The sequence below is a fragment of the Paenibacillus sp. FSL W7-1088 genome, assembly GCF_037969855.1.
In the GTDB taxonomy this organism is placed as follows: Bacteria; Bacillota; Bacilli; order Paenibacillales; family Paenibacillaceae; genus Paenibacillus.
Map to the genome: position 1 here is coordinate 230,686 of NZ_CP150216.1, position 57,671 is coordinate 288,356.

Below are 57,671 nucleotides of genomic sequence, written 5' to 3' on the forward strand. Positions count from 1 at the left end.
AGACGGTGAATGAATATATGCGGAGCTTGAGCAGTGATCTGGGTCAGGTGAAGGCCGAGACGGCTGCGGTTCTCTCGGATGAGAGCCGGGCGAAGAGGGCTTTGGACGAATGCAATGCAGAGATTAAGAAATTACAGCGGTATGCAGAGAAATCTGCGGAGTCTGGTGATGAAGACAAGGCACGTGGTTTTCTGGAAAAGAAGGCAGCGCAGACTGTGAAACGGAATGAATTACAAGCTGCCTATGATCGGGCTTCGGCCAAAGCCAAAATGATGAAGCATATGCACGAGAAGCTGGTTGCGGATATGGGGCAATTGGAAGCTCGGCATGCGGATCTGAAGGGCAGGATGGCGGCTGCAAATAGGCAGCAACAGGCCAATGAACGGAACGCTTCGGCTGCCAATGCGAATGCTGCTTTGAAGGCGATGGAAGACAAGGCAAATCAGGCACTTAACGAAGCTGAAGCTTTGGCTGAACTTCGTGCTGGGGCGCAGGAAGATGATCTGGATGTGCTCATTGCGCAGTTGGAGCAGCAAATGAATGCCGAAGCGGGTAATAATGCACAGGTGACGCCAAGTCCAGAGGAAGAGCTTGCAGCAATTCAGAAGAAATTGGAAGATAAATAACGATTATATAAGGTAAAACATTTCGTTAAACATTGAGGTGAGCAAATGCCGGTAATCGAGTACAAGTGTCCTAACTGCGGCAGTGGAATGCTTTTTGACAGTGCAACTGGAGCGTTATCCTGCCCCAGCTGCGGACGACAGGATAATATCGAACAGATCCCCGATCCGCTGAAGAAACAGGTATTCACGGAGAATGAGGTCAAGGAGTATCACTGTAACAGCTGCGGCGCGGATATTGTGACTGAGCCGGAGACAAGTGCAACGACATGCAGCTTCTGTGGAGCGGCCGTTGTTCTGAGTGATCGACTGACGGGAGATCTGGCACCGGCCATGGTCTTACCCTTTTCGATCAGTAAGGATGAGGCCCAGCAGGCGTTCAAAAAGTGGTGCAGAAACGGCTTGCTGACTCCTAGCGGCTTCATGACAGCTGACCGGGTCAAGAGCATTACCGGGATTTACGTGCCCTTCTGGTTATATGAGTTACATAACAAAATCGAAGTTCATGGCCGTGGCACAAAAATCAGAACCTACACGCAGGGTGATTATCATTATACGGAAACACAGCATTTTGATATTTACCGGAGAATCCGGCTGAATTATGTGAATCTGCCCATCGATGCTTCGGAGAAAATGAAAGATGAACTGATGGATAAGCTGGAGCCATTTCCGTATAACCAGTTAAAGCTTTTCAAAACCCCGTATCTCGCCGGGTACATTGCGGAAAAATATAGTTATACCGATGAGGAACTGTACCCGCGCGCCAAGGAAAAAACGAGCTCTTATATCGATTCTTATATTGCATCAACCGTTTCAGGCTATAACAGTGTTAGTTACACGGACAAACAGATTGATACTACGTTAAAAAATGCAGACTATGTGCTGCTCCCGGTATGGATGGTTTACTATGACTACAATCGTTCGCAGTATACCTTTGCCATGAATGGTCAGACAGGTAAAGTGGTGGGTAAACCGCCTATTAGCAAAGCTAAAGTTGCCGGATGGTTCGCAGGAATTTCAGCCGTTTCCTTGTTGTCATTGAAACTGGTCTCCTGGATGATGGGAGGTGGATTCCTGTGAGAAAAAGAAAACATCTGGCATGGATGGCAACACTCATTTTATTGGTGATTACTCTCGTTTCTCCATTGATTCCAATGTCAGTGGTATCGGCGGCAGACAGCAAAAACCTGATTTACGATGAAGCTAATCTGCTGAACGAGCAGGAGAAAAGTGAACTGAACGCATTGGCGAATGAATATGGGGCAGAGAGGCAGACGGATTTTGTTATTCTGACAACGAATAATACGGAGAATCAGGATGTACAGCTGCTGACCGAGGATTTCTATGATGAGCACGCTCTTGGGTATGATAAAGCGCATGGAAATGCGGTCATTCTGACGATGGACATGAATAATCGGGAAGTGTATTTGGCTGGATTCTATAAAGCCGAAGATTATCTGGACAGTGGAAGGCTGGATAAAATCAGAAACAAAATTACTCCCGATCTGACAGAGGGGAATTACAAGCTTGCTTTTGAAAAATATATTAATCTCTCCTACAAATATATGGGATATAAGCCGGGCGTGAATCCTGATAATATTCTCTTCAATATCTGGTTCCAACTTATTGCGTCAGTAGCGATTGGAGGTATTGCTGTTGGGGTAATGGCCTATCGTTCCGGTGGGCGAGTTACAGTCAACCGGGCGACTTATGAGGATTCAAGTACTTCCAGTGTAATCGATCGTCAGGATCGGTATATCCGTACAACGGTAACCAAACGCAAAATTGAGAAGAACAACAACAATGGTGGCGGAGGCGGCGGTGGCGGTGGTACCAGCCGAGGCGGTCATTCGCACAGTGGTAGTAGAGGATCTTTTTAGCAGGAAAAAGCAACAACATAGCTTATGTCATGATGATGCAAAATGTTTACTATAGAAGGGATGGGAACGTGTATGGGATTTTTCAAAAATCAATTTTCGAATGTGGTGGAATGGGAAGAGTTCAGAGATGATATGATTTTCTGGAAGTGGAGTAACCGTGAGATCAAGAAGGGAAGTAAACTGATTATCCGTTCGGGACAGGATGCGATCTTCCTGAATAACGGCAAGGTGGAAGGGATTTTTGAGGACGAAGGATCGTTTAATATCGATTCCGAGATCATTCCGTTTCTGTCTACCTTAAAAGGCTTCAAATTCGGATTCAACAGCGGCATGCGGGTCGAAGTGCTGTTTGTGAATACGAAGGAGTTTACGGTTCGGTGGGGTACGCAAAGCCCGGTATTGATTCCGACTCCTCAACTTCCAGGCGGGATGCCGATTCGTGCGAATGGTACGTTTAATTTTAAAGTGAGTGACTATGTGACATTGATCGATAAAATCGCGGGTATCAAGCAGAGTTATCTGGTCGAAGATGTCAAAATCCGGATTACGTCTGTGCTGGATCAGTTGCTAATGAAATGGATCAGCCGTGAGGGTAAGGACATGTTCAACCTGCAGGCGAATGCCTCGGATATTGCCAAAGGTATTCAGGAAGATCTGGATATGCAAATGATGGACATCGGGATCGGGATCACAGGCTTCCAGGTGATGAGCTTCAACTATCCGCAGGAGATCCAGGATATGATTACGAAGACGGCTTCACATGAAATGATCGGCAATTTGCAAAAATATCAGCAGGTCAGCATGACGGATGGCATCTCATCCGGTAAAGTTAAGGGTGGCGGCGCTGCTTCGGATATGGCGGGCATGATGATGGGCATGAACATGGCGAATGAAATGATGAAGAACATGAATCAGAACCAGAATAACCAGAACCAGAATTCGGATCAAAAGCCTGCGGGTAATCCAAACAGCGATGCAGGTGCATCTTCTTCGTCTGGAGACCATAAAAAGCCGAACTTCTGTCCGAACTGTGGCGCCAAGAATGAAGGGGCAAATTTCTGTCCAAACTGTGGTCAGAAGTTGGGTTAACCTATATCTAAATATTAGAAAGGCTTACTCTAAGGTCAAACGTTGGAGTAGGCCCTTTTTCTCATACAAAATTTTAAATGGGAGAAAACGGTTGACAACGGATCATAAATCATTTATCTTTAAATTAAGATATTTAATTTGAATATAAATTACACCAAGAAAAGCAAATATCTTAATTTCGATTTACGAGGAGAGATCCAAGATGATGATTCCAACATTGACCAGAATAAATGAACTTTCAAGAAAAGCCAAAGCCGCAGGGTTGACGGAGATGGAGAAAGCGGAACAAATTCGTCTGCGCCAGGAATACCTGCAAACCTTTCGCGGTTCGATCAACGATATTCTGCTGAATGTAACCATCTATGATCCGAACGGCGATGACGTCACTCCGGATAAACTGAAACAGGAACAGGCCCAACAAAATAATAACTGAATCAGTTCGGTATATTATCTTAATATTAAGATAATATACGACTATAAATATAAATAAAGCACCTATAAGACGATCTACAAATAACCCTTCCCATACAAAAATGATCTATAAACCTAGGAGGAAATGATGATGACAATTCAAACTGCAGGTATTCACCATATTACAGCTTTTGCGGGAGATCCGCAGGCTAATGTCGACTTTTATGCTGGTGTCTTGGGACTTCGGCTTGTGAAAAAAACAATCAACTTCGATGCACCAGACGTTTACCATCTGTACTTTGGGGATGAGAACGGAAGTCCAGGTACCATTATCACATTCTTCCCATCAGCCGGATCACCGCGAGGCAAAATTGGTGGCGGTCAGGTCGGCATCACCTCGTATGTGATTCCGCCTGGGACTATTGGCTTCTGGCAGGATCGGCTGGAACAGTATAACATTGAGGTAACAAAAACCAATCGTTTTAACGAAGAGCTGCTGCAGTTCGAAGACAGCGAGGGCTTGCGTCTTGAACTGGTTGAACGTGAAGAGGGCGCAGCCAGCACCTGGGTGCATGAAGGAATTCCCGCAGACAAAGCCATCAAAGGATTTGGAGGTGCCGTGCTGTTCAGCGTCAATCCGCAGAGAACGATGGATGCGCTGGACAAAATACTCGGATTCACCAAAGTAGATGAAAATGAGGAGTATGTACGATTCCGGTCCATCGGAGATATCGGTAATGTCGTGGATGTTCCTGTCACCCGGATGGCTTTGGGGGCAGGTGGAGCAGGGACGGTCCACCATATTGCGTGGCGTGCCAAAGATTTTGCAGAGCACGAGCAGTGGAGAGAAGCTGTACAACAGTACGGCTATCAGCCAACACCTGTTCGGGACCGTCAATATTTTAACGCAATCTATTTCAGAGAAGCGGGCGGAATCCTGTTCGAAATTGCTACCGATCCTCCTGGATTCGCGAAAGATGAGCCGGCGGAGTCGCTCGGACAGAAACTCATGTTGCCAGAGTGGTTTGAGCCATATCGCGCCCAAATTGAAGGCAATTTGCAGCCGATCCAAGTCAGAACGTTAGAGCCTTCGCATTCTATGATGGCACGTTAAACAAGAGGTAAGAACAAGTAATCTTTTTGAGATGAGTTCAACTAAAGGAGCATTGAAGGATGATGGAAAAAAAGGTTACCTGGCTGGAGCTGTTCTGTGATTTGCTCTTTGTAGCGGCAGTCTCCAAAGCGGGTCATGTCCTGCTGCATGCGGAGCACGGCGTGATTTCGTTTGAATATCTGATGAAATTTGTTTTGATTTTCATTCCTGTCTGGTGGGCATGGGTCGGTCAGACCCTATTCATTAATCGTTATGGTCAGGATATCTTCATCCATCGAGTCTTTCTTATCCTTCAACTCCTGTCCGTTCTGGTGATGACGGCGAGCCTCTCGGTTGATTTTGATCAATACTATCTCCCCTTCTTTGCGGGTTATATCGGTTCGAGAGCTTTGACAGCCATTCAATATTTTATGATTCATTATTCCAAAAGCGAACATCAACAGAAGGCCGCCCGTTATCTGGGCGTATGCTTCATCATCGGTATATTGATCTCAACAGGTTCCCTGTTCTTTGATTCGTGGCTGCGATATGCGGTTTTGTACGTGGGAATTGCCGTGGATATCATTCTTCCGCTCATCGGACGCAAAAATCTGGTGAAGGTGCCGATACACACGCATCATTTATTGGAACGTTTTGCTCTGTTTACGCTTATCCTGCTCGGTGAGTCGGTTGTCAGTATCATTGCCGTGCTGCAAATGGATCACTGGGATGTACGATCTGTTCTATTCTCGGCGTTTACATCCATATTTGTGATTGCGATATGGTGGCAGTATTTTGATAATGTTGAGAAAAAGGTTAGCAAAGAGATCCAGACCGCCGGGCAAGCGATCATCTACGGCCATCTGTTCATCTATATATCCATGAGCATGATTGCCGCTTCTATTCAACTTTTATACCTGAATGAACTCAATTATGGTTTCATGTTGGCCTTTGTATTTGGCTCGGTTCTGCTGTATTTTCTGTCCACCTCGCTGGTGTTCCACCGATACAGACATGCTCATCTGCGGCTACGTCCGCGTCACTTGGTGTTTATGCTGGGGATAATGGCCGCGTTTATCGTTGTGGATCTGATCTATCGGGTGCCTAATTATGCAATCGTGGGAGAGAACATGGTGTTCTTTCTTGTCTATGCCAAATTGACGACCTGATGCGTTGGTCGCACAAGCATAAAAGTCACGGACGAATGACGTTCGTGGCTTTTTTAGTTGGATAACTGTAAATATCATGTCTACTGTGAGAAAAAACGTTTAACCTGATTTATTTTCTACTATAGAATCTGTTAATATGAGACTAGATACAAGTGAATCTACCAGATTAACGAATAACTTTCTTTATAAAATGAACCAAGAAGAGTTACACGATAACGGAGAGGACAGAAAAAACCTGAAGAAGCGAAGCCAAAAGCTTTCTGAAAGAAAGCTACATCGGAAGCATACGCTTCACCTTTTAGCACCGGATTTCAACCTTTTAAAAAGGTATTAAGGAAATCTGGGGATAACAGTGATCGGAAGGTTGTTCTGTCATTGGAGTGACCCAAGTGTGAGATTCATAAATTCATTTTATACATAGTGATTCGTGGAGATGGAGATGACAATCAGGAGGGAAATCATTGAGCACACATCAAATCGGAGTTCCATTGGAAGGGTTTGCAGAGTTTAGCCGTACGGTTGCCGCTGAAGGCGCAGTGCTTTTGAAGAACGAAGGACGAGCTCTTCCGATTCAGAAAGACGAAAACGTTTCAGTATTTGGACGGATTCAAGTCAACTATTATCGCAGTGGTACAGGCTCAGGCGGCAGCGTTCATGTGGCGTATACAACCAATCTGCTAGATGGTCTGCGCAGCAAAAAAGGACTTACGGTCAATGAAGAATTGGCAGCTGTCTATGAAAAATGGATTGAGGAAAACCCGTTTGATGACGGTGGAAAAGTATGGGCGGCAGAGCCTTGGAACCAGAAAGAAATGCCTTTAACGGATGAAGTGGTATCTCAAGCCAGAAGTAAATCCAGCAAAGCAATCGTGGTGATTGGACGTACAGCAGGCGAAGATCAGGATAACGTCGATGCACCAGGCAGCTACCGGTTGACGGAAGATGAGAAAGCGATGCTGAAGCAGGTCACGAATCATTTTGAACAAACGATCGTTGTGTTGAATGTTTCGAATATCATGGACATGAGCTGGTTGAATGATGAAAGTTATGTTCATCCAATCCAAAGTGTCATTTACTCGTGGCATGGTGGTATGGAGGGTGGTAATGCGATCGCCGATGTACTGGCCGGAGACGTTACACCAAGTGGTAAATTGACCGATACGATTGCATATTCCATTGAAGATTATCCTTCCACAAGCAATTACGGGAATGAGTTTAAGAACCTTTATCAAGAAGATATCTACGTAGGCTATCGTTATTTCGAAACGTTTCGACCTGAAAAAGTACAATTTGAATTTGGATACGGCTTGTCCTATACCACGTTCACAACCAAGGCTGAAGACGCAAAATGGATCTCCCAAGACGGAGAAAACAGCATTAAGGTGAATGTAACCGTCACCAATACGGGCACAACCTATGCCGGTAAAGAAGTAGTACAGATCTATTATGAAGCTCCACAAGGTCAATTAGGGAAACCTGCGAAAGCTCTGGTGGCATTCGGCAAAACGAATCTGCTTCAGCCGGGTGAGTCTCAGCGCCTGACTGTGAGCTTCCCTGTAGATTCCATGGCTTCCTATGATGATGCTGGCGTAACAGGACATGCATCGGCGTATGTACTTGAGCCAGGAACATATCGTTTGTACGTGGGAACCAGTGTCAAAAATGTGGAGCATGTCAGCATTGATGGCCAAGATGGGTACGTCGTAGAAACGATTCAACTCGTGGAACAGCTCCAGGAGGCAATGGCACCGACTGAAGGCTTTACGAGAATGAAGCCGGGAGCGCGCAAAGATGATGGATCTTACGAGCTGATCTTTGCAGATGTACCGACGCGCCAAGTATCCATGGCTGAGCGAATTGAACAAAACTTGCCGCAAACGCTGGAGCAAACCGGCAATCAGGGTTACAAGCTGAGAGATGTGAAGGATGGCAAAGTCAGCCTGGAAGCATTTATCGCCCAATTGAGTGATCAGGACCTGGCAGCCATCGTGAGAGGTGAAGGCATGAGCAGCCCACTCGTTACATCGGGTACAGCTTCCGCATTTGGCGGTGTTAGTGACAGTCTGTTTAATTACGGAATCCCTGTTGCATGTACTGCAGATGGCCCATCCGGTATTCGTATGGATAGCGGGGAGAAGGCTACACAAGTTTCCATTGGAACTTTGCTTGCCGCAACATGGAATGCAGAACTCGTCGAAGAGCTGTATGTGATGGAAGGCGAGGAATTGCTGAGAAATCAGGTGGATGCACTGCTCGGGCCTGGATTGAATATTCGCCGGAGTCCGATGAACGGACGTAACTTTGAGTATTTCTCGGAAGATCCGCTGATTTCCGGTGTATTTGCTGCTGCATGTACAAAAGGAATCATGAAGGGTGGCTCTAATGCTACGCTGAAACATTTCGCCTGCAACAATCAGGAGAAACATCGCAGTAAAGTGGATGCTGTTGTATCTGAACGTGCCTTGCGTGAGATCTATCTGAAAGGGTTCGAAATTGCCGTAAAAGAAGGCGGTGCGAACTCGATCATGACCTCCTACAATCCGATTAATGGACATTGGGCAGCTTCGAACTATGATCTGAACACAACCATTCTTCGTGGAGAGTGGGGCTTCCAAGGTATCGTAATGACCGACTGGTGGGCTATTATGAATGATGGCGTTGAAGGTGGACCAGCAGATCGGAAAAACACCAACTGGATGGTTCGCGCTCAAAACGACCTGTACATGGTTGTACCTAACTATGGTGCAGAAATCAACGGCTGGGATGACAACACGATTGAATCTCTGGAAAATGGGACGTTGACACGTGGCGAGCTTCAGCGTTCAGCCATGAATATTTGTGAGTTCATCATGAATGCACCTGTCTTCTCCAGAAAACATGAGATTGTAGAGAATGTCGCTTCATTCCAAGCGAATGCTTCACTTTCCTCAGAGCAGGCACAAGTGCTGGCTGAGAATGCACAGGTCAAACCCGTTGTGGGCGAACCTGTCTACATGAAAGTAGACGAAGCAGGTCAATACCGGATTATTGTACAGATCATGTCTCCTGAGCCGGAACTGGCTCAAAGTGCATGTAATGTGATTCTCAATGATCAATTGATGACGACCATTCAAACCAATGGTACTGAAGGTAAATGGATCAGACAGAAACTTGTCAAAGTGGAGTTGGAAGCAGGCTTGTACGAATTGAAGCTGGACTTCACCAAACCAGGTCTGCAGATCGACTGGATCGAATTCAAACAAGTGTAACGCAAGATCGTCTGATCTGTTGTAACTGAACATGACGACTGTTATGATTGTGTTATGAGATCCGGAATTTCTGAACAATCTGGTCAGGAGTGTTGCGAAGGATGAGAAGGTATAATTTTTGGAGCCCCATTCTGTTGATTGCGGTTGCGCTGATTGTCAGAGGCCTGGTTACCAATCTGGGCGTTCTGTTCGGCATGTCGCATGATGCAGCAAGTAATATCGCAATTGTTGCCATGTTGATTGCTGCACTGATCATGTTTAATCGAATGACAAAAGCAAAGCGAAAATGAACTTATAATATTCGATATCGATCAAGAGAGAGGCACCCTTAGGGGTGTCTTTTTTGTGTATTGACGTTTCATTCATAACGTCTTAGACTGTTTATGAATAAAACAATAACATTTTTATGATAACAAAAATAACGAATGTGATTACTCCAATGGCTAACCCATCATTTTCCGAAAGGAGACCCATTCATGAAGGTTATGGCGGCATGGTTTGCAGGCAAGCATGAAAAGGCAATGGATGTGGTGAGCAGGGTGTGGGGACGGCAGAAGGGTTCGTGGATCGTTCCGCTGAGATTGATAGAGTCTTCGTGGAACAGGGACCGAATTGCAATCAGGAAGCTGACTTTCAACGACAGATGAACATAATTAAGGACCGCTGGAGATGCTGTGCTCTGTCGGTCCTTTATGGCATTTGACGGAAAGCGGACAGAGAACCGGCATGAGAGGAGAGGAATCCAGTAAATACAACCGATTGGGTGAAGGCAGCAGCACAGGTCGTGCCATCAGAACGTCAGCTGGAATGGCAGAAGATGGGGTTCTATGCATTTATTCATTTTACCATGAATACGTTCACAGATCAGGAGTGGGGAACGGGAGATGAAGATCCCGATATCTTTAGCCCTTCTCATCTGAGTGCCCGGCAATGGGTTCAGGTGTGCAAGTCTGCTGGTATGACCGGATTAATTCTCACATGCAAGCATCACGATGGGTTTTGTTTATGGCCAAGCCAGTACACGAATCATACGGTAGCCGCCAGCCCTTGGCGAAATGGTGCGGGTGATCTGGTAAAAGAGGTTGCTGATGCCTGCCTTGAAGGCGGGTTGAAGTTCGGTATCTATCTGTCTCCATGGGACCGTCATGAAGCATCCTACGGAGATTCGGAGCGATACAACGCATTTTTCAAAAATCAGCTGCGTGAACTGTTAACCCAATATGGTCCAATTTTCTGCGTGTGGTTCGATGGGGCTTGCGGAGAGGGGCCAAATGGGAAAAGGCAGGTCTACGATTGGGATTCCTATTATGCACTGATTCGGGAGTTGCAGCCAGAGGCTGTAATTTCGGTATGTGGGCCGGATGTTCGCTGGTGCGGCAATGAGGCAGGTCATACAAGGACTTCGGAATGGAGCGTCGTTCCTGCCTACTTGCAAGATAATGAGAAGATCCAGGAGCAATCCCAGCAGGTGGATGATGGTGAGTTTGCCAGCAGAATTAATACACAGGATGCCGATTTGGGGAGTCGGGAGGTGATCCGGCAGCATGAGGGCAAGCTCATCTGGTATCCCGCAGAAGTGAACACGTCCATCCGTCCGGGGTGGTTCTATCATGCAAGCGAGGACGATCACATCAAATCGCTGGAGGAACTGCTTGCCATCTATGATGGAGCGGTTGGGGGCAACGCCAATTTTCTACTGAACCTTCCACCAGATCGACGCGGCCTTATTCACGAACAGGATGTTGAGCGGCTGCAGCAGGTCGGGGACTTTTTACGCAGTACATATCGGCAAAGTCTGGCTGTTGGAGCGAGGATTCAGGCCTCGGACACCATGGATGAAGAACATGCGGCTACCCAGGTCTTGCTTGAGGAATCGGATACGTTCTGGTGCCCATCTGAAGGAACTGAACTGGCTTGGCTGGAGGTGGAGCTGTCGGAGGAAAAGCGGTTCGACCGAGTCGTTCTTATGGAACATATTCGTTCAGGTCAACGAATTGAGCAGTTTACGCTGGAGGCAAAAGGAGAGAGTGGTGATTGGCAGGAGCTGTATTCCGGCACGATTGTTGGTCATAAACGAATCTGTAGTTTCGAACCTTTTACCGCCAAAACCATTCGTCTGACCATTCATGAGTCCAGATGGTACCCAACGTTGTCCTGGCTGGGTATATATCTGAGCAAACAAGAGATGCATGAAGCGGCCGATCAAGCCGTAACATTTGTAGATAAGCCGATTTTGGATTCATCCCATGGAAAATAGAGTAGCAAACGATTATTGGCAATTGTATGATCTTATGGAAAAAGGTATACGTAAGGTAGAGCCACACACCAGCAGGAGAGGATGAGAGGATATGAAAGTAGGACTCAGCACATACAGTCTGCAACAGGCACTGGATGCCAAAGAATTGACTGTACCCGACGCCATCCGTTACATCGCCGAGCAGGGCGGAGAACATGTGGAGATTGTTCCGATCGGGTACAGCCTGATCGACCAGCCAGAATTAATTGACCAGATTCGAGAGACTGCACAAGACGTGGGAATTGATATTTCGAATTACGCAATAGGTGCCAACTTCGTTACAGGAGAAGGCCCGGATGCATTTGAAAATGAGATTGCTGCTGTCATGAAGCATGTGGATGTCGCTGCCGCACTTGGCGTTACGAGAATGCGCCATGATGTTGCGTTTCGTCCTGCACAGGAGGGCACTGTTGCCCAGTTTGAAGCGGACCTGCCTGTTCTGGTGAAGGCCTGTCAGCGAATTGCCGATTACGCAGCGAGTCACGGCATTACCACAAGTGTGGAGAATCATGGTTACTATGTGCAGTCCAGTGAGCGTGTCCGGCGGCTGGTGCATGAGACGGCACGTGAAAACTTCAGGACAACGCTGGATATCGGCAATTTCCTGTGTGTGGATGAAGACCCGGTTAGCGCTGTGAAAAACAACATTCCTTATGCATCCATGGTGCACGCCAAAGATTTCTATTGGAGACCATCCTACCGTAATCCTGGAGAGGGCTGGTTCCAGACCGCACATGGCAATTACCTGCGCGGAGCGATTGTGGGTCACGGGGATATCGACATGCCGGAAGTATTCCGTGTGCTGAAGCAGTCCGGTTATGACGGATATATCTCTGTCGAATTCGAAGGTATGGAAAATTGTAAAACAGCATCCAGAATTGCGATGGATAACGTCCGCCGCTTCTGGGAGGAAGCATAAGCAGCGACTTACTACTATATAAGTGGAATCAATTTTTATATGTAAGGCTGAAGTAACAGAGGGGAAGTTTGGAACTGTAGGAGCGGTAGCGCCCGCCTTTGTCTGCGGATTTCAACTGCTGAGAGCGGTTGATACAAGAAATCTGTAGACAACAGCGGCCGAAAGTCCAAACATTCACCGCAGTTACGTTAAGCCGATTATCATATGTTTTGAATTAACTGATATAACCATCATTCAACTTATTATGGAGGGGAAAATCCATGTCCAAACTTAAAATTGCCGTGATCGGTGCAGGATCCATTTCCGATTTTCATTTACAAGCGTATGATAGCAATCCCGAAGTTGAAATATACGCCATATGCGACCTGAATGAAGCACGTGCTCAGGAAGCGGCGAAAAAATATAACGCTACTCTAGTATTCACGGATTATAAAGAGCTTCTGGCATTGCCTGAAATCCATTCGGTCAGTATCTGTACCTGGAATGATACACATGCCGAGATCAGCATTGCTGCTCTGGATGCGGGTAAAAACGTACTTTGCGAGAAGCCGCTCTGTCAGACGGTAGAAGATGCGTTGGAGGTGGAGAAGGCTGTTCATCGCAGTGGAAAGCTGCTTCAAGTTGGCTTTGTACGCCGCTATAGTGACAATGCGCAGATCCTGAAGAAGTTCATTGATGAAGGCGAGCTGGGAGAGATCTATTATGCCAAGGCATCCTGTCTGCGGCGTTTGGGAAATCCGGGCGGCTGGTTTGCAGATGTGGAACGTTCTGGCGGCGGCCCGTTGATCGATATTGGCGTGCATATTATTGATATCTCTTGGTACCTGATGGGCAAACCGAAGGTGAAAACCGTGTCCGCGAATGTCTCCAATCGATTGGGTAACCGTGCTAATATCCGTAATCTGTCGTTCTACCAGGCAGCGGACTATGATGCGAACAAAAACACCGTAGAGGATATGGCGAATGCGTTGATTCGTTTCGAGAACGGGGCCAGCCTGCTGGTGGATGTAAGCTTCACACTGCACGCGAAGCAGGATGAAACTTCGGTCAGACTCTATGGCGATAAAGGTGGAGCTGAACTGGAACCGGAAATTTCACTGATTGGTGAGAAATTCGATACCATTTTGAACATGACGCCACAGGTGGATTTCAAATCCCTTGATTTCGCAGGTTCTTTCCGTAATGAAGTCAATCATTTTATCGACAGTACCCAAGGACGCAAAGAGACGCTAAGCCCCGTTGAGGATGGCGTTGAAATCATGAAAATCCTCTGTGCCATCTACGAGTCCGCACGAGAAGGACGAGAGATTTCACTGTAAATATGCTGTTGCGATCCGAAAATGGCAACGCCGCTCGAAGTAGTGAGGTCTAACAAGTCTATACTTGTTGAACCAACATTTCGCCAAAATGGAGTTAGAACCAATCTGAAGAATGCACTGCAATCGAAATGACTGGGCTTAATATGTCTTTCTTAGTTGAACGAAATATTTACACAATAACGGAGAGGGCAGAACGAATCTGAAGAAGCGGAGCGCTCTCCTTTATCCCCGGATTTTCCCCTTAGGAAAGGGAATCGAAAAAATCTGGGGATAACAGCGATCGGAAGATTGTTTTGACCGCGCAGTGGTCCAGTGTAATGCTATTTATTCAGCGTATGACATCCAATCCAAAGGAGATGAACGGGATGAGCGAAACCAAAGATACGGTGCTGGAACAGGAAGAGCAGGTTGTCGAAGCCGGAGTGCACAACTTTAGCAAAGAAGAGGAATGGGTGAAGCCTGAAGATCCGTTGCTGAATGAACGTCTGGAGTGGTTCAAAGATCAGAAGCTGGGGCTGATGATGCATTGGGGTCCCTATTCTCAGCTTGGACTCGTGGAGTCCTGGGCGCTAAGTGACGAGGATGGCGATTGGTCGCGCAATGATATCGACTGGACTGACGACATGGAGCATTTCAAGCAGGAGTACTTTGATCTCAACAAAACCTTCAATCCCATTCGCTTTCAGCCTGAAGAGTGGGCACAGATGGCCACTGATAACGGGTTCAAATATTTCCTGTTCACCACCAAACATCATGATGGTTTCTGCATGTGGGATACACATACAACCGATTATCGCATAACGGGCAAAGATACTCCTTTTCACACCCATAAGTATGCAGATATTTGCCGGGCGCTTTTTGACGCTTTTCGTGCCAAGGGGCTCGGCATCTCGGCTTACTTCTCCAAAGCGGACTGGCATACGCCATATTACTGGGCACCTGGCATGGAGCGGGGAAGCCATATGTGGCGTGGACCATCCTATGATCCGAAAGCGTATCCATGGCTGTGGGAGAAATTCGTGGAGTTCACGCATGAGCAAATTATGGAGCTGCTGACCAACTACGGACGAATTGAATGTCTGTGGTTGGATGCAGGCTGGGTACGTGAAGGACGCCACGGTCAGGATATCCGATTGGGCGAAGTGGTGGAGCGGGCACGTCAGACAACTCAGCCGTGGCTCCTCGCAGCAGATCGCACAGTAGGCGGACCGTATGAGAATATCGTAACTCCAGAGCAGACCATCCCGGAGCATCCAATGAATATTCCTTGGGAGAGCTGTATCACGGTGGGCAATTCCTTTGCGTTTGGATATGATGATCAGTATAAGTCAGCAAGACAGTTAGCGCATATTCTGCTTGAGGTCGTATCCAAGGGCGGTAATCTGGCACTGAATGTGGGACCACAACCGGACGGACGTCTTCCAAAAGGGGCAGTCCGAAGCATTAAAGCCCTCGGAGAATGGATCGGCACTCACGGGGAGGGCATCTATGGCACGCGGATTTGTGGACCATACTTCACAGGAGAGTGGGCTTTTACACGTAAGGAAGATCTCAACGTATCGTATGCCTTCCGTCTGTACAGAAGCGAAAACGAGGCAGTACAATCACAGGTGATCATTCCATATATGGAAAAGGTGGAGCGAATTGAACTCGTCGGCACAGATGATGTGCTGTCATTCCAAAGGACGGAAGATGGACTTGCTGTAGAGTTGCCACAAGCGGCAGTTACAGAAGTAGCACCTATCACGCTGACGTTCAGATTGTTCACAAACCAATAAATCTACACTTCAAATCCCGGGGGACTTTTACAGTCCTTCGGGATTTTTTGGGTTGGTGATTTTTTGCGATATACCTATGCTAAAGGACGATTTCCCCTTGTCCGGCAAGGGTTTTGGGAATAAGGAGAGGTGGGAGAAAATTGCAAATTGATAAAAGAACACCGCTCAAGGTACTATCGATTTAAGAAAGCGTTACCTGACATTAATCTTCACACGGATGACGCTGTTACAGAAAAAAGAGTCAAAGAAAAGGATGTTTAAGGGATGTAAATGTAATGTATTATTACACTTAAGGTGTAGAAGGAGTGACGCGAATGAGTCGAGCTACGGAAAGCATACCTGCACCGGTGGAGCTCCAGCAAGGAAAGAATTACGCAGAACCCAAGCGACAGCATCCATTTATCAGAAGCCTGAAGAAGCATTGGGAGCTCTATCTATTGGTGCTTCCTCCCGTATTGTATCTGTTGATCTTCAAGTACATTCCAATGGTTGGTGTACAGATTGCCTTCAAAGACTTTAGTGTCGTCAAAGGAATCTGGGGCAGCCCATGGGTTGGACTGAAACACTTTGAAGCCTTTTTCGAATCCCCGAACTTCTGGCTGCTAATCAAGAATACGATTGGGATCAGTTTCTACTCGTTACTCGCCGGATTTCCCATTCCGATCCTGCTGGCGCTCGCGCTGAATGAGATCCGAACAGGTTACTTTAAGAAGACCGTCCAAATGGTCACGTATGCTCCGCATTTTATCTCCACAGTCGTCATGGTATCCATTATCATTCTGATGCTGTCACCGCATGTGGGTGTTGTAGACAAGCTATTTACCTTCCTGGGTTTCCCGATGACCAACTTTATGGGCATTCCCGAATACTTCAAATCCATCTATGTGTGGTCGGGTGTATGGCAGGGCATGGGCTATTCATCGATCATTTATATCGCGGCTCTCGCTGGCGTTGATCCATCCCTCTATGAGGCAGCGAAGATGGACGGCGCTTCAAGGCTTCGTAAAATCTGGCATATCGACCTTCCAACGCTCGTACCAGTCACCGTCATCATGCTGATTCTAAGTCTGGGTAGCATTATGGGCGTGGGCTTTGAAAAAATATATCTAATGCAGAACCCGCTCAACACGAGTGCATCGGAAGTCATCTCTACGTATGTGTACAAGGTCGGTCTAATCGGGGCCAACTTCAGCTTTTCCTCGGCAGTAGGATTGTTCAACTCCGTGATCAACCTGATCCTGCTGGTTATCGTCAACGGCATTTCCCGCAAAGTATCCCAGAACAGCTTGTGGTAAAGGAGGAGCTCATCCATGTTCAACCTGATGAATCGTAACCGGATCAAGGACCCGCTCGGTGACCGTATCTTCATGACATTCAACTATATCTTTCTGTTCGCCATACTTCTAACGGTGTTTTACCCGCTCTTGTATATCATCAGTTCTTCGTTCAGCTCCTCGCGTGCCGTTACATCCGGTCAGGTGTGGCTGTTCCCGGTAGACTTTAACATCAAGGCCTACATCTCTATTTTCAAAAGCCAGCAGCTCATGCTCGGTTTCTACAACACGATCATCTATACCGTTGTAGGCACATTTATCAATGTGGCGCTTACGGTCATGCTCGCGTATCCGCTATCGCGCAAGTCGTTTTACGGACGGGGAGCCATCATTATTTTCATGATGATCACGATGTTCTTTGATGGCGGTCTGATTCCAACCTATCTCTTGATGAAAGACCTTCATCTGCTGGATACTCGCTGGGCGATGTGGCTGCCAGGGGCGCTCGCCGTGTTCCAGGTCATCGTAGCGAGAACCTTCTTCCAGTCTTCCATCCCGGAAGAGCTGGGGGAGGCGGCGGAAATGGACGGATGTCGGGACATCCGGTATTTGATCAGCGTGGTTCTTCCGTTATCGAAGCCGATTCTGGCGGTCATGACCCTGATGTATGCGGTGGGCCACTGGAATGCGTACTTTGATGCCCTGATCTATCTTCGTTCCGAGAAGCTGTTCCCACTCCAATATGTGCTGCGCAATCTGCTAATTCTAAACGCCGCAGACCCGGCAATGTTGGCCAATACGAGCCAGCAGCTAAGAGATCAGGGGTTCGAGCAGGTCCTGAAATACGCACTGATTGTAGTCGCCAGCATTCCTATTCTCATCATGTACCCGTTTGTGCAGAAGCATTTTGTTAAAGGGGTTATGGTTGGCTCGCTCAAAGGATGATCTTTGTCATCTGCGTCAGTTATGCCACTTGAAAGGAGGTGGGGGAACACTCCGGCTTCCGGGATAAGGTTTAACACGAGTACGTAATCAGAAGGTTATGCCGTTTTCAACAAAAAGGAGGAGTCAGATTGAAAAAATCTTGGATTTCGATGTTGTTTCTGGTCTTTGCTTCGATGGCTTTGTTGTCCGCATGTGGTTCATCCGAGGAGGCGGGTACAGGGAGCGACGGTAGCGGGGAGAACGGTGGCCCGGTAACGATGACCTTCTTTGCCCCACAAGGTAAAGCGTCCATGGAAGAAAATGAATTCACCAAATTTATCGAAGACAAGTTCGATGTTACCTTGAAATGGGATCTGGCCCCGACGGACGCTCTGCAAGACCGCAGACAGTTGCTGCTGGCGAGTGGCGATTATCCTGAAGTGTTTCTCCATGGCAAATTCACGACCTCAGACCTTCAAACGTACGGAAAACAGGGCGTGTTCCTCCCGCTGCAGGATCTGATCAAGCAGTACGGTCCGAATCTGACCAAGATGATGGAGGAGAAGCCGTACTTCAAAGAAGCAATAACTGCGCCGGACGGCAACATCTACGCTCTGCCGATTTTCAATGAATGTTACCACTGTACGTATGCGCAGAAGTATTGGATTAACACGGAATGGCTGGACAATTTGGGTCTGAAAATGCCAACCACAACGGATGAACTCTACACGGTTCTGAAGGCATTTAAAACACAAGATCCGAATGGCAACGGCAAAGCCGATGAGATTCCACTCACGGGTGCACCCAACAAGTACGTGTGGAACGGCAACATCGATGCCTATTTGATGAACAGCTTTATCTATAATGACAACGATAAATATCTGATCGTGAATGATGGCAAGGTTGATTTTGCAGCGAATAAGGAAGAGTGGAAAAAAGGGCTGGAGTACATGCATAAGCTGTATGCAGAAGGCCTGATTGATCCGGCTTCCTTCACACAGAACGATCAGGCGATCGGGCAGCTGGGCAACAAGGAAGGCGATGAAGTGGTTGGTTCCATTACGACAGCGCTGGTCAGCTACCTTGTGAACACGTATGACAAAGATATCACCCGCCACCAGCACTGGGACATCGCGCCTCCGCTGAAAGGGCCGGATGGTGTGCAGACGACAGGCGCTACGCAAAGCGTAGGTGAGTTCGAGTTCGCTATCACCAATAAAGCGACTGAAGCACAACAGATCGCCGCGATCAAAATTGTAGATTACATGTTCAGTGAAGAAGGGGCCCTGTATGCAGAGTACGGTCCAACAGAAGGTAAGGGCTGGAAGAAGGCGGATGCCGATGAGAAAAACATCAATGGCGAGCCTGCCAAATACAGCTACTATAACCTGCCTGAGCGCGATCCAAATGTTGTAGTCAATGAGAGTTGGTCACAGATCGGCGCACATGACTTGTCCAATACATTCCGCAATCTGTTTGCAGAAGGTCAGAACCCACTGGAAGCGGAGGGTTACGGGACACGTCTGGCGCAAGCAACCAATGTATATGAACCTTATGCGCCAAAAGAAGTCTATCCTGCGAACGTATTTATCCGTCCGGAAGATACAGAAACCGCTGCGCAACTCACGACGGCCGTCAAGGATTACGTGATGACCAATATGGCTCAATTCATTATCGGCAGCAAAAGCATTGATAAGGAATGGGACGCGTACGTAAAAGGTTTCGATGGTCTGGGACTCAGCAATTACCTTGAGATTTACCAGCGTGCGATTGAGAAGAATCAATAAAGCTTGATGGATTCATGAATGAGGCTGTTCCGATGTCAACACAGGAATCGGGACGGTCTTCTCCTTTTGACAACCCCACTTCATTCGATAAAATTTACTGAATACTCATGGAAAATTAGCGACCAGATTGGCGCGGTTGTCATTCCAGCTTATGCAAAATGCTCATGCGTATAAACAATGGTGGGGGGCCTAGGAGATGAACAACAGTTGGTTTAGACGTTTGCTGCTATCGTATTTGCCTGTTTTTTTTATCGTGACCACAATCCTGTTTATCATCTTCTTTCAGGTATTCAATGAACAGAACCGGAGAGAAGCACTCAAGGCCAATGAGTTTCTGGCGTCACAGGTAACGCAATATTTGGACAATTCACTGCGCTCCATCGACTTCAAGGTGCTGCGTGATATTTTGACCAATCCCAACCTGAAAAATTATTATTCGGTAACCGGAAGCGAGGATGTGTATGCCGGAATTCAAGCAGTCCAGGTTATTGATGAATTGAAAATAGAGTATCCGCTAATTGATTCCATATATCTGGTGAGATACAACGACGATACGGTATTCAGCAATGGCAAGGCCGTGCCGATTGAGGAATTCCCGGATGCAGCGTTTATTAAAGACAGTCGTGCTGCGGCAACGCAAAAGTGGGTGGGGGCGAGATCCTTCAAGGCATTTCCGACCGAGGAAGGACAACAGGTCATTACACTCATTCGCGGTGTAGGAAACGGCACGGGTCTTGTGGTGGTTAACGTCGATCTGCCAACCTTGCAGAAATCTATTATGCAGATGTATGACCCTGAATTCACCTTCGTGAATATCTTTAATCGCTCTGGCGGCAATCTGTGGGACGGAGGAATGCAGGATGGCATTACAGCAGTTTCTCCCAAAACAGACTCAGGGGAAGTGTTCTCCGAATTTACATCCAGCTACAGCGGCTGGAAGGTACAGACGGGGCTCAACAATGGCAAGATCGTCAAATTTGCCCTGAAATTTTATAATATCTGGTTTGTTTTTGCCGTTGCCGTTGTCCTGATTGGTGTGGTGTGGGTGATCTATGTGACACGAAGAAATTACAAGCCCATCCAGCAGATTGTCACGTTGATTGAGACGGTGTCTTCGCAGAAACAGCCAAGCGTCGGTTATACGAAGGATAATGAGTTCCGTTTTATCCAGACTACGCTGGAGCAAATGATTGATCAAACCAAGCAATATCAGGAGGAGCATGAAGAGAACCTGATTTTGCAGAAGAAATATTTCTTTCAGGAGCTGCTGGAGGGTACGCGGGATTTTACCGGCGGTGAACTGACAGCGGAGATGAGCAGGTTCAAGCTCCCGCAGTTAGAGGATCGATGGGCTGTAATGGTGGTGGAGATCGATCAGTATTCCCGGTTCATGGAGGCGTACCACAATCAGGATCAATCCCTCCTGAAATTTGTGTTATCCAGCATTCTGCAGGAGAGTGCAAGGCACGAGGGCACCGAAGTGTGGGCTGAGTGGATATCGGATCAGCGTCTATATGCCATACTCTGGATTCCCGAAATGGAGAAAGGTGAGGAGACCGAGCAGAGAATGCTCTCCGGTTATCTGGACAGGGTTGGGCAGTATTTGAACTTCACCGTAACCATCGGTATTGGGAGAGTCGCTGTGGATGTCCGTGGTCTGAGAGCTTCGCTAAAGGAGGCGGTGCATGCCTTGGAATACAAGGCTGTGCTCGGCATGAATCGGATCATTCCATGCGGGGAGGTACCGAACTCAACCAATGATGTGTATGAGTTCCTGAAGACGATCTCTCTGCTGGTGCAGGCGATGAGACTGTCGGATGATGAATGGGAGAAGCATTTTGACCGCTTGTTCGAACAGATCCATGAATCCGTGCTCTCCCGCCAGGAGATTATGAATACAGTCCAATTGCTGTTCCAGCACTATAACCGGGAGTTCGCTGAACTTCCACGAGAATATCAGGAGCGATGGGCAGCTGTATTTACACCACTTCTTCCCAGGTTGGAAGGTTGGGAGACGTTGGATGATTTGCGTGCGTTGTGCTGGGAAGGCTTCCGTGAACTGGCTGAAGAGATGCAGACGCTGCATTGCTCCAGAAAACATAGATCTCATATTCTTGAAATTCGCAAGTATATTGAACAGAACTACAACAATCCCGAGCTATCGCTGAATTATCTAAGTGATCTATTTGATATCAATCCAAAATATTTGAGCAAGTTGTTCAAGGACGAAATTGGTGAGAAATTCGTGGATCTTCTGATTAGTCACCGTATTGAGAAGGCGAAACAGCTCATGCTGGAGACGGATAAGGCCATTCAGGAGATCAGTGAGGAAGTTGGGTATACGAATTACAATTCCTTCAATCGGGCGTTCAAGAATGTGGTGGGTGTAGCGCCTAGCGACTACCGAAAAGCCATGTGAGCCCATGCACCAGACTAAGCCGAACTCATAAGGAGAATGTGCATATGGACTATAAAGATGCTTCGCTTCCCGTTCAGGAGCGGACCCAAGATCTGATCGGGCGGATGACCACGGAAGAGAAGATCGGGCAGCTGATCCAGCCGATGGGGTGGAAGACTTATGTGAAGAAAGCAGATGGTACGGTTCAGGTTACGGATGAGTTTAAAAAGGACATCGCAGAGGGCGGAATTGGGTCTTTATATGGAACACTTCGTGCTGATCCCTGGACAGAAGTGACGCTGGAGACTGGCCTGACCCCTAAGCAGGGAGCTGTTGCCACTAATGAAATTCAGCGGTATGCCATGGAGAACTCCCGGCTGGGAATTCCTATTTTGTTTGGGGAAGAGTGTTCTCACGGGCATATGGCCATTGGGGCAACTGTGTTCCCGGTGCCGTTAGCAGTAGGAAGTGCTTGGAACACGGAGTTGTACCGCAAGATGTGTGAAGCGATAGCTGTGGAGACTCGGAGCCAGGGAGGAGCGGCAACATATTCGCCTGTGCTTGATGTCGTGCGGGACCCGAGATGGGGACGGACAGAGGAATGTTTTGCCGAAGATCCATACCTGATCGGTGAATTGGCGGTTGAAGCGATGAAAGGCTTGCAGGGTGACCGGCTCGATTCCAATCGGACGATTGTGGCGACACTCAAACATTTTGCGGCCTATGGCAGCTCGGAGGGTGGGCGCAATGCTGCTCCGGTGCATATGGGACTGCGCGAGCTGCACGAGGTCGATCTGCTGCCGTTCAAGAAAGCGGTGGAAGCCGGAGCATGTTCTGTCATGACAGCGTACAACGAAATTGATGGTGTGCCCTGTACGTCGAGTTCGTATCTGCTGAATGATCTCCTGCGCGAGCAATGGGGCTTTGACGGATTTGTCATTACTGACTTTGGTGCAATTCAGATGCTCGTCAATGGACACAGCACCGCGGAGAACGGGGAGCAGGCCGTCGCTCAGTCGCTTAAGGCAGGGGTGGATATGGAAATGTCCGGGTACATGTACCGCAAGCATCTCGGGCAGGCCTTGGAGCAAGGATTAATTGAAGAGCAGGATCTGGATACAGCCGTTAGGCGGGTGCTGGAGATGAAGTTCAGACTAGGTTTATTCGAACAACCCTTCGTTGATCCTGACTTTGCAGAGCAGGTCATCGGTTGTGAAGAACATATTCAGCTGGCGAGAAAAGTGGCGCAAGAGGGAATCATTTTACTCAAAAATGAAGACAACACCCTTCCGCTTAGCAAAACAGGAACAAAACTGGCGGTCATAGGTCCGAATGCGAACCATGTCTACAACCAGCTTGGTGACTACACCTCGCCGCAGCCGAGAGGACAGATTATAACGGTGCTGGATGGGATTACGCGCAAGCTTGGTGCTGACACCGGAAAGGTGCTGTACGCACCGGGCTGCCGGATCAAAGGGGATTCCAGAGAGGGCTTTGCGCAAGCGCTCGCCTGTGCTGAAGAAGCAGATACCATCGTTATGGTGATGGGAGGGTCAAGTAGCCGGGATTTTGGCGAAGGGACCATTGATCTGCGGACGGGGGCATCCGTTGTTACGGATGATCCATGGAACGATATGGAGTGCGGCGAGGGGATAGACCGTTCGTCTCTGAACCTGATGGGTGTTCAACTGGAACTGGTGCAGGAAGTACATAAGCTGGGGAAACCGGTTATTGTCGTATATATTAACGGACGGCCCATTGCTGAACCCTGGATTGATGAGCATGCCCATGCCATTGTGGAAGCGTGGTATCCGGGGCAGGAGGGAGGCAACGCTATTGCAGATATTCTGTTCGGTGATGTGAATCCATCTGGTCGCCTTACCGTCTCTATTCCCAAGCATGTAGGTCAGCTTCCGGTCAGCTACAATGCCAAACGCACACGGGGCAAACGTTATCTGGAGACCGATCTGGCACCACAATATCCGTTCGGCTTTGGGCTGAGTTATACGGAATTCAAGTACGAGAATGTAAGAGTTGTACCCGAAGTGATCGGACCAGACGATGAAGCAGAGGTGCAGTTGGAGGTCACCAATACGGGAGTAGTTGCGGGAAATGAAGTTGTGCAGCTGTATATTACGGACGTATCGGCTTCGGTCACCCGGGCCGAAATCTCACTGAAGGGATTTCGTAAAATTTATCTGGAGCCGGGACAGACGCGGACGGTGACGTTCCCTGTGCAAAAAGAGCATCTGGAGCTGATCGACTCCCGTCTCCAGTCTGTGGTGGAACCGGGTGAATTCAAGCTGATGGTTGGCAGCAGCTCCAGAGACTGGACTGCTTGTAATTTACACATCCAGAAGGTGGGGGTGGAGGTATGATTCGAATTCAGCGATTCATTCAGGATCTGGCTCAGCAGCAATGGACGGATACCATTGAACTTCCAGAGTGGCAGATGCAGAAAGCCAGGTATATCCGTCCTGGCGAATACGAGTATGAACAGGAGAATACTTCTGTTCATAGCTTGAATCCTCTCCATAGCAACCATGGAACGACTTATTTTCTGAGCAAAACCGTAGAGATTCCGGCCCATTGGGAGGAAGATGCGGTCGGGTTGATCTTCGAGACCAGGGGTGAAGGGCTGCTGAAGGTAAACGGCATGCCTTATCACGGACTGGACCGCAATCATGGGTATGTACCGTTGCCGAAGAGCCGTGTGGGAACTGCGCCTTTGCTGGAGATTGAACTATATGATCCCATACCGGAACCACATGACCCTTTGAATCGACAGGCGGTGATCCAGCCGCCCATTCAGGGCATCCGAGCTGCTTTGGTTCGTGTTAATTCGCCTTTACAGAGTCTAATGTATAGCATTACGGTACTTGCAGAATCACTCCGAGCATTGCCGGAGAAAGACTTAAAACGCACCCGTCTTATTCGGAATGTTCATCAGGTGATGGATAAGATGTACAACGAGCCGCAGCGCTGGAGTGAAGCAGTGTGGGTACAGCATTGGGAAGAATGGCTCGCACAGTCGGTGCAGGAGGAAGACCCGGAAGAGTACCGGGACGGATTCATGCATCTGGTTGGGCAGTCCCATATCGATATTGCCTGGCTGTGGCCTGTGCGTGAGACTGTGCGGAAGTCCAGCCGCACCTTTTCCACGATGTGTACTTTGATGGATGAGTATCCGGAGTTCGTGTATTCGCAGAGTCAACCGCAGCTGTATGCATTTGTGAAAGAGCATTATCCTGAGCTGTACGAACGAATCAAAGCCCGAATTGCCGAAGGTCGCTGGGAACTGGTTGGTGGCATGTGGGTCGAGCCGGATCTAAATATTCCGAGTGGTGAGTCGCTTGTGCGGCAGATCCTGTACGGGCAGAACTTTTATCAGAAGGAGTTCGGTAAACGTTCAAACATCGAGTGGCTACCCGATACGTTTGGCTACTGTGCTTCGCTGCCACAACTGCTTAAGCTGGCTGACATTCCTTATTTTATGACGACCAAGCTCAATTGGAATGATACCAACGTTTTCCCGTATGATCTGTTCCACTGGGTTGGCATTGACGGCACCTCGGTGCTTGCGTATCTCAATCATGGAGTAAATGAACATACCCGGCCCAAAGATGTCGATGAGCACTGGCAATCTTACAAGCAGAAGGATGCACACCCCGAGCAAATGCTGCTGTATGGGCATGGCGATGGTGGAGGCGGGGTAACGAACGAGATGGTTGTGTTCGCAGAACGATCCCATTTCATGGTTGGGCAGCCCATTAGCAATTTCAGTACGGCAGGCGCGTTTTTCGAAGAGATTTCGAACAACAATCCTAAGCTGCCAAAATGGCATGGCGACTTATATCTGGAACTGCATCGTGGAACCTATACAACTCATGCGCGCAACAAACGGAGCAATCGCAAAGCAGAGGTGCTGTATCGGGAAGCGGAAATTTGGGGGCAGTTTGCCGGAGTTGAAGCAGCGCAGGCGAAAAGTGATCTGGATGAAGGCTGGAAGCTGATTATGCTGAATCAATTCCATGACATTATCCCAGGGACGTCCATTCCCGAAGTATACGTAACATCTAAGGAGGAGTATACGACAGTATTCGCTCTGGGGACGTCGGCTATGGAAGGGACTCTTGGCCGTATAGAGGAACGCATTGCGACAGATGGCTTCGACGGTCTGCCCTATGTTGTATTTAATAGCTTAGGTTGGGAGCGGGGAGAAGTCGTTACGATTACAGGCGACGAGAAACTGAGCGGTTTGGCAGTGTTCGACCATCAGGGTAATCGTCTGCCGAATGACCTTGAGGCAAATGGAGACGTGCTCACCTTGTCAGTCTATGTCCCGTCCATTCCGGCCTTTGGGTATACAACGTTATGGCTACGCCAGGCACTGGATGCAAATCTCCCTACTTTGAAGCAGGATGAATCCTTCCCTTCTGTCTGGGAAACGGACTTTTACACGCTTGAATTTAACGATGTAGGGGAGATCACCAGATGGTATGACAAATCCAACCAACGGGAGTGGCTGAAGCCGGGCGATAAAGCGAACGAGTTACAGTTTTTCCATGACAGACCAACGTATTGGGATGCTTGGGATATTGATCCGCGGTTTGAATCGCAACGTGCAGGAGTGGCAGAGCTGATCTCCAGAGAAGTAGTACAGCGTGGAGTAACGCAGGATGTCCTTCGGTTTCACTGGAAGTTAAACGAGTCGGAGATTCACCAGGATATGATCCTGTATCGTCATCAGCGACGTGTAGATTTCAAGACAAAGGTAAACTGGGCGGAGAGCCATAAGCTGCTCAAAGTGGCTTTTCCCGTTGATCTGATATCAGCCAAAGCAGCCTACGAAATTCCGTTTGGTGCGCTGGAGCGGCCAACCCATAACAACACCAGCTGGGAGCAGGCCCAGTTTGAAGTGTGTGGTCACCGCTGGGCGGATATCTCCGAGGGCAACAGTGGTGTAAGCCTGCTGAACGATTGTAAATATGGATATGACATCAAGGATCAGACGATCCGTCTTTCCCTGCTTCGTGCTCCAAAATGGCCGGATGAACATGCTGACCAGGGTGAGCATGAATTTATCTATTCCCTGCTGCCGCATCAGGGAGATTGGCGGGAAGCGGGTGTGGTACGACGTGCGATGGAACTAAACCACCCGGTTCGGGTTGTTGCGAGTGAACGACACTCTGGCACATTGCCGGCAGAACATAGCTGGGTTCATTTCCATAGTGAACATGTTATTCTGGATACAATCAAGGCTTCCGAAGATGGCACGGGAACGATACTTCGTTTCTATGAGTCATCTGGTGGAAGAGAAACGGTTCAGGTTCAATGGGCTGACGCGTGTATACAGACGTCTGTAGTCAATCTGTTGGAGGATGAAATTAGACCACTAGCTTGTCATGATGGGAAGTTTGAGCTGACGTTCAAGCCATATGAAATTCAAACCGTGAAGCTGGTTTCAACAGATTAGTCTCAGGAAACCGGATAAGAAATGATCGGAGAAAAAGGAGTGACCGGGTAGGGGTCGAAAATTGTATAGAGCATTCCGTCCGTCATGAAGGCTCACCAGGAATGGAAAATCAAATACCGATTTAACGGGAGGGTATGGCATGAAATTAACAAACAAGATTGGCGTTATCGTGGATAGCTTCGGTGTAGGTGTACGTGAAGGATTAAGCAAAGCGAAAGATGTAGGTGCAGAAGGCGTACAGATCTATGCAGTCCATGGAGAGATGGACCCCGAAAACCTCTCTTCGGCAGCTCGCAAGGAGTTAAGAAGTTATATCGATTCTCTCGGTCTTGAAATTTCTGCCCTGGTTGGCGATTTGGGCGGTCACGGGTTTCAGGTCAAGGAAGATAATCCGTGGAAAGTAGAGAAGTCCAAGCGCATCGTGGACCTTGCTCTGGATCTAGGTACGAATATCGTTACAACACATATCGGTATTGTTCCGCACGATCCTTCCTCCGAAGTGTATGCCACACTGCATGCCGCATGTGAGGAACTGGGCCAATACGCCAAAAGCGCAGGAGCCTACTTCGCGATTGAGACGGGGCCGGAAACGGCAGCAGACCTGAAAGGGTTTCTGGATACCCTGTCTACGAACGGGGTTTCGGTGAATTTTGACCCGGCGAACATGGTGATGGTTACCGGAGATGATCCTGCACGAGGTGTTCATCTGCTCAAGGATTATATTGTGCATACCCATGTGAAAGATGGTGTGCGCCTGAAGGAAGTAGACCCGAGGGACGTATACGGTGCAGTAGGATATGCCCCTATGGATCATGAGAAAATTGCCGAAATGGTCTCTTCCGGAACGTTCTTCCGTGAGGTACCGCTGGGCGAGGGCAGTGTGGATTTTGACGCATACTTTGCAGCCCTTCGGGATATTGGCTACAAAGGTTATCTGACGATTGAACGCGAGGTAGGCGATCAGCCGGAACAGGACATTCGCAAAGCGGTTAAATTTATCCAACAATACCGATAGGGAGCTGAGCAGATGAAAGTGGGCCTGAGTACGTATAGCTTGTTGAACGATCTGAATTCGGGTGAAATGACGGTTCTGGATATCATCGACTGGATTGCTGCAAATGGTGGCGAGCATATGGAGATGGTTCCGTATGGCTACACCGTGGAGGATAATCCTGATCTCGCCGATGCCATTCGGGAGCGGGCTGCTTCTGCGGGTATTGAGCTGTCCAACTATTCGATGCCTGCGAATTTCGTGCAGGAGACGGAAGAAGCTTTTGAAGAAGAGATAGCTCGGGTCAAAAGACATGTCGATGTTGTACACCGAATGGGTGTAAAGCATATGCGTCATGACGTAACGGCGTTTACTTTGCCTAAGGAGAAAATGACCATTGCCTGGTTTGAGGAACATTTGCCGCTGATGGTGAAGGGAAGCCAGATCATCGCTGATTATGCTGCGCAGTTTGGCATTACAACAACCATTGAGAATCACGGCTTCAGTGTGCAGGCCAGTGACCGTGTGCAGCGTGTGCTTCATGCCGTAGATCGTCCCAACTTCAAAACGACACTCGATATCGGCAACTTCATGTGCGTGGATGAGAATCCGATTATCGGGGTCATGAAAAATCTGCCGTACGCTTCTCTGGTCCACTTCAAGGACTTCTATTTCCGCCCCTATGATGAGCATCCGGGTGAAGGGGAATGGTTCACAACCGCTTACGGCAACTTTCTACGCGGTGCCATTGTGGGGCAAGGAGATATTCCAATCCGCAAAATTGTGAGGCTGATTAAAGACTCCGGTTATGATGGTAACATTACGATTGAGTTTGAGGGCATGGAGGAATGCAAATCTGCTTCCAAAATCGCCATGAGCAACCTGCGCCGCTTCTGGGAAGAGGCTTAAGGCAATCATTTAGTTTTATATCTTGGGGCCACTTGAAGGAAGTGGCTCTTTATGCACTTCTTATGTTGAGGTATATACACGTGGAATGGGTAACGTTAAGCGAACTGATTAAGTGCTCAGATGCCTCTCCATTCCCGGCATTAAGGCAGTTCGAGGTGTTGGCTCGCGAAGCCTAATTTACTAACATTAATTGGTTCTACATAAGGATTAAGTTACGATCATCACAAGTATGGTATAATGGATCTATTCAGCCTGGAAAATGACTGGCTATGGATAGGGGAGATCACTGATCTATGCAGGTATTCGAGGACTGGAACCAGAAAGTGAAAAAAACGTTTAATGCTACGAATCCCGAGGTTGTATTGACGGTTTCTGAAGCAGGGAGTTTGCTCGGTCTGACCAAAGATCAGATGAAACTTTATGTAGACAAGAATAAACTAACTAAGGTCCCGATCATGAGAAGTGTTCACCGATACCTCTTGTTGAAAAGTGAAATAGATAGCATCGTAAAAACGCGCTAACCTCATAGGATCGACCACGCCATTTTACCGACAGGATTCGGGAGAGTGGTTTTTTTTTGCGAAGACAGCGAGGATAAAATAAGGATTACAGGACAATCCTACCAATGGATGATCTTTTTTGACCTAGCACTGCCCAAGATGAGGGACAAAGTGGCCAGATCCCCTTTTGAGAGGCAGGAATTGTTCATAGAGAAGCTTGCAGAAATCCCTTCTTGTCAACGGACAACCTATTCGTATATACTCATGTCGCAAGTGGCAGGAATGGTTAAATTACATGATATCAAGGAGATGAAGCACGAATGGCGATTAGCTTGAATGTGTATCTTGTAACGGATGGTAACGGACGTGAAGCAGTGGAATTTTATAAAAAGGCATTTGGAGCGGAAGTGCTGGCTCTCCAGACATTTGGCGATGGTCCTTCCAACCCAGACCACCCCGTACCACCCGAAGCGAAAGATCGCATCATGCATGCTTCCTTGCAGATTGGCAGTTCTGTATTGATGTTATCCGATACATTCCCTGGCATGCCTTATATTGTAGGTAATCATGTGAATGTCACGGTGAACACAGATACTGCCGAAGAAGCCAAAGCGATTTTCAACCAACTGCAAGACGGTGGCGAAGTGAAAATGCCGATCCAAGAAACATTTTGGAGTCCGGCCTACGGCATGGTTATCGATAAATTTGGCGTTCAGTTCCAGATTAGCTGTGTTGCAGCCAACCATCAGTAAACATCAGTAGAAATTGCGAGTTAGTGCCTCCACTTTATATGATAAAACTACAAAACCTCCGAGACATGAGTAACGTGTCTGGAGGTTTTTTGTGACTCCTGCAAGGTGTGTATAGTTGCTAATCTAAAATTAGACTTCTTTCTGAATCTTGGAAGGATTGTTGATTTTGTAGGGAACAGGATTCTTGGCCAGCTTTTTCTTGATAATCTTTGCTTCAAAAGTAAGCACATCGCCAACCTCAAGCTCCTGCTTCTTAATCGTGGCACTGTGGCTGGACCAGGCTTCGCCCACATCAACAACTTCGGGCTCGGTGATCGTAACGGCTTCATAGATAATGACTTCATCATCATTGTCGGAGAAGTGGTTCGGCACGGTTGTAAATTCCTTCACAACCGCAGACATTTTCACTTTACCCTCTGGCAATTCAATCTTAAGCGATTTAGCTTTACCTGCGGTTTTTGCCTTTGGTTTAGCAGCGCTGCTTGTTGCGTTAGCAGGTCCAACATACTCTTCCACCAGACCGTCAGGGTCGCCTTTTAAAGCAGAGGAGGAATCATCGTCATCCGTGTCCACATCCAGTTCTGAATCGGAACTATGCAAACCGGATGTAATCTCATCCAAATTAGTCACAGGTTCAGAATTTTGTACAGCTTCAGAAGTGGTGAGATTCTCTGTATTGCTTACCACGACTGGTTCGCTAGACTTGTCCGTTCCCGCTGCAATCGAACTTCTCACATTATAGCTGGACGCCTGCATTTCTTTCAGATAAGACGGATGAATACAGTGTTTCTGATCATTGTCCAATTGAATGACTGCTGCCATATGATCGACAAAGCCAACGATGGTGCAAGGCATATTCAGCCCATTCCCTTTATAATAGAACGTTTTGACCTTCGTTGCTTTTTCCGAAAGCAGGCCCCATTCCTGGCACTTCTCAATCAACTCGTCTTCGTTCTCCAAAGCGGTATAATACTGCGGTTCGATCATAAAAGCATATCCCATAACGATTTTCCGCCTTTCCAATCAGTTCTTCATATTCATCGTTGCCAAATTACACTCAGTGTATCACAAAAATGGACCCTTCGATGAGGAATATAAAAGCGCCTGCGTAGGCGCCTATGGTATAATTTTCTGGAGACAACGGGCGGAAATTACCATAATGAAGTCATAAACAAAAACCCACCGTTAAACAGGTTGACTGCCTGCGGTGGGATTTGCTCTGCATCTGAATAGATGCTCCGTGAGAGGGTTTTACCTCTCCTTGTTGTCTGTTCTTATGTTACCATAGCCCTTTTATACAGGCAAACGAGCGACTGTTCCTACATTAAAGTAAATATTATTATATAAATATCTGCAAGGAGGATGATCTCCATGGATAAAAAAGCGAATCCTCAAACTCTTTGGCTTGGGGTGGGTATTGTCATTGGAACGAGTATTGGTGTGGCAACGAACCAGATCGCTCTGGGGATAGCCTTTGGTGTGGCACTGGGCGTCGTGGTTGGATCTGTCGTTAGCAAACGTGCAGGCTCGGGGCTGGATGATATGCTGAGTGAACATGTCAAGGAATTGCGTAAGCAGGAGGACTGGGAAGAGGTACTTGAGCAATCGCAGGATCATCCGGTGCTGCTGCTGAAACACAGTACAACTTGTTCAATCAGTGCGAGAGCATACAGGGAGTTTATGGCGTTTGTGGGCTCGAACGCATCAGATCCCGCACAGAAGATGGAGTACCGGATCGTCAAAGTCATCGAAAGTCGCTCGCTGTCCCGCCGCATTGCGGAAGACACCGAGGTTCACCATGAATCGCCTCAAGTGCTGCTGCTGGACGGCGGCCAAGTTATTCAACATACGTCACACGGGAAAATTACCCGGAAGAGACTGCTGCAATGGGCCCAGAATCCGTTTGGATAAGGGCATTGAAATCACTTCCACTTTAAAAATAACAAAAAAAATCATATCCTTACATGTGAAATTCGATTAAAATATAAATGGCCTTCATATTTCTGAATCGGAGTGATCCATATGGAACAATATAAGTTCAAGTCGGAACATAGTCAGATGATTGTTGATGCTATTGTTGAAGGATACCGTGACTATATTGAGCACCGTAAAGATCGGAAAAAGAACATGAAGATTAGTTCAGCGTTTGCCTGGACTAAAGGTAACTTTATTGAAAGTAAAATCGCAGATTTTTGTGTTGAACAAGGATTCACTCACAAAAAATCCAAAGCAGGTTTAACTTGGGATTACCTTCAGTTTACACACGAAGATTCAAAAGTAATATTTCTGATTAAGAATGCTGTTTATTTTAATGAATATAGTTTTTCCAGAGCTAAGCTGCCTACGGGTGGTGACAACAAGGGTGCTTTACGTACGTATCTACATGATCTTTCCAAGATTAATAAAGACTTGGAATTCTCCTTAACCCAACCCTCCTCTACTGGGCAAGCTAAGTTCGAGAGAGTGGAGCAACTTTGTTTACCTATTCCAGAAAGTCAGGTCAGTCGTGTGAAAGAAGAACTTGAACATTTTGCTTCTACGTATAATGAATTCCATATACTCACTTATGCTATTGATGAAGCATTTCAAATTTCTAGGATTCAACATTATCTGCCCAATCCGCATGATAATATAGCCTATTTTATAGAAGATTTATCCGATCGTATCTCAGGTGCAGAGTTGAATGATAGTGACCGCGAGGTCCTTGCACCAGACATGGAGGATATCGTCGACCCGGCAGCATACGATATTCAAATTTTGGAAGAAGAACAATGGGGATAATCCCCCGGTAGTTCAGTAAGGAGGGAGCAGCGTGTTCGTTGGTGAAAATCTGACCAATTTGCGGATCATGCACGGGTATTCTAGAAAACAGCTCTCCGAACTGTTAGGTGTGACAGAACAAGCAGTCTGGCAATATGAAAATGCGTATACCTCTCCCAAAGTACCAATCGTGAACGAGTTAAAACGCATTTTCAGTGTGAAAAGCAAGTATTTTTATGCAAAGGATATGCTTGCAGAGCATAATAACTCTGCCAATATTAATGTCATGAATATTGCCTATCGTTCAAAGGTGTTGAATGTGATTTCCAAGACACAGACAGAAGCAAAACACGTAGAATATCTGGATACATTCATCAACTATATTACCGCTCAGATTAGCCTTCCTACGCTGAATATTATCAAGCTGCGGGAAGAGGCTATTGCATATATGAATCATTCAGACGATGATCGTTCGACTCAGATCCATTATGTTGCACAACTTGCGAGGCAACGACTTAATTTGGAGCCTTCTACGAATGAGAACCTCATGTTCTGGATTGAAAAAAGCGGTGTGTACGTTTTTGAGAAAGCGATTGGTGAGGAAATTGATGCGTACAGCCTTTGGACGCGGAACGATCGTCCGTTTATCATACTGGGCAACATCAAACGGTCAGCGGTTCGCAGGAACTTCGATATTGCGCATGAGCTTGGCCATTTGCTGCTTCATTACCGTCTTGAGTTCGCCAATCTGGATCGAAAAGAACACAAATTAATTGAGAATGAAGCCAATTTGTTTGCGGGTGCCTTTTTATTACCTGAGGAAGAGTTCTCATCGGATATGAATGACATCTCTTATAAGACGAATCCAGATCAGTATCTCGATTTGAAAAAGAAATGGAAGACCTCACTACAAGTATTGGGATACAGAGCTGCGCATTTAGGTATGATGGAGGCAAAGGATCATCGTAATTTCTATGCGGCGATGCACCGAAGAGGATATCTGGAAAAAGAACCTTTCGACCATACGATACCACTGCAAAAACCGATGCGAATCAAAACCATTATTGACCTGATCTCCAAGAAAGGTCTTGTGGATATTCGTTATATGATTGAGGAAGATTGGAAAGTGGAGACGTCCTTTTTTCATCATATGACAGGGATAAGCACTGATTTTTTTAATAAGTACATGATGAGCAAACGCGAAACTAACACTCAAAATGTTAGGGAAATGCCCACACGTAGTTCTTAAAATGGACTACCCTTTAGCCAGGGAACAGCGGCTTGGACACCAAGACCTCTTTTTAGATGATAACCTCCGTCAACGTTAAGCTTGTTGAATTTGAAGACACATCCTAATAGGTAATGGATTGTTCGATATAAAAATGCACATAGACCTGTTTCTTTCAGCTGATCGCTGAGGGGAGCGGGTCTTTTTTACGCTATTTTTACACCTTGGCGGGTATTTCTTTACCCCCTTTTTACAGCGTTTCGTATTACGATTTCATATGTAGAAGGTTGCAAGAACGGTAGAGAGAGGGAGGGGAGCACATGGTGAATGATGCCACGATCATTGGGCTGGTTGTGTTGTTGTTTGTGGTGTTCTGGGGATTTGTGAAATTTTGTGAGAAAGCATGAATGCATAGGGCATGAAAGGGGAGAAGCCGTATGATCGTCATCGGCATGATTGTGCTCGCACTGGTAGTCTATCTAGGTTACGTGCTGGTGAGGCCGGAGAAATTCTGATGGTCGTTTGGGGCACGAAACCAGAAGCACTTGGATCGTCGATTTTAGGGAGGAAATGCGGATATGAGTAGCGGTTTATTACAAGTGGCGGTGACGCTGCTGATCATCATACTACTGGTGAAGCCAGTGGGGAGTTATCTGGTGAAGGTGTTTGACGGCAAACGAACAGGACTGGATCGGATATTTGGTGGGCCTGAGCGATTGCTGTATCGATTGATGGGGGTGAAGGAGAACGAGTCGATGGGTTGGAAAAAGTACCTGTCAGCCGTGCTCATTTCGAACTTCGTCATGCTGTTATTGATGTTTCTGGTGCTGCGGTTGCAAAAGTATCTGCCGCTCAACCCGGATGGCATTGGCAATATGCCTGCGGCACAGGCTTTTAATACAGCTGCATCGTTCATGACCAACACGAACTGGCAGTCTTACACGGGCGAGAACGCCCTGTCGTATCTGTCACAGATGCTGGCAGTGACGTTTCCAATGTTCACCTCAGCCGCGACCGGCTTTGCGGTCGCTATTGCCTTCATTCGCGGCCTGGTGGGCCGACGGGATGAACTGGGGAACTTCTACGTCGACGTGGTACGGTCGATTACGAGAATCTTTTTGCCGCTGAGCTTCATTGTGGCGTTGTTCCTCATATTCCAGGGTGTGCCGCAGACACTGGCGGGATCGGTGAACGCGACCACGCTGGATGGGGCGCAGCAGACGATTAGCCGCGGATTGGTCGCTTCGTTGGAGTCGATCAAACACTTGGGTACCAATGGTGGAGGCTGGTTCGGAACCAACGCCGCGCATCCATTTGAGAACCCTACGGCGTTGTCGAACCTCGTGCATATTGTCTGCATGATGCTGCTGCCTACGGCGCTGGTTTACGCCTTCGGCATCATGGTGAACAACCGGAAGCAGGGCTGGACGCTGTTTGCGGCCATGAGTTTACTTTTCCTCGTGATGCTGACCACGGTATTTGTTTCCGAATATCGCGGTGTGCCAGCGCTGGATGCGGTGGGAATCCAAGGCAATATGGAAGGTAAGGAGGTCAGGTTCGGAGTATCCGAATCCGCACTTTTCACAGCGGTGACTACAGCAGCCACAACCGGGTCGGTGAACAATATGCATGAGTCGCTTACCCCGCTTGGTGGCATGGTTGCACTGGCGGAGATGATGCTCAACAACGTATTCGGCGGCAAAGGGGTAGGTTTGCTCAACGGATTGCTCTATGTGATTCTGGCCGTGTTTATCTGTGGGCTGATGGTTGGGCGGACCCCTGAATTTCTGGGCAAAAAAATTGAGGGCAAGGAAGTGAAGCTCGCATCCATCGCGCTGCTGGTTCATCCTTTGATTATTCTGGCTCCGACCGCGCTCGCGCTTATGCGTCCTGAATCTGTTGCTTCGATTTCAAATTCAGGCATGCATGGTCTGACCGAGGTGTTATATGCCTTTGCATCCGGGGCTGCCAATAATGGATCGGCGTTTGCCGGGTTGAATGCCAACACGGACTTTTACAATATCGCCATTGGTGTGGTGATGCTGCTCGGAAGATACATTTCCATGATCGCGATGCTCGCCATTGCCGGATCACTGGCAACCAAACGGATGGTTCCCGTAACAACGGGTACACTGCGTACGCATACGCCTCTTTTTGCAGGTATTCTGGTGATGATGATTGTGGTCGTTGGGGCGTTGACGTTCTTCCCATCACTGGCGCTTGGACCGATTGCAGAACATTTGGCGATGATCCGATGATGGAAGGTCCAATATGAATGGTACAGTGATCGGATATGGGAATAGGAGCAAGGACGTAAAGTGCGGAGGTGGATTATCACAATGAATGTTGTAGAACGAAAGAAGGAGCAGACAGTGGAAGGATTAGACAGAGGCATCATCAGAACCCAGATTAAAGGAACGAGAGGTTCGGGGACGGTTCCCGGTACGCCTAAAAGAACCAAAAGATTAAGTCGGGACATTCTGCTCCAGGCATCTCTGGATGCCTTCAAGAAGCTGAACCCGGTCGTCATGATCAAAAATCCGGTGATGTTTATCGTCGAAGTCGGCACACTCATCACATTGCTGTTATGTATCAATCCGGATTTCTTTGTTGCATCCGAGGCAGGGCGAGGGTACAACATTGCGGTGTTTCTCATCCTGTTGTTCACGTTGCTGTTTGCCAACTTTGCTGAAGCACTGGCAGAGGGACGGGGCAAAGCTCAGGCGGACACGCTGCGTAAGACGAAATCCGACACCACGGCGAAGCTGGTACAGAAAGACGGAACCATCAAGCAAGTATCTTCGACCCAGTTGAAAAAAGGAGATATCGTCCGTGTAGAAGCAGGCGAACTGATTCCCACGGACGGTGAGATTATTGAAGGGCTGGCCTCTATCGACGAGTCCGCCATTACGGGGGAGTCGGCTCCCGTGATCAAGGAGGTGGGCGGCGACTTCTCCTCCGTTACGGGAGGTACGCGGGTTACTTCCGACTATATCGTGATGCGTGTGCAGACCGACCCGGGGGAGTCGTTCCTCGACCGAATGATCTCACTCGTTGAAGGCGCACAGCGCCAGAAAACACCGAATGAGATTGCGCTGACAACACTGCTCGCCGTGTTGACACTGATATTCCTGATTGTCATCATGACCATGGTACCAATGGCGAACTATTTGGGCATTCGACTCGATCTGGCTACGCTTATCGCACTGCTTGTCTGTCTGATTCCTACGACGATTGGCGGTCTGTTATCCGCGATCGGTATTGCGGGCATGGACCGTGTCACGCAGTTCAACGTACTCGCCATGTCGGGTAAAGCGGTGGAAGCGGCAGGCGATATTGATACACTGATCCTGGACAAAACCGGAACAATTACGTACGGCAACCGCATGGCTTCGGAGTTTATTCCCGTTCAGGGCGTATCTGCACAAGAGATGACTCGGGCGGCGCTGCAAGCTTCCGTAGTGGATGAGACACCAGAGGGGCGCTCGGTCGTTGAATTGGCTGGCAAGCAGGGCGAGAACTGGTCGGAGACGGAATATGCAGATGCAGAACATGTGAACTTCACCGCAGAGACCCGGATGTCGGGTCTGAATCTAAGCGGTGGGAAGCAGATCCGCAAAGGTGCGGTAGATGCGATCAAACGCCATATTTCCTCCCGTGGGGGACGGATACCCAGCGATTTGGACGATATTGCGAACCGAATTGCAAAGGCTGGGGGTACACCGCTTGCTGTTGCGATTGATGACCAGATTTATGGTGTGATCTATCTGAAAGATACAGTGAAGCCGGGACTGAAAGAGAAGTTTGCGGAGATGCGAGCCATGGGTATCAAGACGATCATGTGTACAGGGGATAATCCCCTGACAGCGGCGACCATTGCGCTGGAAGCGGGTGTGGATGATTTTATTGCCGAGGCCAAGCCGGAAGACAAGATTACCGCGATCAAAAAAGAGCAGCAGGAGGGCAAGCTCGTCGCCATGACCGGCGACGGCACCAACGATGCTCCTGCTCTGGCGCAGGCCGATGTAGGCCTGGCGATGAATTCGGGCACCATGGCGGCCAAGGAAGCGGCCAACATGATCGATCTGGATTCTGACCCGACCAAGCTATTGTCGGTGGTCTCCATTGGCAAGCAACTGCTCATTACCCGCGGTGCACTGACGACATTTTCGATATCCAATGATATTGCCAAGTATTTCGCCATCATTCCGGCCATGTTTATTCTGGCCATGCCGCAGCTTCAGGCACTCAATATTATGAACCTCGCTTCACCGCAGTCCGCGATTCTGTCAGCGCTCATCTTCAACGCTATCATTATCCCGCTGCTCATCCCAATCGCCATGCGGGGTGTGAAGTATCGGGCCATGTCCGCGGAACGGCTGCTTGGACGGAATGTGTTCATCTATGGTGTGGGCGGTGTAATCGTACCGTTTATCGGAATTAAGCTGATTGATCTGGTGCTGTCGGGGCTTCATTTGGTATGAGGTTTTAACACTAGATTTGAATAACATTTACACGAAAACGTAGAGGGCAGAACAAAACTGGAGAAGCGTAGCGTTCGCCTTTATTCCCGGATTTTATCCCTTGGGAAAGGGAATCAAAAAAATCTGGGGATAACAGCGATCGAAAGGTTGTTCTGACCGCGAAGTGGTCTAGTGTAGAATCATTTGTTAAATTTAACTAATAATAAATTCAGGATGTGATTCATATGAAACAGGTACTGCCCGCGATTCGGTTGTCTGTCGTGCTTATGCTGATTTGCGGTGTCATCTATCCGCTGGCTACAACCGGAGTGGCACAGCTGCTCTTCTCCGATCAGGCGAACGGCAGTCTGATCACAGCTGACGGGAAAACCATTGGTTCGTCGCTGCTGGCGCAGGAAGTGAAATCGCCGGGGCTGTTCCAGCCCCGGGCATCGAACGCCAATTATGATGGAACTGCTTCGGCAGGTTCTAATCGCGCCGTGGCCTCGGAGGCGTATATGGTTGAAATGAAGGAAAAGGTGGCTCAGCTCAAGCAAGAGAATCCGGGCTTGCAGCACATTCCTGCGGATCTCGTGACCGGTTCCGGTTCCGGTCTTGACCCGGATCTGTCACCGGAAGCGGCAAAAGCACAGATTCCGCGGATTAGCCAGGCAACGGGTCTTGGTGAGCAAGAGCTTGCCAAGATCGTGGAGGAACATACACAAGGGCGACAGCTGGGCATTTTCGGTGAGCCGCGTGTGAATGTGACCGCTTTGAATCTGGCGTTAACGGCTGAGCTGAAATAAAAGGCATTGTATTAGTAGATCCACGGGGGACGCAGCTTCCCTTGGTTGTTCGTATCAGGCCTTCTTCCGAGCCTCGGAAGGGGCTTTCTCCATTTTAAGTAAAGATTATGTTTGGGGAGTGAACAGGATGAAAGACAGCTTCAAGCGGAAGTCCCCGGAAGACATCTTGAAGATGATCACGAAGCTGCAGCAGGGCACCTTGAAGATATATATCGGTCCGGTCAGCGGTTCAGGCAAAACGTATCATATGCTCAGGGAAGGAAACACATTGCACCACCAGGGGATCGATGTGGTCATCTGTGCTGTGTCGACCATGCAAAGACCGGAGACCGTGGAGCAGCTCGGCGAGTTGGAGCGAATTCCAAGTATTCACTGGTCTCGCTGGAAGGATGGCATGGAGATGAAGGATCTGAATCTGGATGCCCTGCTGGTACGTAATCCGGAGGTTGTGCTCGTTGACGGACTTGCTCATAGAAACCGAAAAGGGGCACGTCATGCAACCCGACTGGAAGACATTCAGTATTTGCTGCGACACAACATCAGTGTCATTACAACGGTGAATGTATATGAGCTGGAGGGATATACGGAGCTTGCACGCCAGCTAACAGGAATTGCAGCAGAGCATACTGTGCCTGCCGATACCCTTGAACTGGCCGATGAAGTGAAGCTGATCGATGTAACTCCTGAAACCGTATTAAGCCGCCTTGCCGAGGGACATCTTCGGGGACATGAAGGTGAAGCGGTGTTCCGGCATGGCAATTTGGGCATTTTGCGTGAACTGGCTCTCCGACTTGTTGCGGAAGGGGTCAACGAATCACTGCGTGAGCACCGGGAAGAGATGGGAATTACGGTTACGACAGGCATCATGGAACGCATTTTGGTATCCACCCAATATCACTGGAACGGGTCCATCTATATTCGGCGGGGACAGCAGATTGCGAAGAGATTAAACGGAGATCTGCATGCCGTGACCTTTCGCAATATGAAGCAGCCACTAACCAAGGAAGCTGCTGTTTTTCGTCGCAACATGATCAAACTGGTGGAGAAATTCGGAGGGCAGTTTGAGGAATTGCCTGTGTTACACCGCCGTAACATTCCATCTACACTTGCACGCTACGCAGTCCAGCATCAGATTACCCGCATTGTTATGGGACACTCACGACACAGTCGCTGGCAGGAGCTGTGGAGGGGATCATTTGTTAACTCCTTACTGCGCAGGATGCGGGGTGTCGATCTGTTTCTGCTCGCGGATCGTGCACAGCATGAGGGCGAGCGGGTACTTCCGACCCGATTGCCAGATACAGAGACTCCAACATATCGCAGGTTGAGTGAGCAGGAGATGAAGGCACAGATTGGTCAGATTCGGCGTGGCAAGTTCAAGGTATACATCGGTGCTGCGCCAGGTGTGGGAAAAACGTATATGATGCTCCGGGAAGGCAATGATCTGCTCCGCAAAGGCATCGATGTACGGATTGGTCTGCTGGAGACGCATAATCGGGTGGAGACGGTGGAACAGATCGGCCAATTATCCATCATTCCACGAGAGCAGCGGATGTACCAAGGGGTGCAGCTCGAGGAAATGGACACTGACGCCATTCTTCGTCTATGTCCTGAAGTGGTATTGGTGGATGAGCTCGCGCATACGAATGTCCCGGGAAGCACGCGGCAAAAGCGTTACGAAGATGTGCAGATCCTGTTGGATGCGGGCATCTCTGTCATCACTACCGTGAATGTACAGCATCTGGAAAGTCTGAACGATGCGGTGGAACATATTACGGGAATTAGAGTCCGAGAGACCGTGCCGGATCAGATTTTGCAAACGGCAGATGAGGTCCAGCTTATCGATGTGGCCCCCCAAGCCTTGCGGCAACGCATGCGGGAGGGTAAAATCTATGCAGCAGCCAAGGTGGAACAAGCGCTTGGTCATTTTTTTCGCATTGGCAATCTGATTGCCTTACGGGAACTTGCCCTGCGGGAATTGGCCGATGATGTGGATGAACGCCTTGAATCACAGGAGCGCAAAAGTGCACTTCGCGGTCCCTGGCGCAGACAGGAGGCGGTCTTTGTCTGCGTAAGCAGTGATGAGCATGCGGAGCGGCTGATTCGCCGCGGATTTCGTACAGCCTACCGGTTAAAGGCGGTCTGGCATGTGCACCATGTTCATGTAGGTCAAGTTATGAATAACGAAGTGAAATGCCAGTTGGAGGAGCTGGAACAGCTGACCGTTCGACTGGGCGGCAAATTTCATATTCATCATAGCCAGAGGCTGCGAGATGTACCTGGTATTTTGGCGGGTAAAGCTTCTGAGGAAAAAGCAACGCAGTTGGTGGTTGGTCAAGCGAAACGGGTCTGGTGGCTGAACGGCTATCGTGGAAAGGGAACGGTGGTCAGCAGGCTGGTGCGGTTATCCAGACATATGGACGTATTGATCGTTGCGGACTACGATTATGATCTGAGCGGGATGTGAGATGTGCTGTGTCTGAACGAAATAAAGGGGAAGACGTCTGGCTGAAGCTGAACCGTGTTCCCAAATATATATGGGTAACCATTGGAATCACATTGCTAACCATTCTGCTACATGCGATAGGGATTAGCGATGACCTGGTTAACGTGGGGTTAATTTATCTTTTTCCGGTATTGGTCAGCGCTGTGTACTGGGGAATGGGGCCGGCTATATATGCAGCAAGTCTTAGCGTCGTTGCCTTTGACTTCTTTTTTGTTCCTCCGTATCTCAGTTTTACGGTTGAAGATTTGCGATATATTTTTTCCTTTATTGTGTATTTGGCAGTGGCGGTATTAACGGCGAGTCTGGCGGGACGCCTGCGGCAGCAGCTGGAGGTGGTAAAACAACGCGAGATTACGACGAATTCGCTATATGCTTTAAGTCGTCAGATGACGGCTGTTACGGATTTGCACACTCTACTCGGCAACATTGCGAGACAAGTGTCACTGACACTTGGAACTCCGGCGGCAATATATCTTCCCAATGTTCAAGGCGAACTTCAGGTTACCTCCTCTTCGGAGGATTCGGATTCAATAGCCTGGGGTGAGGGAGAAGCTGAAGTCGCTATTGCCAAATGGGTGTATAAAAATGGCGAAATCGCTGGACGAGGCTCCTCCAGCCTGCGGGAATCGTCTGGTCTGTATGTGCCGTTGCGTACAGAAGACCAGATCCATGGGGTGCTCGCTGTGAATCTGGAATCCAGCGATCTTCAGGAGCAGCGGGAAGAGCTGCGTTTGCTGGAGGCGTGTGGCGGGCTGGCAGCAAGTGCCATTGCTCGTGTCAAGCTGGCCGAAGAAGCGAGACTCGCGCAGGTGACGGCTGAATCGGAGCGAATTCGCACCGCTTTGCTGGACTCGGTGTCCCATGAGCTGCGTACACCCCTTACGGCCATCATTGGTTCAGCGACAGGTTTGCTGGAGAATGATTCTCTTTTTACCCCGGAGGATCGAAAAGAACTGACAGGCAATATCCGAGATGGAGCGCTGCGCATGAACAGGCTGGTAACCAATTTGCTGGGCATAGTGAAGCTGGAGAGTGGCATGTTGCAGCTGCGCAGAAAATGGTGTGATGTGGGCGACATGATCGGCATTGTGCTAACTCAGGTTCAGCAATTTATCCAGCACCGTCGCATTCGGGTGGAATTGCCGGATCAGCCGCCGTTTGTATCCGGGGATGAGGTTTTGCTGGAGCAGGTTCTGGTTAACGTAATCAGCAATGCCATCAAATATTCACCAGAAGACAGTGAAATCGTCATTACGGTGAAGGTGGATGAGCGGCATGGACGAATGACCATTGTGGTGGCTGATTCGGGTGTCGGGATTCCGGAAGCAGAGCGAGAGCGGGTGTTTGAGAAATTTTATCGATCTGAATCGTCACGGCATGTGACAGGTACGGGACTTGGGCTTGCCATCTGTAGAGGAATCGTCGAAGTTCACGGAGGTACGATTACCGCAGAATCGAATCCGGGAGGCGGCACGCGGGTATGCATTGGTTTGCCCATTGAGGAACCTGAAGCATCATTCCCGTATATGGGACAAGGAGAGGAAGAATGACATGACGGCACCGCAAGGCGCGCGCATATTAATTGTGGATGATGAACCGCAAATCCGTAAACTGCTGAAGGTTACGCTTCAGGCGCACCAATTTGAGATTAACGAATGCGCCGACGGAGAAGAAGCGGTCATTCAGGCGAGCATTGTGCATCCTGATCTGATTGTGCTTGATCTGGGCTTGCCTGGAATGTCCGGAATGGATGTACTTCAGCGGATTCGGGAATGGTCGCAGGTACCAGTCATTGTACTGACTGCAAAGGATCGCGAAGAGGATAAAATTGCTGCACTTGATGGCGGGGCGGATGATTATGTCACCAAACCGTTTGGCATGGGAGAGCTCGTTGCCCGTATTCGGGTTGCCCTTCGCCATGTGGCCAAAACTACGGATGAGCCGATACTGCGTTTTGGACCACTCACCATTGATTTGGCCCAGAGACAGGTCAATTTGGACGGGTCACCCGTAAAGCTAACACCGACTGAGTATGAAATGCTGAAAGTACTCGCAACCCATGCAGGCAAAATTATTACCCAACGCCAGCTGCTGCAACAAGTGTGGGGAGGGCATCATCATGAGTCGGACAGTCATTACTTGCGGGTATATGTCGGGCATCTGCGCAAAAAATTGCAGGAAGATCCCATGCGTCCCCGTTTTATTCAGACCGAGCCGGGAATCGGCTATCGTTTTCTGCTTCAGGATTAGGCTGGGAAACAAGACGAAAGCTCAAAAAAGCACCAGCCCCTCCCTATTGAGGAGGAGACTAGTGCTTTTAGAATTGCAAACGATGGACTTCTTATGACGTGTACTTCGGCAACCAGTCGCCATGAGCTTCAATCAGTTCATCACACATGGAGACGATATCATCAATGGACAGCTCGGCAGCGGTATGCGGGTCAAGCATCGCGGCATGATAGATGTGTTCTCTTTTGCCCGTAATCGCTGCTTCAATGGTCAACAGTTGGGTGTTAATATTCGTACGGTTCAATGCTGCAAGCTGCGGAGGCAGGTCCCCGATATACGTCGGGCTGATACCTGAACCATCAACAAGACAAGGCACCTCAACACAGGCTTCACGAGGCAGGTTGGTGATCAGTCCGTTATTCATGACATTACCGCCGATTTTGTAAGGGCGATCCGTCTCCATAGCCTCCATAATATGCGAAGCGTATTCACGGCTGCGTGTATGTTCGATATTTTCGCTGGATAACAGCTTCTCACGCATTTCTTTCCAGCCTTCAATCTGATTCACGCAGCGGCGCGGATACTCGTCCAGCGGAATGTTGAAGCGTTCGATCAGCTCCGGGTAGTTTCGTTTGATAAAATAAGGATGATACTCGGCATTATGCTCGGAGGACTCGGTAACATAGTATCCAAAACGCTGCATCAGCTCATAACGCACCATGTCATCATGCTGCTCTTTTTGCTTTTCCTTCGCCAGACGTTTAATCTCCGGATACAGATCTTGACCATCACGTGTCACTTCAAGCAGCCAGGCCATATGGTTGATACCTGCAACTTTCGCGACCACACCCGTCTGATCCATCCCCAATGCATCAAACAGATGCGGCACACACACCTGTACACTGTGACACAGACCTACAGTTTTGATTCCGCCATGCACGTTCATGACATTTGTCAGTACCGCCATCGGGTTGGTGTAGTTCAGGAACCACGCATCTGGACACACTTCCTGCATATCCCGTGCAAAATCGAGCATCACCGGAATCGTCCGCAAATTACGGAAAATCCCGCCAATCCCGAGCGTATCGGCAATCGTTTGACGCAATCCATATTTCTTCGGAATCTCAAAATCCGTAATGGTACATGGATCATATCCACCCACCTGAATGGCATTGATTACATATTTGGCGCCGCGCAGTGCTTCCTTGCGGTCGGTATAAGCTTTAATGGCACATTGGCTTCCGAGCGAGCGGGCCATACTGGTAAGCAAACGCTCTGAGTCGTTTAGGCGTTCAGCATCAATATCGAACAACGCCAGCTCAAAATCCTGAAGTGCTTCGGTCATCATGACATCACCCAATACATTTTTGACAAAAACGGTGCTTCCCGCACCGAGGAACGTAATTTTGTTCATCTCAAGTTCAGCCTCCCTGAATAAATGGTGTACCTCCAATATAGGCGGATCGGGCTCATATAACTATGGCTCAACCTCTCTGAAACATGTCATAATCCCATTTTTGGATTCGCTTACAGCTAATAATTCATCTATTTACCTGTTATAATTTTAGTGAAGAGATTGCGGTTGGGGTGAACAGAGGGAGTGTGAAATGTTGAAATTAATCGAAACGAATGTAGTTCCCATGGATTTGACGCAGATGGAATTGGTACTGTTATTTTTCGGTTGGCAGGCTTGTGATCCGTCGCATTATTGGGGTCCGGGTGTTCGGGATGCTTATATTGTTCATTACATTCATGAAGGACGGGGCACGGTGTTTATGGCGGATCAGCAATACGAGCTTACACAGGGCCAGGGCTTTGTCATTCTTCCGGATACGCTTATTCATTATGAAGCGGATGCGAAGCAGCCATGGACTTACTCCTGGTTCGGGTTCAAAGGTGTTCATGCCAAGGCATTCATGCAGCGGGCACACATCAGTCCGGAACATCCTGTATTTGATGCCAGAGATCCAGACACATTCGCTCGTCTCTATGCGGAGATGGTTCAAGCATCAACACGTACCGAGGGAGATGTGTTCAACCAGAGCCTGCTGTACAGGCTGATCGCCGAGCTGATTGCATCTTCTCCCGCAGGAGAGCAGCTGCAGCGTCCTCTGTCCACCAAAGAAGAGTACATCAGGCAGGCCGTTCAATTTATAGAGAACAGGTATAGTCAGAGGACCTCAATCCTAGATATTGCACAGGCCGTGGGGCTGGATCGCACATATCTGTCAGGACTTTTCAAGGGAAGATACGGCAAGTCACTGCAGGCCTTTTTTCTTGAATACCGAATGAACCGGGCAGCTGAATTGCTGCAGCATTCGGCCCTATCGGTTAGTGAAGTGGCCCACTCTGTGGGATATACAGATGCATTGTTGTTTTCCAAGATGTTTAAGCGGGTGACAGGGGTGTCTCCGAAAGGGTTGAGAAGCATGGAGCAGGGTGAATAGTTTTCATTATGCTGTGAACCTCGAAAAATGCAAAAAAAGGCCACGAATCCGAAGATTCATAGCCTTATGCTTTAAGGTGTAAAGACAGGATAGCGATATGATGAAAATCAGGCAATCGGTGTTCCGTTCGGCAAGGTCTGATCCGGGGTTAACAATACAACGTCACCTTCATCAGGCACGCCGCCAAGCACCAGTACTTCGGATACAAAACCGGCAATTCGGCGCGGTGGGAAATTGACTACAGCAATAACCTGCTTGCCGATCATCATGTCGGGGGTATAACGTTTCGTAATTTGGGCGCTCGAACGTTTAAGGCCAAGTGGGCCGAAATCGATGGTCATTTTAATGGCGGGGATGCGTGCCTTTGGAAAAGGTTCGGCTTCCACCACTGTGCCAACGCGGATATCATGCTGGATAAACTCTTCAAAAGTAGCCATGTTGTGATGTCTCCTTTCAGCTATGGAGTCCATTATAAAATAGAAATAACCAAAAAATCCAGATTGCGCTAATCGCAACCTGGATTTTAGTGTTGATATGGTATGAGCGATGCCCGTTTTTGTTCCACTCGGATGTGAGCAGGGCAGAGCGTTTAATGCAGCAACATCATATTACATTAAGCGCCATTCCACTTTTCACCGGTCAGATATTTCTCAGTCAGAATGGATAACATCTGAATGCCAACTTCATTATGTCCACCTTCGGGAATGATGATGTCAGCATACTTTTTGGAAGGCTCGATAAAAGCATCATGCATCGGTTTAACGGTGTCGAGATATTGTTTGTACACGGATTGAATCGTACGGCCGCGTTCTTCCATATCCCGCAGTACTCTGCGCAGAATACGCACATCGGAATCCGTATCAACAAATACCTTGATATCCAGAAGGGCGCGCAGATGTTCATCGATCAGGACATGCAGTCCTTCCACAATAACGATATGGTTCGGTGCCAGTTCAACCGTTTCATTAGCGGCACGGTTATCTATGGTGAAGTCATATACGGGGGCATATGCGGTTTGTCCTTGTTTTAACAGGGTAAGATGCTCAATTAACAGATCATTATCGAATGCAAACGGATGATCGTAATTGGTGAGTCGACGTTGCTCAGGGGTGAGCTGCGACTGGTCTTTGTAATAGTTGTCTTGGGATATGAAAGTCACTTTGCCCGATCCAAGACGGTCTATGACGGAGCGAGCTACCGTCGTTTTACCGGAGCCGGTTCCTCCGGCGATACCAATAATGAGCATGATTGTTCCATAAACCTCCCTAGAATGGCAGCATGATGAATGAATAAAGGCGAACCAGAAATCCTTCGTTCATGCCTTTATCCACATGTCTGTCTGTGAATACACAATTCCATCATTGTAACATAGCAGACGGCTTTTTTCATCATTGGCGGATGGACCATGTTTTGCCTTCCAGGGCAAGTTATGTTTGCTGCTTATCAATTACTGCATATCTTTGGAGGATGCACCATGAGGTAACTCCCATATGGCTATTAGGCGCTGTCCGATGGAACTTTTTGAGAACATATTCAGGATGACAAAGCCAATTACACTTCCTGCTGTATTGGCTATTAGATCGTTCAGATCGGTGCTGCGACCATTGCCCAAGGTTACTCGGAGCAGGAGTTGTGTTATTTCGATGAGAAAACTCAAGGCCAATCCTGTTGCTGCTGCTGTTCGTATCGAGTGAATCCAAGGCCTTGCCAAAGGAAGCATAAACCCCAGTGGCATAAACAGCAGGATGTTTAGGAGAAAACTTGATGCATCTGCGGTCAGAAGCGGAATCCATTGAATGCTTTGATACCAGGGGGTCTGATTGGCATAGATCCCGATGTTCACGTCGATAGGGAAGAATACAAAGTGCATAATACCCAACATATATATGGCTAATGCGAGCACCAACACATACTGTCTGACCGTATACCTGGTGCTGCTCAACCTGGCATGAAGCACCAGGATAAGCAGGACCAAAACGAATAGAGGACCAAGTACGATGGGAGATGAGATGGAATACTGGATGGACATGGAATGACCCCTTTACAAAGAAATGAGTTTCAGGCTATTGAAGCTGAATCTTCATTTCCATTCCCTTGATGAATTGCGTGTCTTTAACCTCTTCGGCGAAGTCATCCTTGATCTCGAAAGGTTTCACCATCAGGTATTTTACATCTTTGGCTGTTGTAGCATAGATGCGTTCCGATTTCAGCTGGTTGCCCTCGTACATGCCCTCGCCACTGAGTGCAGTCAGCTGCCGCCCCTGATCATCATAGACGGCAAATCCGATGTGACGCAGCTGTTCTTCCTCTTTTGCCGTAAGTGTACTCTTATCGTTCAAACCGATAACGGTAGTTAAGCGGGTGGTGACAGGTGTAACGTCGGCTTTCGTAACAGCAGCTGTATACAGATCATGGGTCATGACGTTATCAGGCTGAACGTGGTGGATGTTGTCTGTTGATTTGGCAAAAGGAACTGTCAACTCAAACTCGTGATCAATCCCTTGAAGCGTCAACTTGACTTTAGCGTCAAACTGATCCGGGAAGGCGTCTTTCTGATCGGAGGGAATGACCTGTTCAAAAAGCAGGGTGTCTGGCTCGTTCGCCCCGGTGGAACTGTAGAACAGACCGCTGTCCGGTCGGGACCCGTTGGCTTGGAAAAAGACGTTCTCGATGCCGCTGCTCAGCTTCACAATGTCCTTGCCGTTGTCATACATGCCCTGATTCAGATTGGGTGCAGTGACATGAACCAGAAACGCTGCGCGTGTACCGTCATATACCGTTTCCAATACTTCGAGCTTCACGTCCTGATAAGCAAAGGAGCGGTTCACAGGGGTAGTTAAACCTTCGTTACCCGCTGTTCTAAGCCCCATATCTGCTTCGATGGAGCTGAAGAGACTGCCTACAAGCGGTATTTGGCGCAAGGAGTCAGCCATGACCGGAGAGACAAAGCCTGATGCAAATACGGTCACGCCCAGTACACCGGCTGCAATTGTTGCGGCTGCCGTGCGGCGTAATCCTTTGCGCAGCCCGCGCCCTGCGCCCTGTTCGATGTTCAGGGTGTTTGGTGATTCTGGCAGAGACCCCAGTGTAGCATCAATGCGGTTACGTACGATTTCAGACATAATTGGACGCTCCTTTGCTTGTTCTTTTAACTTCTGATCGATATTAAACGGGTTCGACATGCAATTTTACCTCCCGAAAGTTTCTGAATTTGTGGTACAGTTCTTTCCTTGCCCGTGTCAGCCTCATTTTCACTGCGCTTTCAGATAGCCCCAGCGCATCTGCGACTTGACGCAGACTCAAATCTTCAAAATAATGCAGCACAATGACAATTCGCTTGGACTCTTCCAGTTGATCGACCGCTTCCCTCATGTCCACCTCATCATAGGGACTGGAAGGTTCCAGCTGTCTTGACAGTGGTACTTCTGCATAGGAAGTGGAGCGGGTACGACGGGATAGCAGGGTATTGCATTCATTAATAAGAATGCGGAACATCCATGTTTTGAAGTACTGGGGTTCCCGGAGGGTGTGCATGGATTTGTAGGCTTTCAGGATGGTCTCCTGAATGGCATCCGCCACATCCTCCTCTTTTCGCAGCATGGATATTGCGGTATTGTATAGGGAATTTTCAATCTCTCGGATTAGCCTGATGAAGGCATCGCGATCTCCCTGAATGGCTAGCTTGATGAGATCGGGTGAATCCATGGGTGACAGCTCCTTTCGTATGGGAGGAATGAACACAGCACTGGGCTGGTTGGTTTTTATATGAATTAGACTGCCGTACAGGGCATAGGGTCACATTTATTTTTAGTTCATAAAAAGTGCTCGTTATATATGACGTATTGGGTGTGCACGTTCCCTTCGATTCGGGTGTATATATCCTTCAATGAAAGAGAGGTTAATTTTTTTCCTGACCTTGGATGATTGACTTTTACGAAAACAGCAATATAATAAACGTATATTCATAACACGGACTGTTACTGGGGAAACCAGGCATGACCGAATTCGATTGCTTTACTGTAATCGCTTTCGGTCTTTTTTTATTTTTGTCAGGGGGTGAGAACATTGAAGGTTATCAAGAAAGTAAACAATAACGTGGCCATCGCTATCAATGAACATAACGAAGAGGTATTTGTCGTAGGCAAGGGTGTGGGATTTCTGAAGACCCCTTATGAGCTGACGGAGACCGACTTGGTGGAGAAAATATTCGTAGCTCCGAAGAACATCCGGATGTATGATCTGCTGAACAGCATTCCGATTGAGGATATTTATCTCGCGGAGGAAGTCATCAAGCTGGGCAGTCAGATCCTGAATAAAACGTTTAACCCGAATCTGCTTCTCACCCTGTCTGACCATATCAGTTTTGCGTTAACTCGAACCAGAGAAGGCATCAGTATCAAAAATCCACTGGAATGGGAAGTGCGAACACTCTATCCGGATGAGACCCGGGTGGGAGAGGCAGCACTCAAGCTGATCCATGAACAAACGGGTATAACCTTGCCAGCAGCAGAAACGACACTAATGGCACTTCATTTTGTCAACGCACAGGTCGGTTCGGGGGAAATGACGGACACGACCAAGGTGACCACAGTAACGGGTGAGATTCTATCGGTGATTAAGTATGCGCTCAAAATCGATTTTCAGGAAGATTCCATTCATTTTATGAGGTTTGCGACACATATACGGTACTTCATTATGCGGCAAATGAGCGGCAAATCGCTCAAGGACGAGAACGAGTCCCTGTTCCTGATGGTGAAGGAGAAGTTTCCGAAGGAACTGGCGTGTGTGGAGAAGATTGCGGATTTCCTGAAAAATAATTATGGCTGGACCTGTTCCGATGATGAAAAATTATACCTGATTCTTCATATCCAACGACTTATATCCAACTAAACAATCGAATATTACACAATGGACTGTTACTGATTCGATCAGGCATGACCAAGCGTAGGGAATGACGATTCCCCGGCTTGGTCATTTTTTATATAAAAATCAAACCATTTTATCTTTCTGTATAAAGGAGAAGGGTCATGAACAACAAAGACTTGGCTAAAAACATACTTGAACTTGTTGGCGGCGAGCAAAACATCTCGGGTCTGACACACTGTGCAACCCGGTTGAGATTTGTATTAAAAGATGATGCCAAGGCAGATTTGAAGACGCTGGATCAGCTGGAGGGCGTACTCAAGGCACAGAATTCCGGGGGACAGATCCAGGTCGTTATTGGTGCCAAGGTAGATGCAGTATACGGTGAAGTGAAAAGTCTGACTTCAGACCAATTTGGTGGAGTGGACGAATCCGCAGATCGCAGCGGACCGAAGAAGAAACGTAACCCGGTCAATGTAGTGCTGGAGACGATTGCAGGCATATTCACGCCTGTACTTCCAGCCCTCGTTGGCTGTGGGATGATCAAATGTGTGGCTACAGTAATCGCTGCATTGGGATGGCTCGAAGGTTCGGGATTCTTGGTCATCGTCAATATGATTGGCGATCTGATCTTGAATTTCCTGCCTTTCTTCCTGGCCGTGAGCGCAGCTCACAAGTTCAAAACCAATCCGTATCTGGCGGTGGCACTTGCAGCCGGACTGATGCATCCAACCATTTTGAATGCAGCTGCCCAGATCGCCGATACAGGCGTCAATACCATTGATTTTCTTGGAATGCCGATCCTGCTGATGAAGTATTCATCCTCGGTCATTCCCATCATACTGGCCGTTTGGATCATGAGCTATGTGTACAGATTTGTCGATCAGTTCATACCGAAGTTTCTCAGGGTGCTGCTTACCCCAATGGTGGTTTTATTTATCATGATTCCACTCGAACTCATCGTACTTGGACCTATCGGTTCCTATGTCGGTGACTGGCTCACCCAGGGAATTAATTATCTGTTCTCCACAGCAGGCGTTCTTGCCGGTCTGATTCTCGGATTTTTCAAACCGATCATGGTTATGTTCGGTATGCACTATGCACTCATGCCCATTCAGGTACAACAAGTGGCGAGTCTGGGTTCAACCGTGCTGCTGCCTGCTGCACTGGCGGCGAACCTGGCCCAAGCGGGAGCGGCATTCGGTGTATTTGTACTGACGAAGAGTAAAACGATGAAATCTGCCGCCGGATCAAGCGGCTTCACGGCATTGTTCGGAATCACTGAACCTGCTATCTACGGGGTTACGCTGCGATACAAGCGGCCATTCTTTGCGGGCTGTGCAGCAGCCGGGCTGGTCGGAGGATTTTACAGTCTGGTTCACGCCAGTGCTACAGCAATTTCATTGCCCGGCATCCTCGCTTTGGGGACGTACACTGCTGACCGTTACATCTATGTCGTGATTGGCTCTGTTGCTGCAATCATACTCGGCTTTGTATTTACCCTGATGGCCGGTATTAAGGAAGACGCAGATGGAGCAAAACCGAAGCAGCAGGCAGCGGGTGCGGTAGACAGCATTCAGACTGCTGCTGCCACAGGAGTGACAGCAGAACAAGACTCCCCTCAGACATCTGCATCTTCCTCCGATATGCTAATTGTCAGTCCAATGACGGGGGAGATCAGACCGATCTCAGAGGTTGAGGATCAGGCATTCGCCCAGGAGCTGATGGGTAAAGGTATTGCCATTGTTCCGACAGAAGGCAAAGTGTACGCTCCTTTTGACGGGGTAGTTGAAGCGTTATATCGTACCAAACATGCCATTGGGCTCAAGGCAGCAAACGGTGTGGAAATTCTGATTCATATTGGCGTGGACACCGTCAGTCTGAAAGGGAAATATTTTAACGCCCATATCGAACAAGGACAGAGCATCAAGGCAGGGGATTTATTAGTAGAGTTTGATCCGGAAGGCATCACTTCAGCGGGATATAACACGATTACATCCATTGTGGTAACCAATATGCAGCAGTATGGAGACGTCTTGACCACAGCTAATAGTGGATCCGTTCGAGAAAGCGAAGCATTGATCAAGCTGATCCCTTAATGCGCTAGTGCTACTGCTACTGCATTTCTGATCCAAACTAAATAAAGGTAGACCGAATAACAGGAGGAAACCCAAATGACAAATTTAAATTTTCCAAAAGATTTCTTATGGGGCGGGGCGCTTTCAGCCTGTCAGGCAGAAGGAGCTTACAATGTGGATGGCAAGAGCCTGACCATACCGGAAGTGATGAAGTTTAACGAGAAGAACGATCGCAAGGTGACCAAGCAGATCCGAATCAATCGGGAGATGATCGAGGAAGCGAAAAATGACCCTGATACCGTAAAATATCCGAAGCGCCGGGGCATCGACTTTTACCATACGTTTAGAGAGGACCTTGCGCTATTCGCTGAAATGGGCTTCAAGGTATTCCGCTATTCCATCTCATGGGCCAGAGTATTCCCGAACGGGGATGACGCGGCTCCGAACGAGAAGGCACTTCAGTTCTACGACCAAGTGATTGATGAGTGTCTGAAGCATGGCATGGAGCCTCTGATTACGATCAGTCATTTTGATATGCCCATCGTGTTAATTGACAAGTTTGGTGGATGGTTCAACCGCAAGCTGATTGATTTGTATGTGAATTACTGTGATGTGCTGTTTAATCGGTACAAAGGGAAAGTGAAGTATTGGATCACATTTAACGAGATCAACATGAGTGTAAAAGCAGGAGCCAAGACGCTGGGCATTATTGAATATGACAAGCCGAATTTTGAAGAGATGTTATTCCAGGGTCTGCACCACCAATTTGTGGCGGCATCCAGAGCGACCAAGATGGCACACGAGATCGATCCGGAGAATAAAATCGGAAGTATGGTGGCCTATTTTACAACGTATCCATATACGTGCAAGCCGGAGGATGCGCTCCAAATGCAGCAGGATGATCAGATGAAAAACCAGTTCTTCCTGGATGTATTGAATCAAGGGGAATATCCGTACTATGGCAAGACTTATTTCAAAAATAAAGGCATTACCATCAACATCGAAGACGGTGACCTCGATAGCATTCGGGCGAACACGGCTGATTTCGTTGGCATGTCGTATTACAATTCCATGATCTCCAGCAGTGATACCGAACAGCTTGAATTAACGGCCGGGAATGTACACAGCGTCTACAAAAACCCCCATTTGCCTGCAAACGAATGGGGCTGGCAGATCGACCCGGTGGGACTGCGGTATACGCTTAATCTGGTCTATGACCGCTATAAAAAGCCTGTATTTATTCTTGAGAACAGCTCGGGCTTCTACGACAAGTTGAATGAGGATGGAAGCGTCAACGATCCTTATCGAATTGACTTTCTGAGCAAACACATTGAACAGATGGGGCTGGCCATAGCCGATGGTGTAGAGGTGCTGGGATACACGATGTGGGGACCGATCGACATGATCAGTTCGGGTACTTCCGAGATGAGTAAACGTTACGGGTTCATCTATGTCGATCAGGACGACTATGGCAATGGTTCAATGAAAAGATATCGTAAAGATTCGTTCTTCTGGTATCAGAATGTGATCCAAACCAATGGAGAGCAGCTGTAAGCCAAGATGAATATTCTGGGGCGTGTCAAAAAAATTCCTGGCGGCTTGCTAATTGTCCCTATGCTGCTAGCTGCTGTCATCAACACCCTGTTTCCGGCCTTCTTTCAGCTCGGTGATCCAACAACGGCACTGTTCACCTCAAAAGGCACGATGGTGCTCATTGGCATGATCCTGCTGGTGTCCGGAACACAATTGAACCTGTCCCAGCTACTGACGACCTTGAAGAGAGCAGGTGTGCTCTGCATTTCCCGCCTAATCATCAGCTGTATATTCGGCTGGGCGTTTGTACATTTTTTTGGCATAGGTGGGATTGGTGGTGTCTCTGCGGTAGCATTCATAGCCGTTCTGACCAGCTGCAATCCGGGCCTATATCTGGCATTGATGAATTCCTATGGCGATGATGTAGATCGAGCTGCATTTGGCATTTTGAATCTGATTGCTGTTCCCGTCATTCCGGTCATGATATTGAATTCGGCAAGTGGTGTCGGGATTGATTATCTCAGTGTTCTTGCTACACTGGTGCCTTTTCTGATTGGTATTCTGTTGGGTAATCTGGACAGCAATATTCAGAAGATGTTCGCTCCGGGAACATTGATTCTGCTGCCTTTTCTTGGTACAAGCTTTGGGTCTAATATTAATTTGCGCATTGCATTTCAGTCGAGCTTATCCGGCTTGCTGGTAACTGTGCTGTTTCTGATCATCTGTATGCTGCCTCTCATCGGAATTGATCGTGGGTTGCTCAAACGTCCGGGTTATGCAGCGGCAGCGACTTGTTCGGTTGCTGGTCTGTCAATGGTAGTACCCTCGATGGCCGCCGGATTTAACCCGGCATATGAACCTTACGTGGAGACGGCGATTGCCCAGATTGCTTTTGCGGTTATTCTGACCTCCATTCTGGTTCCGTATATGGTTAGAAGGTTGGCTCAACCTGATACTGCCATGGATTCTGAAAAATAAAACAAAACGACCAGCACGTTTGCCATTTTGAATGGAACAGCGTGCGGGTTTTGAATTATGTATATCTATTGGTTCTGGGACTCAATCTGTATCAATTTAGTCTCAACTTCGCTAGTTTAGGTTGTAGGATCTAGGACCTTCGATATATGATGTCGAAAGATGCCAGTTAATGGCTGGTATCTATTAACATGAAGGAGGTGTACGTTATGAAAAAATCAAGCAAAGTCATTTCTTCCACAGTTATTGCTGCCATTGCAGCTATATCCGTTGTAACTTCTGCTTCTGCAGCAAGTGCTTCTGCGGTAAATCCGGTGGGGGCTTCTCTCTCAGCTATTGATCTGAGCAGCATGGATATCGAAACAGCTTTGTTGATGGTTCAGCAAGAACGCACGAAATTGCTGGATAGCCAATTGCAGACACAGATTCAACAAGTTCAAAATCGCAATCAAGCGATTGCAGAGCTGAACGAACAATTGCAAGCGGCCATTCAGAGCGGGGATGCTTCCCAAGTCCAAGTTCTGAAGGGCCAAATCGATGCGTTGAGCAACTCACAACAAATGGATATGCTGCGTTTGCAGTCTATGACTAACAAACGCAATGAAGCTTTTGATGTGATGACTAACTTCATCAAGAAAATGCAGGATTCAAGATCGTCCATCATCGGAAACATGCGCTAGGATTGTAAAAAAGAGCGAAGACGGAATTCATTTCCGACACTTCGCTCTTTTTGTATTCTACTATTTACAAGGTTACGCATGTTGCATCAACCCAGTCTGGAGTTAACCCGACCAGTCGCGGCGCCGGGTGAACAGATCCTTCAGCTCATCCGTCGACAGCTCGGTAATCCAGTTTTCTGAGCTGGTGATAATATTGTCGCTAAGCTGTTGTTTACTCTCCAGCATCTCGTCAATGCGTTCTTCAAGCGTGCCCAGGGAGATGAACTT

The 57,671-nt window shown here is 48.1% G+C and carries 48 protein-coding genes (2 of these 48 only partly in view); 40 read left to right on the forward strand and 8 right to left on the reverse strand.

Annotated features, from left to right (window positions below):
- From MKY42_RS01095 to MKY42_RS01210, 24 genes are all read left to right on the forward strand, one after another.
- On the forward strand, positions 1-626 hold the 3' portion of the coding sequence (locus MKY42_RS01095) for a PspA/IM30 family protein (RefSeq protein ID WP_339852655.1). 79 nt of this gene lie to the left of the window's left edge; 626 of the gene's 705 nt are visible here — the last part of the coding sequence; the start codon falls outside the window, past its left edge; the stop codon is at positions 624-626.
- Between the two features lie 45 nt (positions 627-671).
- Complete coding sequence (locus MKY42_RS01100; RefSeq protein ID WP_090905045.1) at positions 672-1,703, forward strand: TFIIB-type zinc ribbon-containing protein; 1,032 nt, start codon at positions 672-674, stop codon at positions 1,701-1,703.
- Positions 1,704-1,777: 74 nt separating this feature from the next.
- Positions 1,778-2,503: a TPM domain-containing protein gene (locus MKY42_RS01105; RefSeq protein WP_339852658.1), complete on the forward strand. Its 726-nt coding sequence runs from the start codon at positions 1,778-1,780 to the stop codon at positions 2,501-2,503.
- Positions 2,504-2,575: 72 nt separating this feature from the next.
- On the forward strand, positions 2,576-3,592 hold the full coding sequence (locus MKY42_RS01110; RefSeq protein ID WP_090905047.1) for an SPFH domain-containing protein: 1,017 nt from the start codon (positions 2,576-2,578) through the stop codon (positions 3,590-3,592).
- 205 nt (positions 3,593-3,797) lie between these two features.
- Positions 3,798-4,025 (forward strand): DUF896 domain-containing protein, encoded by a 228-nt coding sequence (locus tag MKY42_RS01115; RefSeq protein ID WP_090905153.1) that lies wholly within the window; start codon positions 3,798-3,800, stop codon positions 4,023-4,025.
- Between the two features lie 129 nt (positions 4,026-4,154).
- Complete coding sequence (locus tag MKY42_RS01120; protein ID WP_090905049.1) at positions 4,155-5,117, forward strand: ring-cleaving dioxygenase; 963 nt, start codon at positions 4,155-4,157, stop codon at positions 5,115-5,117.
- A 59-nt stretch (positions 5,118-5,176) separates the two neighbouring features.
- Positions 5,177-6,265: a low temperature requirement protein A gene (locus MKY42_RS01125; protein ID WP_339848111.1), complete on the forward strand. Its 1,089-nt coding sequence runs from the start codon at positions 5,177-5,179 to the stop codon at positions 6,263-6,265.
- A 461-nt stretch (positions 6,266-6,726) separates the two neighbouring features.
- Positions 6,727-9,513, forward strand: a complete 2,787-nt coding sequence (locus MKY42_RS01130; protein ID WP_339848113.1) for a glycoside hydrolase family 3 C-terminal domain-containing protein — start codon at positions 6,727-6,729, stop codon at positions 9,511-9,513.
- Positions 9,514-9,614: 101 nt separating this feature from the next.
- Positions 9,615-9,803: a hypothetical protein gene (locus tag MKY42_RS01135; protein WP_024629467.1), complete on the forward strand. Its 189-nt coding sequence runs from the start codon at positions 9,615-9,617 to the stop codon at positions 9,801-9,803.
- Between the two features lie 186 nt (positions 9,804-9,989).
- Positions 9,990-10,160 (forward strand): hypothetical protein, encoded by a 171-nt coding sequence (locus MKY42_RS01140; RefSeq protein ID WP_179262160.1) that lies wholly within the window; start codon positions 9,990-9,992, stop codon positions 10,158-10,160.
- Between the two features lie 170 nt (positions 10,161-10,330).
- Positions 10,331-11,770, forward strand: coding sequence for an alpha-L-fucosidase (locus tag MKY42_RS01145; protein WP_339852662.1), 1,440 nt, complete (start codon positions 10,331-10,333; stop codon positions 11,768-11,770).
- Positions 11,771-11,861: 91 nt separating this feature from the next.
- Positions 11,862-12,728 (forward strand): sugar phosphate isomerase/epimerase, encoded by an 867-nt coding sequence (locus tag MKY42_RS01150; RefSeq protein ID WP_179262158.1) that lies wholly within the window; start codon positions 11,862-11,864, stop codon positions 12,726-12,728.
- Between the two features lie 260 nt (positions 12,729-12,988).
- Positions 12,989-14,047 (forward strand): Gfo/Idh/MocA family oxidoreductase, encoded by a 1,059-nt coding sequence (locus MKY42_RS01155; RefSeq protein WP_339848118.1) that lies wholly within the window; start codon positions 12,989-12,991, stop codon positions 14,045-14,047.
- 365 nt (positions 14,048-14,412) lie between these two features.
- Positions 14,413-15,825, forward strand: coding sequence for an alpha-L-fucosidase (locus MKY42_RS01160; protein WP_339848120.1), 1,413 nt, complete (start codon positions 14,413-14,415; stop codon positions 15,823-15,825).
- Positions 15,826-16,139: 314 nt separating this feature from the next.
- Positions 16,140-17,120 carry an ABC transporter permease subunit gene (locus MKY42_RS01165; RefSeq protein ID WP_090905060.1) on the forward strand — a complete coding sequence of 327 codons (981 nt, stop codon included), beginning with the start codon at positions 16,140-16,142 and terminating at the stop codon, positions 17,118-17,120.
- A gap of 15 nt (positions 17,121-17,135) precedes the next feature.
- Positions 17,136-18,044, forward strand: a complete 909-nt coding sequence (locus MKY42_RS01170) for a carbohydrate ABC transporter permease (RefSeq protein ID WP_231952803.1) — start codon at positions 17,136-17,138, stop codon at positions 18,042-18,044.
- Between the two features lie 128 nt (positions 18,045-18,172).
- Positions 18,173-19,810: an ABC transporter substrate-binding protein gene (locus tag MKY42_RS01175; RefSeq protein WP_339848124.1), complete on the forward strand. Its 1,638-nt coding sequence runs from the start codon at positions 18,173-18,175 to the stop codon at positions 19,808-19,810.
- Between the two features lie 196 nt (positions 19,811-20,006).
- A complete protein-coding gene (locus MKY42_RS01180) occupies positions 20,007-22,229 on the forward strand; it encodes a helix-turn-helix domain-containing protein (protein WP_339848125.1) in 2,223 nt (740 codons plus the stop codon).
- 44 nt (positions 22,230-22,273) lie between these two features.
- Complete coding sequence (locus MKY42_RS01185) at positions 22,274-24,586, forward strand: glycoside hydrolase family 3 N-terminal domain-containing protein (RefSeq protein WP_339848126.1); 2,313 nt, start codon at positions 22,274-22,276, stop codon at positions 24,584-24,586.
- On the forward strand, positions 24,583-27,684 hold the full coding sequence (locus MKY42_RS01190) for an alpha-mannosidase (protein WP_339848128.1): 3,102 nt from the start codon (positions 24,583-24,585) through the stop codon (positions 27,682-27,684). The genes MKY42_RS01185 and MKY42_RS01190 overlap by 4 nt, the downstream gene beginning before the upstream one ends.
- A 139-nt stretch (positions 27,685-27,823) precedes the next feature.
- Entirely contained in the window at positions 27,824-28,699 is an 876-nt protein-coding gene (locus MKY42_RS01195) for a sugar phosphate isomerase/epimerase family protein (RefSeq protein ID WP_090905070.1), read from the forward strand.
- A 12-nt stretch (positions 28,700-28,711) separates the two neighbouring features.
- The gene (locus tag MKY42_RS01200) at positions 28,712-29,584 is read left to right on the forward strand and encodes a sugar phosphate isomerase/epimerase (RefSeq protein ID WP_090905072.1); all 873 of its coding nucleotides are present in this window, start codon (positions 28,712-28,714) and stop codon (positions 29,582-29,584) included.
- A 293-nt stretch (positions 29,585-29,877) separates the two neighbouring features.
- Positions 29,878-30,105, forward strand: a complete 228-nt coding sequence (locus MKY42_RS01205) for a hypothetical protein (RefSeq protein WP_053782996.1) — start codon at positions 29,878-29,880, stop codon at positions 30,103-30,105.
- A 299-nt stretch (positions 30,106-30,404) separates the two neighbouring features.
- Positions 30,405-30,836 carry a VOC family protein gene (locus MKY42_RS01210; protein ID WP_090905076.1) on the forward strand — a complete coding sequence of 144 codons (432 nt, stop codon included), beginning with the start codon at positions 30,405-30,407 and terminating at the stop codon, positions 30,834-30,836.
- Between the two features lie 129 nt (positions 30,837-30,965).
- Here MKY42_RS01210 and MKY42_RS01215 read toward each other — a convergent pair whose 3' ends face one another.
- The gene (locus MKY42_RS01215; protein WP_090905078.1) at positions 30,966-31,838 is read right to left on the reverse strand and encodes a hypothetical protein; all 873 of its coding nucleotides are present in this window, start codon (positions 31,836-31,838) and stop codon (positions 30,966-30,968) included.
- A 369-nt stretch (positions 31,839-32,207) separates the two neighbouring features.
- Here MKY42_RS01215 and ytxJ point away from each other — a divergent pair, with 369 nt between their 5' ends.
- From ytxJ to MKY42_RS01265, 10 genes are all read left to right on the forward strand, one after another.
- Complete coding sequence (ytxJ, locus tag MKY42_RS01220) at positions 32,208-32,747, forward strand: bacillithiol system redox-active protein YtxJ (RefSeq protein ID WP_177185930.1); 540 nt, start codon at positions 32,208-32,210, stop codon at positions 32,745-32,747.
- Between the two features lie 111 nt (positions 32,748-32,858).
- Positions 32,859-33,617, forward strand: a complete 759-nt coding sequence (locus MKY42_RS01225) for a hypothetical protein (protein ID WP_090905082.1) — start codon at positions 32,859-32,861, stop codon at positions 33,615-33,617.
- A 31-nt stretch (positions 33,618-33,648) separates the two neighbouring features.
- The gene (locus MKY42_RS01230; RefSeq protein WP_090905084.1) at positions 33,649-34,845 is read left to right on the forward strand and encodes an XRE family transcriptional regulator; all 1,197 of its coding nucleotides are present in this window, start codon (positions 33,649-33,651) and stop codon (positions 34,843-34,845) included.
- 431 nt (positions 34,846-35,276) lie between these two features.
- The gene (locus tag MKY42_RS01235; protein WP_231952816.1) at positions 35,277-35,339 is read left to right on the forward strand and encodes a potassium-transporting ATPase subunit F; all 63 of its coding nucleotides are present in this window, start codon (positions 35,277-35,279) and stop codon (positions 35,337-35,339) included.
- A gap of 63 nt (positions 35,340-35,402) precedes the next feature.
- Positions 35,403-37,082, forward strand: coding sequence for a potassium-transporting ATPase subunit KdpA (gene kdpA, locus MKY42_RS01240; RefSeq protein WP_339848132.1), 1,680 nt, complete (start codon positions 35,403-35,405; stop codon positions 37,080-37,082).
- Positions 37,083-37,163: 81 nt separating this feature from the next.
- On the forward strand, positions 37,164-39,308 hold the full coding sequence (gene kdpB, locus MKY42_RS01245; RefSeq protein ID WP_339848134.1) for a potassium-transporting ATPase subunit KdpB: 2,145 nt from the start codon (positions 37,164-37,166) through the stop codon (positions 39,306-39,308).
- 224 nt (positions 39,309-39,532) lie between these two features.
- Positions 39,533-40,093, forward strand: coding sequence for a potassium-transporting ATPase subunit KdpC (gene kdpC / locus MKY42_RS01250; protein ID WP_179262138.1), 561 nt, complete (start codon positions 39,533-39,535; stop codon positions 40,091-40,093).
- A gap of 127 nt (positions 40,094-40,220) precedes the next feature.
- Positions 40,221-42,560, forward strand: coding sequence for a histidine kinase (locus tag MKY42_RS01255; protein WP_339848136.1), 2,340 nt, complete (start codon positions 40,221-40,223; stop codon positions 42,558-42,560).
- Positions 42,561-42,568: 8 nt separating this feature from the next.
- Positions 42,569-44,149, forward strand: coding sequence for an ATP-binding protein (locus tag MKY42_RS01260; RefSeq protein ID WP_339848138.1), 1,581 nt, complete (start codon positions 42,569-42,571; stop codon positions 44,147-44,149).
- A gap of 1 nt (position 44,150) precedes the next feature.
- A complete protein-coding gene (locus tag MKY42_RS01265) occupies positions 44,151-44,849 on the forward strand; it encodes a response regulator (protein WP_339848140.1) in 699 nt (232 codons plus the stop codon).
- A gap of 91 nt (positions 44,850-44,940) precedes the next feature.
- On the opposite strand, the gene MKY42_RS01270 is transcribed toward MKY42_RS01265, so the two are convergent.
- A complete protein-coding gene (locus MKY42_RS01270; RefSeq protein WP_090905095.1) occupies positions 44,941-46,242 on the reverse strand; it encodes an alpha-glucosidase/alpha-galactosidase in 1,302 nt (433 codons plus the stop codon).
- A gap of 193 nt (positions 46,243-46,435) precedes the next feature.
- Between MKY42_RS01270 and MKY42_RS01275 the strand changes: the two genes are divergently transcribed.
- Complete coding sequence (locus MKY42_RS01275; protein ID WP_256222537.1) at positions 46,436-47,275, forward strand: AraC family transcriptional regulator; 840 nt, start codon at positions 46,436-46,438, stop codon at positions 47,273-47,275.
- Between the two features lie 107 nt (positions 47,276-47,382).
- Here the strand turns inward: MKY42_RS01275 and csaA are convergent, their stop codons facing one another.
- The 5 genes from csaA to MKY42_RS01300 all read right to left on the reverse strand — a co-directional run bounded on the left by csaA (position 47,383) and on the right by MKY42_RS01300 (position 50,980).
- Positions 47,383-47,712 carry a chaperone CsaA gene (gene csaA, locus MKY42_RS01280; RefSeq protein ID WP_090905099.1) on the reverse strand — a complete coding sequence of 110 codons (330 nt, stop codon included), beginning with the start codon at positions 47,710-47,712 and terminating at the stop codon, positions 47,383-47,385.
- A 176-nt stretch (positions 47,713-47,888) separates the two neighbouring features.
- A complete protein-coding gene (gene udk / locus MKY42_RS01285) occupies positions 47,889-48,521 on the reverse strand; it encodes a uridine kinase (RefSeq protein WP_090905101.1) in 633 nt (210 codons plus the stop codon).
- A gap of 201 nt (positions 48,522-48,722) precedes the next feature.
- Positions 48,723-49,304 carry a VanZ family protein gene (locus MKY42_RS01290; protein ID WP_339848142.1) on the reverse strand — a complete coding sequence of 194 codons (582 nt, stop codon included), beginning with the start codon at positions 49,302-49,304 and terminating at the stop codon, positions 48,723-48,725.
- Between the two features lie 34 nt (positions 49,305-49,338).
- Entirely contained in the window at positions 49,339-50,457 is a 1,119-nt protein-coding gene (locus tag MKY42_RS01295) for a DUF4179 domain-containing protein (RefSeq protein WP_339848144.1), read from the reverse strand.
- Positions 50,441-50,980: a sigma-70 family RNA polymerase sigma factor gene (locus MKY42_RS01300; protein WP_090905107.1), complete on the reverse strand. Its 540-nt coding sequence runs from the start codon at positions 50,978-50,980 to the stop codon at positions 50,441-50,443. The genes MKY42_RS01295 and MKY42_RS01300 overlap by 17 nt, the downstream gene beginning before the upstream one ends.
- A 351-nt stretch (positions 50,981-51,331) precedes the next feature.
- On the opposite strand from MKY42_RS01300, the gene MKY42_RS01305 reads away from it, so the two are divergent.
- The 5 genes from MKY42_RS01305 (at position 51,332) to MKY42_RS01325 (ending at position 57,404) form a co-directional block, all read left to right on the forward strand.
- A complete protein-coding gene (locus MKY42_RS01305; protein WP_256222539.1) occupies positions 51,332-52,165 on the forward strand; it encodes a PRD domain-containing protein in 834 nt (277 codons plus the stop codon).
- 137 nt (positions 52,166-52,302) lie between these two features.
- Positions 52,303-54,237, forward strand: coding sequence for a beta-glucoside-specific PTS transporter subunit IIABC (locus MKY42_RS01310; protein ID WP_339848146.1), 1,935 nt, complete (start codon positions 52,303-52,305; stop codon positions 54,235-54,237).
- Between the two features lie 75 nt (positions 54,238-54,312).
- On the forward strand, positions 54,313-55,770 hold the full coding sequence (locus MKY42_RS01315; RefSeq protein WP_179262126.1) for a glycoside hydrolase family 1 protein: 1,458 nt from the start codon (positions 54,313-54,315) through the stop codon (positions 55,768-55,770).
- Between the two features lie 6 nt (positions 55,771-55,776).
- Positions 55,777-56,727, forward strand: coding sequence for a 2-keto-3-deoxygluconate permease (locus MKY42_RS01320; protein ID WP_339848147.1), 951 nt, complete (start codon positions 55,777-55,779; stop codon positions 56,725-56,727).
- A 206-nt stretch (positions 56,728-56,933) separates the two neighbouring features.
- Entirely contained in the window at positions 56,934-57,404 is a 471-nt protein-coding gene (locus MKY42_RS01325; RefSeq protein WP_090905116.1) for a hypothetical protein, read from the forward strand.
- A gap of 102 nt (positions 57,405-57,506) precedes the next feature.
- Here MKY42_RS01325 and MKY42_RS01330 read toward each other — a convergent pair whose 3' ends face one another.
- Positions 57,507-57,671 carry the 3' end of a DEAD/DEAH box helicase gene (locus tag MKY42_RS01330; protein ID WP_339852665.1) on the reverse strand. 2,850 nt of this gene lie beyond the right edge of the window, so only the last 165 of its 3,015 coding nucleotides appear in the window; its start codon lies beyond the right edge, outside the window; the stop codon is at positions 57,507-57,509.

What these genes read in the sequence shown, in the direction of transcription:
- MKY42_RS01100 (WP_090905045.1), top strand. Translation starts at nt 672, where the DNA reads ATGCCGGTAATCGAGTACAAGTGTCCTAACTGCGGCAGTGGAATGCTT.
- MKY42_RS01105 (WP_339852658.1), top strand. Translation starts at nt 1,778, where the DNA reads ATGTCAGTGGTATCGGCGGCAGACAGCAAAAACCTGATTTACGATGAA.
- MKY42_RS01110 (WP_090905047.1), top strand. Translation starts at nt 2,576, where the DNA reads ATGGGATTTTTCAAAAATCAATTTTCGAATGTGGTGGAATGGGAAGAG.
- MKY42_RS01115 (WP_090905153.1), top strand. Translation starts at nt 3,798, where the DNA reads ATGATTCCAACATTGACCAGAATAAATGAACTTTCAAGAAAAGCCAAA.
- MKY42_RS01120 (WP_090905049.1), top strand. Translation starts at nt 4,155, where the DNA reads ATGACAATTCAAACTGCAGGTATTCACCATATTACAGCTTTTGCGGGA.
- MKY42_RS01125 (WP_339848111.1), top strand. Translation starts at nt 5,177, where the DNA reads ATGATGGAAAAAAAGGTTACCTGGCTGGAGCTGTTCTGTGATTTGCTC.
- MKY42_RS01135 (WP_024629467.1), top strand. Translation starts at nt 9,615, where the DNA reads ATGAGAAGGTATAATTTTTGGAGCCCCATTCTGTTGATTGCGGTTGCG.
- MKY42_RS01140 (WP_179262160.1), top strand. Translation starts at nt 9,990, where the DNA reads ATGAAGGTTATGGCGGCATGGTTTGCAGGCAAGCATGAAAAGGCAATG.
- MKY42_RS01145 (WP_339852662.1), top strand. Translation starts at nt 10,331, where the DNA reads ATGGGGTTCTATGCATTTATTCATTTTACCATGAATACGTTCACAGAT.
- MKY42_RS01150 (WP_179262158.1), top strand. Translation starts at nt 11,862, where the DNA reads ATGAAAGTAGGACTCAGCACATACAGTCTGCAACAGGCACTGGATGCC.
- MKY42_RS01155 (WP_339848118.1), top strand. Translation starts at nt 12,989, where the DNA reads ATGTCCAAACTTAAAATTGCCGTGATCGGTGCAGGATCCATTTCCGAT.
- MKY42_RS01160 (WP_339848120.1), top strand. Translation starts at nt 14,413, where the DNA reads ATGAGCGAAACCAAAGATACGGTGCTGGAACAGGAAGAGCAGGTTGTC.
- MKY42_RS01165 (WP_090905060.1), top strand. Translation starts at nt 16,140, where the DNA reads ATGAGTCGAGCTACGGAAAGCATACCTGCACCGGTGGAGCTCCAGCAA.
- MKY42_RS01170 (WP_231952803.1), top strand. Translation starts at nt 17,136, where the DNA reads ATGTTCAACCTGATGAATCGTAACCGGATCAAGGACCCGCTCGGTGAC.
- MKY42_RS01180 (WP_339848125.1), top strand. Translation starts at nt 20,007, where the DNA reads ATGAACAACAGTTGGTTTAGACGTTTGCTGCTATCGTATTTGCCTGTT.
- MKY42_RS01185 (WP_339848126.1), top strand. Translation starts at nt 22,274, where the DNA reads ATGGACTATAAAGATGCTTCGCTTCCCGTTCAGGAGCGGACCCAAGAT.
- MKY42_RS01190 (WP_339848128.1), top strand. Translation starts at nt 24,583, where the DNA reads ATGATTCGAATTCAGCGATTCATTCAGGATCTGGCTCAGCAGCAATGG.
- MKY42_RS01195 (WP_090905070.1), top strand. Translation starts at nt 27,824, where the DNA reads ATGAAATTAACAAACAAGATTGGCGTTATCGTGGATAGCTTCGGTGTA.
- MKY42_RS01200 (WP_090905072.1), top strand. Translation starts at nt 28,712, where the DNA reads ATGAAAGTGGGCCTGAGTACGTATAGCTTGTTGAACGATCTGAATTCG.
- MKY42_RS01205 (WP_053782996.1), top strand. Translation starts at nt 29,878, where the DNA reads ATGCAGGTATTCGAGGACTGGAACCAGAAAGTGAAAAAAACGTTTAAT.
- MKY42_RS01210 (WP_090905076.1), top strand. Translation starts at nt 30,405, where the DNA reads ATGGCGATTAGCTTGAATGTGTATCTTGTAACGGATGGTAACGGACGT.
- MKY42_RS01215 (WP_090905078.1), bottom strand. Translation starts at nt 31,838, where the DNA reads ATGGGATATGCTTTTATGATCGAACCGCAGTATTATACCGCTTTGGAG.
- ytxJ (WP_177185930.1), top strand. Translation starts at nt 32,208, where the DNA reads ATGGATAAAAAAGCGAATCCTCAAACTCTTTGGCTTGGGGTGGGTATT.
- MKY42_RS01225 (WP_090905082.1), top strand. Translation starts at nt 32,859, where the DNA reads ATGGAACAATATAAGTTCAAGTCGGAACATAGTCAGATGATTGTTGAT.
- kdpA (WP_339848132.1), top strand. Translation starts at nt 35,403, where the DNA reads ATGAGTAGCGGTTTATTACAAGTGGCGGTGACGCTGCTGATCATCATA.
- kdpB (WP_339848134.1), top strand. Translation starts at nt 37,164, where the DNA reads ATGAATGTTGTAGAACGAAAGAAGGAGCAGACAGTGGAAGGATTAGAC.
- kdpC (WP_179262138.1), top strand. Translation starts at nt 39,533, where the DNA reads ATGAAACAGGTACTGCCCGCGATTCGGTTGTCTGTCGTGCTTATGCTG.
- MKY42_RS01255 (WP_339848136.1), top strand. Translation starts at nt 40,221, where the DNA reads ATGAAAGACAGCTTCAAGCGGAAGTCCCCGGAAGACATCTTGAAGATG.
- MKY42_RS01265 (WP_339848140.1), top strand. Translation starts at nt 44,151, where the DNA reads ATGACGGCACCGCAAGGCGCGCGCATATTAATTGTGGATGATGAACCG.
- MKY42_RS01270 (WP_090905095.1), bottom strand. Translation starts at nt 46,242, where the DNA reads ATGAACAAAATTACGTTCCTCGGTGCGGGAAGCACCGTTTTTGTCAAA.
- MKY42_RS01275 (WP_256222537.1), top strand. Translation starts at nt 46,436, where the DNA reads ATGTTGAAATTAATCGAAACGAATGTAGTTCCCATGGATTTGACGCAG.
- csaA (WP_090905099.1), bottom strand. Translation starts at nt 47,712, where the DNA reads ATGGCTACTTTTGAAGAGTTTATCCAGCATGATATCCGCGTTGGCACA.
- udk (WP_090905101.1), bottom strand. Translation starts at nt 48,521, where the DNA reads ATGCTCATTATTGGTATCGCCGGAGGAACCGGCTCCGGTAAAACGACG.
- MKY42_RS01290 (WP_339848142.1), bottom strand. Translation starts at nt 49,304, where the DNA reads ATGTCCATCCAGTATTCCATCTCATCTCCCATCGTACTTGGTCCTCTA.
- MKY42_RS01295 (WP_339848144.1), bottom strand. Translation starts at nt 50,457, where the DNA reads ATGTCGAACCCGTTTAATATCGATCAGAAGTTAAAAGAACAAGCAAAG.
- MKY42_RS01300 (WP_090905107.1), bottom strand. Translation starts at nt 50,980, where the DNA reads ATGGATTCACCCGATCTCATCAAGCTAGCCATTCAGGGAGATCGCGAT.
- MKY42_RS01310 (WP_339848146.1), top strand. Translation starts at nt 52,303, where the DNA reads ATGAACAACAAAGACTTGGCTAAAAACATACTTGAACTTGTTGGCGGC.
- MKY42_RS01315 (WP_179262126.1), top strand. Translation starts at nt 54,313, where the DNA reads ATGACAAATTTAAATTTTCCAAAAGATTTCTTATGGGGCGGGGCGCTT.
- MKY42_RS01320 (WP_339848147.1), top strand. Translation starts at nt 55,777, where the DNA reads ATGAATATTCTGGGGCGTGTCAAAAAAATTCCTGGCGGCTTGCTAATT.
- MKY42_RS01325 (WP_090905116.1), top strand. Translation starts at nt 56,934, where the DNA reads ATGAAAAAATCAAGCAAAGTCATTTCTTCCACAGTTATTGCTGCCATT.